The sequence below is a fragment of the uncultured Halopseudomonas sp. genome, from assembly GCF_963977355.1.
In the GTDB taxonomy this organism is placed as follows: Bacteria; Pseudomonadota; Gammaproteobacteria; order Pseudomonadales; family Pseudomonadaceae; genus Halopseudomonas.
This window is the reverse complement of sequence record NZ_CAXBOV010000016.1, coordinates 57672-102264: the sequence shown is the minus strand read 5'-3', so window position 1 is coordinate 102264 and position 44593 is coordinate 57672. Positions and strand designations below refer to the sequence as shown.

Sequence of the window (44593 nt, the reverse complement as noted above, 5' to 3'; positions counted from 1 at the left end):
AGTGATAGCGACCCATGGATCTTCGCCCAGCTGCTTCAGACCCAGAGAAACGCGGTTGCGCTCGCGGTCGAACTTCAGCACTTTGACGTCGATCTCGTCGCCAACATTGACGATCTCGGAAGGATGCTTGATACGCTTCCATGCCATGTCGGTGATGTGCAGCAGGCCATCTACGCCGCCCAGATCGACAAATGCGCCGTAATCTGTGAGGTTCTTGACGATACCTTTGACAACCTGGCCTTCCTGCAGGGTTTCCAGCAGGGCTTCGCGCTCAGCACTGTTCTCGGCTTCGAGGACGGCACGACGGGAAACGACAACGTTGTTGCGCTTCTGGTCAAGCTTGATGACCTTGAATTCCAGTTCCTTGCCTTCCAGGTGCGTGGTGTCGCGCACAGGGCGAACGTCGACCAGCGAGCCTGGCAGGAACGCGCGGATAGTGTTGACGTCGACGGTAAAGCCACCTTTGACCTTGCCGTTGATAACACCCTTGACGATTTCTTCTGCGGCGAAAGCTGCTTCGAGGACTTTCCAGGATTCAGCACGCTTGGCCTTCTCACGGGAAAGTTTGGTCTCACCGAAACCGTCTTCAACGGCTTCCAGTGCAACGTGAACCTCATCACCCACTTTGATCGTCAGCTCGCCCTGATCATTCAGGAACTGCTCACGGGGGATGACACCTTCAGACTTCAGACCAGCGTGAACTGTGACCCAATCGGAGTCGATGTCCACGATGATACCGGTGATGATGGAACCCGGCTGCATGTCGAGGGATACTAGACTTTCTTCAAAAAGTTCGGCAAAGCTTTCGCTCATTTGGAATCCTGTAAATGGTTATAAAGGCAGCAACCGCCTGGCCGCTTGTATCGCGCGCCCTGCAGCAAACGTACCCGCCACATCACCAGCTGATGTGGGTTGATTATTAAATGCCCGTTGCCGGCCAGGCTGGTTTTCCGGCAGCGGATGCCCTGATCAGCCCTGCAGGTTGCGTTTGCGCGCTTCCGACAGAACTTCTTCAAGTACTTCTTCAATCGACAAGCTGGTCGAATCAAGCACGATAGCGTCATCAGCAGGACGCAAGGGCGCCACGCTGCGATTCATATCGCGCTCATCCCGTGCCAAAATCTCATCGAGAAGACTCGCCAGATTAGCATCTTCGCCTTTTTCGAGCAACTGCTTGTGGCGGCGGTCAGCCCGGATGTGGGGGCTGGCAGTAAGAAAAATCTTCAGGTCCGCGTCGGCAAAGACAACTGTACCCATGTCACGACCATCGGCCACCAGACCAGGCAATTCACGAAATGCCTGCTGTCGCTGCAGCAGCGCTTCGCGTACAACCGGTATTGCAGCGACCTGCGAAGCACCCGTCCCCATGGTTTCGGTACGGATCGCCCGGGTGACCTCCTCGCCCTCCAGAATGATGCGCTGCTCACGGCTGCCGCTATCAGCCAGAAACTGCACGTCCAGATGGGCGGCCAGCGTCTTCAGCGATTCCTCATTGGTCAGATCCACACCGTGATTCTGTGCAGCGAACGCCAGCAACCGATATAAAGCGCCGGAATCCAGGAGATTCCAGCCCAGTTTCGCAGCAACCAGGCCCGCGATTGTGCCTTTGCCGGAGCCGCCGGGTCCATCGATGGTAATGACCGGGATAGCTTGATCTGTCACACGCTTTCCTCCAACCGGACCATGATGCCGACCGAACTGGCCAGCGTCACAAAGCCCGGGAATGATGTCGCCACATTGGCGCAATCGGTGATGTGAATATCGTGCTTGGCGCGCAGCGAGGCGACACTGAACGACATCGCAATGCGGTGATCGCCATGACTGTCAACCGTCCCACCCTGCATCTGCCCCCCATCAATCACAATGCCGTCGTGGGTTGGCTCGGCCTTGATACCCAGAGTTTGCAGGCCGTCGGCCATGACCTGGATACGATCCGACTCTTTCACCCGCAACTCCTCTGCCCCCCGCAGGATAGTCCGCCCCTCGGCGCAGGCAGCCGCAATGAACAGTACCGGGAACTCATCAATAGCCAATGGCACTTGATCTACAGGAATGTCGATACCCTTGAGCTGAGCTGAGCGGATCCGGATATCAGCCACAGGCTCGCCACCTACTTCACGCTCGTTTTCCAGCGTGATATCACCACCCATTTCGCGAAGGATATTGATCACCCCGATTCGAGTAGGATTAATACCGACATGCTGGAGCAGCAGATTGGAGCCCTCGGCAATGCTCGCGGCAACCATGAAAAAAGCCGCAGAGGAAATATCCGCCGGCACATCGATCTTGCATGCCGTCAGCTTGTAACCCGGCTCGATGGTTGCGGTGGCGCCATCGACTGCTACCGGATAACCAAACCCCTTGAGCATGCGTTCGGTATGATCGCGGGTCGGCGCAGGCTCGGTAACCGATGTGCGACCTGTTGCGTACAGTCCAGCCAGTAGCAGACAGGATTTCACCTGGGCGCTTGCCATAGGCATGCTGTAATCCATGCCAACCAGGCGGCTATCGCCCTGAATATGCAGCGGCGGACGTCCGTCTTCACCGGTCTCGATGCGCGCACCCATCTCCCGCAAGGGCTTGGCAACCCGACCCATTGGGCGCTTGGACAGGGAGATATCCCCAGTCAGAACCGTGTCGAACTGCTGGCCGGCAAGCAGCCCGGACAGTAACCGCATTGAGGTCCCGGAGTTACCCACGTAGAGCGGGCCGGGCGGAGCCTGCAATCCCTGCAGCCCCACGCCATTGATAGTCACCCGACCATGGTGCGGGCCTTCTATGACCACTCCCATATCACGGAAGGCCTGCAGGGTAGCCAGGCTGTCTTCACCCTCAAGAAAGCCCTCCACTTCGGTAACACCCTCGGCAAGCGAACCGAGCATGATCGAACGGTGAGAGATGGATTTGTCACCTGGTACGCGGATCGTGCCCTGCACGCATCCACCGGGACTGGCAATAAAGTTCACGACTTGAGTCTGCATAGGTTCCACATAGGCCCTGCGGGCCAGAATATTGCTGAAATGTTCTCGAGCCGATTTGGCCCGGGTAAAGACGCCCAACAGTGCTGTTGCGTCTCCTTCCTCTATTGCCGTGCGCAGGCGCGTCAGATCGCGTGTAAAGGCATCGAGGCTTCGCAGCACGGCATCCTGATTGGCAAGAAAGATATCTCGCCACATGGTCGGATCGCTTGCAGCGATCCGGGTAAAGTCGCGAAAGCCCCCCGCGGCATAGCGGAAAATCTCGAGATTTTCGCTGCGCGACGCCAACGTATCGACCAACGAAAACGCCAACAGGTGAGGCAAGTGACTGGTGGCGGCCAACACTTCATCGTGATCGGCCAGCGCCATATGTTCTACATCCGCACCCAACGCGTGCCAAAGCCCACTTACCTGCTCCAGGGCTGTTAAATCAGTTTGCTCCAGGGGCGTCAGAATCACTTTATGATGTTGAAACAGCTCCGCATTGGCCGCTTCTACTCCACTGCGCTCGGAGCCAGCAATAGGGTGGCCGGGCACGAAATTGGCGGGCACTGCTCCGAATGCCTTGGCCACCGCAGCCACTACCGCACCCTTGGTACTGCCGACGTCAGTAATGACTGCTCGCCCGAGGTCCATCGCGGCCAACTCATCAAGCACTTTTCCCATGGCCAGAATGGGCACCGCCAACATAATCAGGTCGGCTCCGGTCACGGCCCCTTTCAGGTCCACGGAAACACTGTCGACAACGCCCATTGGTACTGCCAGATTGCGCGCCAACGGGTCTGCGTCATAACCGACCACTTCGCCACACAGACCCGACTGACGCATTCCCTTGGCAAAGGACCCACCGATCAGACCCAGGCCCACCACTGCCAGACGCCCGAGCTTGCCTGCGGTATATGACCGTTGTTCAGGATCACCCATTCAGAAGGACCTGCTTCAACACATCGAGAAACCGCTGATTTTCGTCAGGCAGGCCGATGGAAACGCGCAAGTGCTGAGGCATGCCGTAGTTGGCTACCGGGCGCACAATCACACCCTGGCGTAAAAGCCCCTGGAAAATCGGCGCAGCCTCACGGCCCAGATCAACCGCAATAAAGTTGCCCCGCGAAGGAATCCAATCCAGTTTCAGCGCAGCAAAACCGGCTTCCAGCTGGGCCATGCCCTCACGATTGATACGACGACTCTCGGCCAGATAAGCATCATCTGCCAGCGTCGCCAAAGCCGCAGCCTGGGCCAGAGTGTTGACATTGAAAGGCTGACGCACTCGATTCATTGCATCAGCTATCGCCGGCTGGCAGATACCGTAACCCACGCGCAACGCGGCCAGACCATAGGCTTTGGAGAATGTGCGCGACACCAGCAGATTCGGATACTGCTGGAGATAATCCAGACCGTTGGGAACATCTGTCGTTTCGACGTACTCGGTATAGGCTTCGTCGAGCACCACAATGACCTGTTCCGGCACCCGCTCCAGAAAGCGCTCAAGTTCGCCTTTTTCGATCCATGTGCCAGTGGGGTTGTTCGGATTGGCGACGAATACCAGACGGGTTTTCGGGGTTATAGCCGATGCCATTGCGTCCAGATCATGACCCCAGCTCTTCGCCGGCACGACAACTGCTTGCGCACCTACAGCCTGAGTGACAATCGGGTACACGGCAAATGCGTGCTCACTGAAAACCACCTCATGCTGAGGTCCCACGAAGGCACGGGTGATTAACTCGAGGATATCGTTGGAGCCATTGCCCAGGGTGATCATTGCAGGAGTAACACCCAGGCGCTGCGAGAGTGCCTGTTTGAGCGCAAAGCCGTTGCCGTCGGGATACCGGGTCATCTCTGGCAGTGCACTTTGAATGGCCGTAATCGCCATGGGGCTAGGCCCCAGCGGATTCTCGTTGCTGGCCAGTTTAACGATGGCATCCGCCCGCAGCCCGAACTCACGGGCCAGCTCTTCTACCGGTTTACCGGGAACATAGGGGGACAGCTTTTGCACGCCTGGCTGAGCCAGGGCAAGAAAATCGCAGGTCATTAAACGCTCCGCTGAGCTGAAAGCTGAAAGCTGGAAACACAATGAAGACCGGACGGCTAAAGACTTCCAGCTTCGCGCTTCCAGCAGCTCTTGTCCTTTAAAGTACCGCCTTGGGATACGACCCCAGCACCTTGAGCGCCACGGATTCGTCATTAATCTTCTCGAGCGCGTCCCGTATCAGAGGGTCGTGCTGGTGACCGAAGAAGTCGATGAAGAAAACGTAAGTCCACTTGCCGCTGCGTGAGGGACGCGTCTCGATCCGCGACAGATCGATTCCGTTATTATGGAACGGCTGCAAGAGATGGTGCAGCGCACCTGGCTTGTTGCGCATGGAGACAATGACCGAGGTCTTGTCGTCACCAGTAGGTGGCACCATCTGGCTGCCGATGATCAGGAAACGGGTGGAATTGTCCGGCCGATCCTCGATCTTTTCGGCAATCTTGCTCAACCCGTAAAGCTCGCAGGCCATGTCACCGGCAATCGCGGCGGAGTTCCACTCGCCCTTCACCCGCTTGGCTGCCTCAGCATTACTGGCAACCGCAACCCGCTCGACGTTCGGGTAATGCGCGTCCAGCCATTTGCGGCACTGCGCAAGGGACTGGGCATGGGAATACACGCGGGAGATCTTGTCGGTCTTGGTATTCTCACCGATCAGCAGGTGATGGTGGATACGGAGCTCCACCTCGCCACAGATGACCATATCGTGCTCAAGAAAACTGTCCAGCGTGTGGTTGATCGCACCTTCCGTGGAGTTTTCCACAGGCACCACGCCGAACTGCACAGCACCAGCCGCGACTTCCCTGAAGATTTCGTCAATTGCCGCCATCGGTACGCTGATTACCGAATGACCAAAATGCTTGATCGCGGCCGCCTGGGTAAAGGTACCCTCCGGTCCCAGATAAGCCACCTTGAGGGGCTGCTCCAACGCCAGGCAGGCAGACATGATCTCACGGAACAGCCGAGCCATCTCCTCGTTATCCAGAGGCCCCTTGTTCAGTTCCATGATGTGTTTGAGCACCCAGGCTTCACGCTCTGGACGATAGAACACCGGCTCGATGCCCGCAGGCAGCGACTTCTGTTTGACCTGAGCAACGGTTTGCGCGCACTGGGCACGCTCGCTGATCAGTTCAAGGATCTTTTCATCGAGCGAATCGATACGCTTGCGCAGCGCCTTGAGTTGGTCTTCGTCGGACATGCCAATCAACCCTGTTGCTTTTCGAACTCGGCCATATAGGCCACCAGCGCATCGACCGCCTGCTGGGAAACGGCGTTATATATCGAAGCACGCATCCCACCAACGGAACGATGACCCTTGAGATTGAGCAGGCCGCGCTCTTCAGCGCCAGCCAGAAACAGCTTGTCCAGGCGGTCATCTGCCAGGCGAAAAGGCACGTTCATCCACGAGCGATCCGCCGGATTGATGGGGTTGCTGTAAAGCTCGCTGGAATCGATGGCCTGATACAGGGTCTGCTGCTTGACCTTGTTGATCTGCTCCATCGCTTCCAGACCGCCCTGCTCCTTGAGCCATTTGAAGATCAGGCCAGCCAGATACCAGCCGAAGGTCGGCGGGGTGTTGTACATTGACCCGTTCTTCGCCGCCACCGTGTAATCGAGCATGGTCGGACAGCTGGAACGCGCCTCGCCCAGCATATCCTCACGCACAATGACCACGACCAGCCCGCTGGGGCCAATGTTTTTCTGGGCACCTGCGTAGATCATGCCGAACTTCGACACATCAAGGGGCCGCGACAGAATTGTCGAGGACATATCAGCTATCAGCGGCTTGTCACCCACCTGCGGAATCCAGCCAAACTCCAGCCCGCCAATTGTCTCATTGGGCGTGTAGTGCACATAAGATGCGGAATCGGACAGCTGCCAGTCGTTTTGTCCGGGTATTGCGAAGTAGTCGTGCTTCTTCGCACTCGCGGCGACATTGACGTGACCATAACGGGAGGCTTCTTCGATAGCCTTGGCCGACCAAATACCCGTATCGATATAGTCCGCGCTGCCCCCTTCGGACATGAAGTTCAGCGGAATCTGGGCGAACTGCTGGCTGGCACCACCCTGCAGGAACAAAACCCGGTAATTCGACGGTATGCTCAGCAGGTCGCGCAGATCCTGCTCGGCCGTTTCGGCAACGCTGGTGAACTCCTCGCTGCGATGGCTCATTTCCATTACGGAAAGACCCTTGCCCTGCCAGTCAAGCAGTTCGGCCTGCGCCTTTAGCAGCACCGCTTCAGGCAGCGCGGCCGGGCCGGCGCAGAAATTGAACAGTCGGTTGCTCACGTCAGCATTACTCCTGATCATCATCCATTGCTTCAATATCATCGACCGGACCGATTGGCTCGCCTTCGCTGACAATCGCACCATCGATACTGCCCGCAGCATGCAGAATGTCTTCCTCTGATTCAGAAGGCTCCTGAATACGCTCCAGACCCACCAGCTTCTCATCACTCGCGACCTTGATCAGGGTCACACCCTGAGTGTTACGCGACAGACTGGAAACCTCAGCAACTCGAGTGCGCACCAGCGTACCCTGGTCGGAAATCAACATGATCTCCTCGCCATCGACAACCTGGACGGCGCCGACCAACGGGCCGTTGCGCTCGTTGCTGACCATCGCGATAACACCCTGGCCACCGCGCTTGTACTGCGGGAATTCCTCTACAGCAGTGCGTTTGCCATAGCCACGGGCAGACGCAGTCAGAATCTGCGAGCCTTCCTCGACGATAATCATCGAGATCAATTTCTGATCCCCCGCCAACCGCATACCACGCACGCCGCGGGCTGTACGGCCCATGGCACGCACATCGGTTTCCTTGAAGCGGGTTACCTTGCCGCCATCGGAGAACAACATGACTTCCCGCTCCCCATCGGTGATAGCCGCAGAAATCAGCTTGTCACCCTCATCCAGATCCAGTGCAATCAGGCCCACGCTACGCTGGCGACTGAACTGCTCCAATGGGGTCTTCTTGACTGTACCGTTGGCGGTGGCCATGAAGATGAACCAGCCCTCGGTATATTCATCAACCGGCAACATGGCACTGATGAACTCACCTTCGTCCAGCGGCAGCAAGTTGACCAGCGGCCGACCACGCGCGGTACGTGACGCTTCAGGAATCTCGTAGGTCTTGAGCCAGTAAACCTTGCCCTTGCTGGAGAACAGCAACAGGGTAGTGTGACTGTGGGCGACCAGCAGGTGAGACACGTAGTCCTCATCCTTGACGCCTGTCGCTGCCTTGCCACGGCCACCACGGCGCTGGGCCTGGTAGTCAGCCAGCGGCTGGCTCTTGGCGTAACCACCATGGGAGATGGTGACCACACGCTCTTCTTCGGTAATCAGGTCGGCAAGAGAGAGATCCAGACGCGAAGCCAGAATCTCGGTACGCCGCTCATCGCCAAAATTGGTACGAATCAGCTCGAGCTCCTCGACGATCACTTCCATCAAGCGCTCCTGGCTGTTGAGGATGCGCAGCAGCTCGCCAATCTGGGTCAGGATTTCCTGATATTCATCCAGCAGCTTCTCGTGCTCAAGGCCAGTCAGGCGGTGCAGGCGCAGATCAAGAATCGCCTGGGCCTGGTCGGGAGACAGGTAATACTTTCCATCGCGCAGACCAAACTGCTCATCCAACCCATCCGGACGGCAGGCATCGGCACCGGCACGTTCGACCATCTCGATTACCGCACCTGGCTCCCAGGGGTTGGCGATCAGTCGCTCCTTCGCCTCACCTGACGTAGCGGAAGCCTTGATCAGCGCAATGACCGGATCAATATTGGTCAGTGCGACGGCCTGGCCTTCGAGAATGTGCCCGCGCTCGCGCGCCTTGCGCAGCTCATAGACGGTCCTGCGGGTTACCACTTCCCGGCGGTGCCTTATAAAGGCATCAAGCAGTTCTTTCAGGTTCAGAATGCGTGGCTGACCATCCAGCAAACCGACGATATTGATGCCGAACACATTCTGCATCTGGGTCTGGCTGTAGAGATTGTTGAGTACAACCTCAGCGACATCGCCCCGGCGAATCTCGATCACCACGCGCATGCCATCCTTGTCGGACTCGTCACGCAGCTCGGTGATACCTTCGATCTTCTTTTCCTTGACCAGCTCGGCAATTTTCTCGATCAATCGCGCCTTGTTCAACTGGTAGGGCAGCTCATGGATGATGATCTGCTGGCGACCGCCGACTTTGTCGATATCCTCGATGGTGCAGCGGGCACGCACATATATACGCCCACGACCAGTGTTGTAGGCCTCAACGATGCCGGCACGGCCGTTGATGATGGCTGCAGTCGGAAAATCGGGCCCCGGGATATATTCCATCAGCTCATCGATGGTCATGTCCGGGTTTTCGATCAGCGCCAGGCAACCATTGATCACTTCGGTCAGGTTGTGCGGCGGAATATTGGTTGCCATGCCCACGGCGATACCGCTGGAACCATTGACCAGCAGGTTTGGCACCTTGGTCGGCAGTACAGCGGGGATCTGTTCGGTACCGTCGTAGTTGGGTACCCAGTCGACGGTTTCCTTGTCCAGGTCAGCCAGCAACTCATGGGCCAACTTGGTCATGCGGATTTCGGTATACCGCATCGCTGCCGCATTATCGCCATCGACCGACCCGAAGTTACCCTGGCCGTCTACCAGCAAATAGCGCAGCGAGAAAGGCTGGGCCATACGTACGATGGTGTCGTATACCGCGGAATCGCCGTGCGGGTGATACTTACCGATGACGTCACCGACCACACGGGCCGATTTCTTGTAGGGCTTGTTCCAGTCATTCTTCAGCTCGCTCATGGCGAACAGCACGCGGCGGTGGACAGGCTTGAGGCCGTCACGCACATCCGGCAATGCCCGACCGACGATCACGCTCATGGCGTAATCAAGGTAGGACTGTTTCAGCTCATCTTCGATATTGACTGGAAGGATTTCTTTGGCCAGTTCACCCATGAAACGGCATTCCTTTTATTGTCGGCAACGTGACGATGCCCATAGCAATTGTTCAGCGCATTTGAAAGCCCCGGAGAGCCGCTGAAAGGCTTTTGTTACAGCGATTCAGCAACCAAGCCCGGCGGGCCGATTAAAGCCCGATAGAATACCACAGGGCGGGCTGCGGAGGGAGCCGAAAGACTTCCCCCAGGGACTCTCTCACGCTCAGACGCTACGAATCCCGACAGAAAGGCTAGTGCAGATGTCTGTGGCTCATCAGATCAGCCAGTTTTTTGGCATCTGGTCGTTCGACAATGCCCTTTTCGGTCACAATGACATCGATCAGGTCGGCGGGCGTAACGTCGAATACTGGATTGAAGGCCGGAATACCTGCATCCACGCTCTGATCGCCCAGAACAAATACCTCTTCAGCTGGGCGCTCCTCGATAACTACCTCATCAGCGTTTTCGAGTGCCATGTCGATACTGGAACTGGGCGCCACAACCATGAAGCGCAGGCCGTGATGCATCGCCAGAATGGACAGCGCATAGGTGCCAATCTTGTTGATCACGTCGCCATTGGCGGCAATACGGTCTGCGCCGACAATGACCCAGGTGATGTCGCGTGTCTTCATCAGATGTCCGGCGGCTGCATCCACGTGAACGCAGGCCTTGATACCCTCGCGCTGCAACTCCCAGGCAGTCAGACGCGAGCCCTGCAGCCAGGGCCGGGTTTCATCGACAAAGACCGTATCCACTAGACCTGCGGCCTGGGCAGCCCGTATAACTCCCAGGGCAGTACCGTAGCCACCGGTGGCCAGCGCACCGGTATTGCAGTGGGTCAGAATGTTCTGAGCAGTCTTGTGATGCTTGCGGATCAGCTGCATACCCAGCTTACCCATGGTCAGGTTGGCCTCCAGATCGCTCTGATGGATCGAACGGGCAGCCTCCAGAAGGCGCGCAGGCACGTCGGCGTCCGGCGCCAGGCGCTGAAGTCGATCACGCATCATTTTCAGCGCCCAGGACAGATTCACTGCGGTGGGTCGGGCGGCACCGAGTAACTCAAAGGCGTTATTGAGTGCCGCCGGCCAGTCATCGCTGCTGCCGATAACTCTAGCCTGAAGCGCTACACCGTAGGCGCCGGCGATGCCGATAGCCGGGGCCCCGCGCACCAGCATGTCACGAATGGCAGTCGCCACCTGGGCAGCGTCTGTGCAGTCGATGTATTCTTCGCGGCCTGGCAGCAGACGCTGGTCCAGCAACCTCAGGGCGTTTTCGTGCCAGGTCAGCGCGCTGAAAGTGTCGGCAACCTCTGTGTTAACGGCTCGCTGCATGAATAACTCCCAAAACACCATTATACCCGTGGCCGCCACCCGCTGACGAACATGGAAATGAAAAGCCGCTGCACGGCTGATCCGGCAAACGTTATACTGGCCCACATGATCCAAGACGAACTCCCAATGACGCCACTACCCGACCGAATCGACCTGCTGATTCTGCCCAGCTGGATCGTGCCTGTAGTACCCAATGGCACGGTACTGTCAGAGCATGCCCTGGCTGTCCACGAGGGCCGCATCGTCGGCATAATTACCCGCGCGCAGGCCGCTAATGTGCAGGCGACCGTGCGCCGCGAACTGCCTGGCCATGTCCTCATACCAGGGCTGATCAACGCCCATGGCCATGCCGCAATGAGTCTTTTTCGGGGTCTGGCGGACGATCTTCCCTTGATGACCTGGCTGCAGGAACATATCTGGCCGGCCGAGGCGCGCTGGGTCAACGAGGACTTCGTCCGTCTGGGAACCCGCCTGGCCATTGCCGAGATGCTACGTGGCGGTACAACCTGTTTTGCCGACATGTACTTTCACCCTGAGATCGCCGCCGAGGCGGTAATCGACTCGGGTATGCGTGCACAGCTGGCCTTTCCAGTGATCGACAATCCGATTCCAGGTGCACGGGACAGTGCCGAAGCAACTTCCAAGGGCTTGAGGCTTCGCGACGAGCTGAAGCACAACACATTGCTGAGTATTGCTTTCGGCCCCCACTCCCCCTACACCGTGGGCGATGCCACGCTGGCTAACGTGCGGATGCTCGCCGACGAACTGGAAATGCCGGTGCACATGCACGTTCACGAAACAGCAGGGGAAGTATCCGACGCCCTTGCGCAGGGCGGCGAACGACCATTACAACGACTCAAGACACTGGGCCTGCTGAATCCGCGCCTTCAGGCGGTACACATGACCCAGATCAACGATCAAGATCTTGAGCTGCTGGTCAGTCATGGCGTTTCAGTGATCCACTGCCCGGAGTCGAACATGAAGCTGGCGAGCGGCATCTGCCCGGTGCAACGGCTGCTTGATGCCGGCGTGAATGTTGCCTTGGGCACTGATGGCGCAGCCAGCAACAACGATCTGGACATGTTTGGCGAAATGCGTACAGCCTCGCTGCTGGCCAAAAGCAGCACTGGCTCGTCAACCGCGTTAAATGCCCACCAGGCTCTGCATATGGCGACCATGGGCGGGGCATTGGCAATGGGTATCGGCGAAGATACCGGTTCACTGGAAGTGGGCAAGTCGGCTGACATCACTGCCGTTGATCTCTCCGCTCTGGTGCACCAGCCGGTCTACCATCCTGTTTCGCAACTGCTCTACACCTGCAACGCCAGCCATGTATCCCACGTGTGGGTGGCCGGCCGTGAGAAGGTCAACGCGGGCCAGCTCATACTCCCGGATCAGGACGGACTGCTCGCCGCAGTCAACCAGTGGTCACAACAGATTCTTAAGAGGGACGAAGATCATGCTTAACGTCGATCGCGCCGAAATTGCCAAGTTCGAGGCCCTGGCCAGCCGCTGGTGGGACCGCAATAGCGAGTTCAAGCCGCTGCACCAGATCAATCCGCTGCGCACTAACTGGATTGAACAGAAAGTCGGCCTGGCCGGCATGGAAGTGCTTGATGTGGGCTGCGGCGGAGGCATCCTGGCTGAAGCCATGGCCCTGCGTGGAGCCAAGGTGACCGGTATAGACATGGGCGAAGCACCCCTTGCGGTTGCCCGGTTGCACCAACTGGAATCAGGCGTGGAAGTGGACTACCAGCAGACAACTGCCGAGCAAATGGCTGAAGAGCATGCGGGGCGTTTTGACATCGTAACCTGCCTGGAGATGCTCGAACATGTGCCGGACCCCAGTTCGGTCATTCGTGCCTGCGCCACCCTGGTCAAGCCAGGCGGCCACGTGTTTTTCTCCACAATCAACCGCAACCCCAAATCCTTTGTGTTTGCCATTGTGGGAGCTGAATACATTCTCAAGCTACTGCCGCGCGGCACCCATGAATTTGCCAAGTTCATCAAGCCCGCCGAACTCGGTGGCTGGTCCCGCGAGGCCGGACTGGACATGCAGGACATTATCGGCCTGACCTACAATCCACTGACGAAGGTCTACAAGCTCGAGCAAAATGTAGACGTGAACTACATGGTCCATACACAACGGGGCCTTTGATAGCATGTTGAGCAGTGTTCTCTTTGATCTGGACGGCACGCTGATCGATACTGCGGACGACTTCATGGCCATCGTTAGCGCTATGCGAAGCGAAGCAGGCCTTGCAGCCGTGGACAATGCACTAATACGCAATCGGGTTTCCGATGGCTCGGCCGGCATGCTGGCTGCGGCCTACTCGCTGGAAGCCGATGACCCTCGCATGGCGGAGCTGCGGAACGAATTCCTGCAACGCTACGAAAAAGACCTGGCTGTTCACGCGTGTGTCTATCCAGGCATCGTTGAATTACTCGAGTGGCTGGAAGCCGAACATATTCCCTGGGGCGTGGTTACCAACAAGCTGAGCCGTTTCAGCGCGCCTCTCCTGGACGCAGTTGGCCTCGGTAGTCGTTGCCACAGTCTGGTGTGCCCGGATCATGTAACTCAGGGCAAACCCCACCCCGAGTCTCTGCTCAAAGCCTGCAGTGAAATGGGCACCGATCCGCAGCATTGTGTCTTTATTGGTGACCATCAACGTGACATCCAGGCCGGCCAGGCAGCTGGCATGGCCACCGTAGCCGCTCTTTACGGTTACATACCACCGGAGGCGGACCCGAGTCACTGGAAGGCCACCCACAGCATACAATCCCCCGTTGAACTGCGCCCTTGGCTAGAGGCAAGACGCAACCAGGAGATATTCGATGTTTGACTATCAAGCCCCACCCAGCCTACTCACCGATCGCGTCATCCTTATTACTGGCGCCGGAGACGGTATCGGCAGAGCCTGTGCGCTCAGCTGCGCAGCTCATGGCGCAACAGTAGTCCTGATCGGCCGCACGCCATCGAAACTGGAAGCGGTCTATGACGAAATAGAAGCTGCCGGCTATCCGCGGCCAGCCATGTGCCCGCTGAATCTGGAGACGGCTCTGGAAAAGGACTATCAGGATCTCGCCGACCAATTATTCGATACGTTCGGCAAGCTCGATGGGCTGGTACATAACGCTGCTCTGCTTGGGCCTCGTACCATGCTGGACAATGTGAAAGCCGAAGCCTGGCTGCAGTTGATGCAGGTCAATGTCAATGCACCTTTCCTGCTGACCAAGGCGATGATGCCTTTGCTGCGCCAGTCTGCAGATGCGTCGGTGATTTGCGTCTCCTCCAGCGTGGGTCGCCAGGGCAAGGCCTACTGGGGGCCTTATGCGGTTAGCAAGTTTGCACTCGAGGGGCTGATGCAGGTGCTCGCTGACGAACAGGATGGTACCAGTGCTATCCGTGTCAACAGCCTCAATCCCGGCGCGACGCGTACCTCGATGCGCAAGGCAGCCTATCCCGGTGAGCCACCGGAGAAGAATCCTGAGCCTGCCGAGATTATGCCCGCTTTCCTCTACTTGCTTGGATCTGACAGCCAAGGTATCAACGGTCAGGCAATAAACGCCCAATAGCCAGCATTTTGACATTGGTATGGCATCGCCCCGCCGATGGACCGGTGCGATGCGGCAAATTTCTGCCGCGCTTGTGCCAAATCAGGCAAATACGTTCCGCATATCATTGTTTAATATGGAATTTAATTTATTGGCACACAACCTGCTTTAAATCGGTTAACCCCAAACCGGCGCGCAGGACTGCTCATGACTCTGACCCAGGGAAATACCATCGATTTTGACTCCGCTCGCTTGAAGCTAAGCGAGAACATGACATCCGTCACTGTCATGCCCGCCGAAAACCGTCAGCTCAGCTTGACTGCGGTTCAGGACAAGCTTACTCGGAGCCTGCAAACCACGCTGGAACTCGATAGAGTTCTGGAACTGTTCTTCCAGGAACTACGCGCTTTCATGGGCCTTGACTGCCTGGAGTACCGGTTGGAGGGAAGGGATCTGCATCAGCGTATTGGACAGTCGAGCCTGCATCGCTGCAGCTATCGTATGACCCATGCCGGCAGCTTCCTGGGCGAGATTCAGTTCAGTCGTAAAAAACGCTTTAACGAAACCCACCTGAAAACGCTGGAAACCCTTCTGGGCAATCTGCTGTACCCCCTGCGTAACGCATTGCTTTACCGTGAGGCGGCCTATTGTGCGCACAATGACAGTCTGACCGGTGTGGGTAATCGCCTGGCTATGGACCGCGCGCTGGATCGCGAGGTCAAGCTATCGATCAGAAATCGCTCGACACTCTCCCTGCTGGTGCTGGATATCGACTACTTCAAGCAGATCAACGATCAGTACGGTCACGCTTGCGGAGACGAGGCTTTAAAGGCTGTAGTCAACTGCGTGCGCAATTGCCTGCGCGGCGTGGACGATGTGTTTCGCATGGGCGGAGAAGAGTTTGTGGTTCTGCTGAGTGACACCGCAGCCCGAGAAGCACGCATGGTCGCAGAGCGCATACGCAGTGCGATTGAAGAAATGCAGTTCCAGACCGACGGGGTATCCATCGCGATTACCGCGAGCATCGGAGTTGCAACCCGGCGCCTGGATGAGGGCAATCGCGAAGTTCTGGATCGCTGCGACAAGCTCATGTACAGCGCCAAGCGAGGCGGCCGTAACCGGATCGCCGTGCAGTAAGCGCTTACTTGCGACCGTGCGGAACCTTGGTACGACGCACCGTACGGGCCTGGTGCATGGATGGCTTGCGCGCCATGCGCTGCATCTTTTCTTTCTCGCTGGTCTTCATCGCCGGTAATGCAATCGACTCCAGCCCCACTTCCTGGCTAAGGGCATCGATTTCATTCTGCTTCATTTCACGCCAGCGACCTACGGGCAGCTCTGGGCCAAGAAATACCGGTCCGAAACGCACACGCTTCAAACGGTTGACCCGCATACCCTGTGACTCCCACAGCCGGCGCACCTCACGGTTGCGGCCTTCCATAAGACATACGTGGTACCACCGATTTATGCCTTCGCCACCGGAGGCAACGATATCTGTAAACCGGGCAGGACCATCATCCAGCATGACGCCCGTCTTCAGCCGCTCGATCATCTCGTCGTCCACCTCACCCATCACTCGCACCGCATATTCACGGTCCATCTGATAGGACGGGTGCATCAAACGATTAGCCAGCTCGCCATCCGTGGTGAACAGCAGCAGGCCGGAGGTATTGATGTCCAGGCGGCCGATATTGATCCAGCGCCCGTGCTTGAGGCGCGGCAGACGATCAAAAACGGTGGGGCGACCCTCAGGATCATCGCGTGTACAAACCTCACCCTCGGGCTTGTTATAAAGCATGACGCGGCGAGCTTCTTCGTTGGCGATATCGCGCTTGACCGGGCGGCCATCGACCAGAATCTGATCAAGGCTGTCGACCCGAGCGCCAAGACTGGCGACCTGGCCATTGACGCTGATGCGTCCGGCTTCGATCCAGGATTCGATTTCGCGCCGCGAGCCAAGCCCAACGCGAGCTAGTACTTTCTGGAGCTTTTCCCCGGTAACGGGGTTTGAGGGTTGGTCTGACATGCTGAGCACCTCCCGGTGTGATGGGTAATTCGAGACCGAGCATCTTATCACCGGTCCTGGGACTGTAACAGCCGATTATCAGCCCTCGGTGCCGTCTCCGCGATCCTTGTTCCCCCCGTCCCTGCTCTCACCTGAGGGATCTTCATCCTCTTGCATATCCGTTGCTTGTGGTCGGAGGTCTTCGAAATCTGTCTTGATATTGGATTCCATCGAGCCCAGCTCTGCCATCAACGTATGAAATCCAGTATCAGCGGCTTCTCGATCCAGCGGCTGGAGTGGCTCGAATGGCATCCAGGGGGTGGCGGCATCCTGATCGGCATCGGCGCCTTCGTCCTGTAATCCGAGCTCCGGTTCCATCTGATCAAGATCGCGTATTTCAGCCAGGGGAGGCAGGTCACTGAGACTGCGCAGATTGAAATGATCGAGAAACTGACGGGTCGTTGCGTACATGGCTGGCCGGCCCGGCACGTCGCGATGGCCAACAATCCTTACCCACTCCCGCTCAAGCAGGGTTTTGACGATATGACTACTGACCGCTACGCCACGCACATCCTCGATCTCTCCGCGCGTAATCGGTTGGCGATAGGCGATCAGCGCCAGTGTTTCAAGCATGGCACGGGAATAGCGTTGCGGTCGTTCTTCCCAGAGCCTGCTGACCCAGGGCGAAAACGATTCGCGCACCTGCAGCCGCCAGCCGCTGGCCACTTCACGCAACTCTATGCTGCGCCCTTCGTAATGACTGGCAATACTGGCCAGGGCGACGCGCAACTCATCAAGACTCGGCTCCCGGCCCTCATCGAAAAGTTCACGCAGGCGATCCAGCGTAAGCGGCCGACCCGCAGCCAGAAGCGCCGCTTCCACTATCTGTTCAATCGTCGGCTGGGACATCATCACCTCGCACTTTCACATGAATGGGCGAAAAGGCATCACCCTGGACCAGGTCGATCAACTGCTCCTTGACGAGCTCAAGAACGGCCATGAAGGTGACTACCACCCCCAGCTTGCCCTCCCCCACGGTAAACAGACTGACGAAAGGCACAAATTGCTGCCCTTTGAGGCGGTCCAGCACCTCGGCCATGCGTTCGCGGGTCGAGAGAATTTCGCGGGTGACCTGGTGACTTTCGAACATATCAGCCCGGCGCAACACCTCAGAAAACGCAAGTAAGAGTTCCTGCATGTCCACTTCCGGGTGCGCCCGGCGACTTTGCACCTGGGGCGCCTCGACACTGGCCACGGTGGTATCACGACCTACTCGGCTCAAGCTGTCGATATCTTCGGCTGCCTGCTTGAAACGCTCATACTCCTGCAGTCGCCGGATCAGTTCGGCGCGAGGGTCGTGCTCCTCATCTTCGTCCTCTGCGTGCCTGGGCAGCAGCATGCGTGATTTGATCTCCGCAAGCATCGCCGCCATTACCAGGTACTCGGCAGCCAGCTCCAGTCGAACGACCTTCATCAGCTCAACATAACCCATGTACTGCTTGGTAATTTCGGCGACCGGAATCTCCAGAATATCGATATTCTGGCGACGAATAAGATATAGGAGCAGGTCAAGGGGGCCTTCGAAGGCTTCGAGAAAGACTTCCAGTGCTTCAGGCGGGATATAAAGGTCCTGGGGCATCTCGGTCACCGCCTTGCCATGCACCATGGCGAAGGGCATTTCCTGCTGTCGACCAGCCACCAGTTGCGCCGGCAGGCTCGCAGCGACCTGGGGCGTCACGACGACGCTTTGCGGCTGCGGGTCCTGCTCGTCGCTGCTCATATTTACTCGCGGTACTGCAGGCCCATGGCCTGACGGACTTCGACCAGGGTATCGCGGGCCGCCTCGCGGGCGCGCTCGGTACCCTCACTGAGTATCATCCGCACCGCATCGGGGTTGGACTCGAAATCAGCCGCACGCTCCTGGATGGGTGCCAGCTCGGTGACGATCGCATCAATAACAGGCTTTTTGCAATCCAGACAGCCGATGCCGGCGCTGCGACAACCTTCCTTGACCCACTCGTGAGTTGCCTTGTCGGTGTAGACCTGATGCAGCTGGAAAACCGGACATTTGGTTGGCTCACCCGGATCCGTGCGCCTCACACGCGCGGGATCGGTCGGCATACGCCGCACCTTGGTGTCCACCTCGTCGCTGGTATCGCGCAGCGTGATGGTATTTCCATAGGATTTGGACATTTTCTGACCGTCCAGACCCGGCATCTTGGAGTCGGGTGTCAGAAGCGCCTGGGGTTCGGGCAGGATGACCTTACCGCCGCCCTCGAGATAGCCAAACAGCCGCTCCTTGTCACTCAGGGTAATATTCTGCTGTTCCTTGAGCAGCGCGCGGGCCGTTTCCAGTGCCTCGGCATCACCCTGCTCCTGGTATGCCTTGCGCAGCTTGCTGTACAGCTTGGCAGTTTTCTTGCCCATCTTGTGGACGGCGGCATCGGCCTTTTCTTCAAAGCCCGGCTCCCTGCCGTAAAGGTGGTTGAAGCGCCGCGCTACCTCACGGGTGATTTCCACGTGAGCAACCTGGTCGGCCCCCACAGGCACCAGACCCGCGCGGTACATCAGGATGTCGGCACTCTGCAGCAACGGATAGCCCAGAAACCCGTAGGTGGCCAGGTCCATATCCCTGAGCTTCTCCTGCTGATCCTTGTAGGTCGGCACGCGCTCAAGCCAGCTCACCGGCGTTACCATCGACAGCAGCAGATGCAGCTCCGCATGCTCAGGCACCTGGGACTGGATAAACAGCGTCGAGGAACCGCCACTTACACCCGCAGCCAGCCAGTCGATCAGCATGTCCCAGACATTCTGCTCGATGTTTTCCGGAGTTTCGTAATGAGTCGTCAGGGCATGCCAATCGGCTGCGAAGAAAAAGCACTCGTACTCATGCTGCAAACGGACCCAGTTTTTCAGTACGCCGTGGTAGTGACCCAGATGCAGGCGGCCTGTTGGGCGCATACCTGATAAAACCCGACGCTGTGAATCAACGGAACTCAATGAGGACTCCTGGAATATTCTTTTTTAGTTGAGATTGGATAATCGTTGGCGATTATACGCATATAAACCACAGAATCATTGCTCTGGAGCACCACCAAAGGGTTCCGGATCTCCCAGGCCTAAGCGCAGCACCTCAGGTTCACCTTCAAGCAGACTGACTACTGTGGTCGGCTCAATGTTGCAGGCTCCGCCATCAATGATCAGATCAAGCTGCTTGCCCAGTCGATCACGGATCATATCGGGATCGGTCAAAGGTAAATCATCGCCTGGCAACATCAGTGTCACACTCATCATCGGCTCGCCCAGGGCTTCCAGCAGGGCTTGAGTAATGGCGTGATTGGGAATGCGCAGGCCGATAGTTCGACGCTTGGGATGCAGCAGACGCCGGGGAACCTCATTGGTGGCGTTCAGAATGAACGTGTAAGGCCCCGGCGTGCTGGCCTTGAGCAGGCGGAAGGTCTGGTTATCCACCTTGGCGTAAACACCGAGTTCAGACAGATCCCGGCAGATCAGGGTGAAGTTATGCTTGTCATCCAGTTGACGCAGACGCCGGATACGCTCCAGTGCGTCCTTGTCGCCCAGATGACAACCCAGGGCATAGGCCGAGTCCGTAGGGTAGGCAACAACACCACCGTTGCGAATGATCTCCGCTGCCTGACGGATCAACCGCACCTGCGGATTCTCGGGATGAATATGAAAATACTGGCTCACGCAGTGATTCCTTGTCGTGTTTTACCGCAGTTTAGCGAGAAAACAACGGATCGTCCCATACCGGAGTGCATTGGGGCGGCAGAGGTGTCATTCGGCCCAGCGCAGTCCAGGGCGACTCGGGGGTATGGAAGTCACTACCGCAACTGGCAAGAAACCCGAATTCTTCTGACAGCTTGCCCAGATAGGCGACTTGCTCGACCGCCTGCTGACCATTGACCACCTCGATACCCCGCCCTCCGGCCTGGGCGAAGTCCTTCAAAGCGCGCCTGAGTTTTGAGCGGGTAAAGCCGTAATGCCAGGGATGGGCCATCACTGCCATACCACCGGCCGCCCGGATCTGACTGACCGCCTCAGGTAGTTCAGGCCAATGCTGCTTGATATCACCCAGCTTGCCCGCCCCCAGCCACTTGCGAAACGCCTCTGCACGATCGCGCACATGTCCGGCCTCAACCATCCAGTCTGCGAAGTGTGGCCGGGCCGGCGGACTCTGCGGGTCACCTCCTGCTGCTACCTGAGCTGCCATAGCTCCTTCCAATGCGTCCGGCATTCGCTTGGCTGCAAGCTTGCGGGCGATCTGTTCTGCCCGCTGCCAACGTCCGTCGCGTACCGCCGCAATCGACTGCAACAGCGCTGGGGATTGCGGATCAAAGCCATAACCCAGCACGTGCAGGGTATGTCCCTGCCACTGCGCCGATAGTTCAACACCGCTGATCCATTGCATACCCAGTTCGCGAGCCGTCTGAGCAGCGACCGGCAATCCATCAAGACAGTCATGATCGGTCAGTGCGATCATCGACACCCCCGCAGACGACGCCTCGCGCATCAGCTCGAGCGGATCGAGCATCCCATCAGAGGCGGTGCTATGCATATGAAGATCAACAATCAATACAGACTCCCGGATGGGTATTGGTAATAAGGGACAAATAGGCCGTAATTTCATTATTATGCAGGCCAAACGCTGACAACACCTAACCCGATGACATAAGTTACAGCCCATGTCATCTATTGAACTGGATCGAGGCTCAACCATGTATTTTGCCATTATGGCTACCGACGTACCCGATTCACTGCCTGCACGCCTGAGTGTACGGCCTGCCCACCTGGCAAGGCTTAATGCGCTGCAGGATGCCGGCCGTCTGCTGGTCGCAGGTCCTCACCCGGCTATTGAATCGGTTGACCCCGGCCCGGCCGGCTTCACGGGCAGCCTCATTATCGCCGAGTTCGCCTCCGCCGAAGCCGCGCAGGCCTGGGCCGACGAGGACCCCTACGTTGCAGCCGGGGTATATGCGAATGTACTGATCAAACCCTTCAAACCCGTTCTGCCAGCCTGAGCCAGGAGCTTTCATGACCCAGAATTTGCAATCCCTTGTCCTGGCCATGTGCCTCGTATTGCCCACTATTGCCCTGGCTCAGGAGCCTGTCGAGTCCGGCAGTGTGAATGCTGGCAGTCCAACGGCAGAACAGGAAACCGATCTGGGAACGCTGCAGGCAGAACTCGCACGGGTGGAAGCCGAGCGCCAGCGTCTGGCTCAACGCCTGGACAACAGCTCGGACTCCCAGGAGCTGCAACGTTTACGCGAGACCAACCGCGAACTGCAGAACCAGCAAATTGAAAATGACGTGCAGGCCAGGGCTTCCCTGGAAAAACAGCGTCAGCAATGGTTCATGGTTGGCGGCGGTACGGTGCTGTTGAGCCTGCTGATCGGTTTCATGCTGGCGCGCAGCAGCAAACGCAAGCGAAACGAATGGATCAATTGATCGAAAACAGGATTCTGATCATTGATGATGATCAGGAGCTCTGTGCGTTATTGTCCGACTGGTTAGGCACCGAGGGGTTCAACCTGACCTGCGCCCACGATGGCGCCAGCGGTCTTGATCTGGCCGTCAAGGACAGCTTCAAGGTCATCATCCTGGATGTAATGTTGCCAGGCATGAACGGGCTCGATGTATTGCGTCGGTTGCGCCAGCAATGCAACACACCCCTGCTGATGCTCAGTGCCCGCGGCGAACCGGTTGACCGCATTTTGGGCCTGGAGCTGGGGGCTGACGACTACCTTGCCAAGCCCTGTGATCCCCGGGAACTGGTCGCCCGCCTTCGCGCTTTGCTACGCCGCAGTCACGCCGTAGCGACCGAGAGCCTTCTGCAGGTCGGAGATATCCGTATCGATACCGATAGCCTCATGGCCTGGCGAGCAGATGAGCCGTTAGCGCTGACCCAGAGTGAAGCGATGATCCTGCGCGCCCTGCTCGAACGGCCGGGTCAGTTGGTTGATCGCCAGAGCCTCTCGCGCCAGGCGTTGGGAAAAGCGCTAGGTCCATACGACCGAAGCATGGATATGCACCTCAGCAATCTGCGGCGCAAACTCGGACCGCATACGGATGGTCGACCACGCATTCAGGTGTTACGCGGGCGCGGTTATCTCTACACCAGCTGATGCGTTCGGACTGATCTTTACACTGCCTTTACCCAACCCATGCCCAGCTTGACGCGACATCCGCGAAACTGTGTTCCATGGCCTGATCCCGGGTCAACATTTACAGGAGCTACCCATGAAACACACCTTTATAGCTTGCGCACTGGTACTAGCCACAGGTTTCTCTGCTCCCGGTTTCGCCGGGCAACACAAAGATCATGAGGGCATGCATGAGCGACGCATGGAGCGCATGGCCGAGGAACTGAACCTGACTGATGAGCAGCAGGACAAGATCGGCGCTATCAATAGTAAATATGCCAAGCAGTACCGCGAACTGAGTCAGGCTCACCGCAAGGAAGTACGCAAGATACTGAGCAAGGATCAACAGGAGAAAATGCAGACGCTGCGTGAGGAACGCAGGGAGAAAATGGATGGGCACAACGGGCGTCACGGCGACAAGCATGGCATGAACACTGAAAGCGACAACTGAGTCCCATGAGACTGTTCTGGAAGGTCTTCGCCGTTCTCTGGCTCGCCACATTACTGGTTGGCGGATCAGGCTTTCTGGTCAGTCGCGCTCTGCAGCAGGACTGGCTCTTGCTGCAGTTCCATCCTCAAATAAAGGACTTTGCCGAAAAGCTGACTAGCCTGTACGAGAAACAGGGACCGGACGAAGCCCAGGCCTGGCTGACAACTCAACGGGAGACTAACCGGTTCCGCGCGCAGCTCTACAGCGATGCCGGCCAGCCCCTGCTCTCGGGCACCCTGCCCCGACTACCACGCTTCGCCCAGCCACCCCCCAATGAAGGTCGTTCGCGAAGCACTCGCCACGGGCGCATGTTTCAATTGGCCTGGAGCTCCGAGCAAGCTGATTACCATCTGAGCTTGTTTGTACCTGCACCCGAACTGTTCAGCTGGCAACGCACACCCCTGGCGTTGTTAGCCAATATCGCACTAGCCATGTTTCTGCTGGCCATTATCAGCCTGCTGCTTAGCCGTTATCTGACTTCTCCGCTACGCCAGTTGGGTCTGGCCGCTCAATCGCTGGCACAGGGCCGGTTCGAGTCTGACCAACTTACCCGCATAGGCCATCGTCGCGATGAAATAGGTGATCTGTCTCGCCATTTCAACCAGATGGGAGAGCGCGTGCAAAGCTTGCTCGACAGTCAGCGCCAGCTCATGCGTGACATATCCCACGAGCTCCGCTCCCCTCTCGCCCGGCTTCGCGTCGGCCTGGCGCTGGGCAACCGACAAAGCCTTCAGCAGAATGACCCACTCTGGTCGCGCCTGGATCGCGAATGCAGCCGTCTGGATGCGCTGATCGAAGACATACTGACCCTGAGTCGGTTAGACAGCCAGGACCAACCTGGCGAAAGATTCTTGTTGGACCCCCTGATATTCGCCTGCGTGGAAGACACCCGCTTTGTTGCCGAAAACCAGCAGATCGAGCTCCGCGGCGCCACCCACTGTCATCTGCTTGGCTGGCCCGATCAGCTGGGCAGTGCAGTGGATAATCTACTACGCAATGCATTGCGGTTTTGTGCACCCGAGGGACTTGTCCGTGTCACCTTGCTCGGCAAATCCGGCTCAATGACCCAGACGGTGTGTCAGATCATCATCGAGGACGATGGCCCAGGCGTGCAGGAGGAGTGGCTTTCACGGTTGGGGGAGCCTTTCCTGCGGCTACCCGGGCAAGCCAGCAACACCGGTCATGGTTTGGGACTGGCCATAGCCCGACGAGCAATCAACATGCATGGCGGCAAACTGTTGTTTGCCCGGAGTGAGTTGGGCGGCCTGAAGGCAACCATTCACCTGTCGGCTCAGTTGGCAGGCCAGTCCTGAAAAAAGTCCGACACATCGAGACTGGGCAAACTTTTCAACGGCCCCACAGGCTGCCCAACATATAAATACGCCACGATACGTTCGTTCTCGCCAAGGCCCAGTCCATCGCGAACCACCGGATGCGAGGCCATTGATCCGGTGCGCCATACGGCGCCCAGACCCATAGCGTGTGCGGCAATCAACATGTTACCCACCGCCACTGCGCAAGACATATCCTGCTCAAGTGTCGGCACCTTGGGATGAACGCGATGTGAGGCAATCGCCACGATCACCAGTGGCGCTCTTTCAGGTTTGCGTCGCACGCGCTCCAAAGCCAGCGGATCCAGACCGGGTGAATCCGCCAGCGCAGCCTTGGCAAAAAGATCCCCAAGTCGCCGCTGTCCATCGTCTTCGATTACCAGAAAACGCCAGGGGCGCAACCAGGCGTGATCTGGCGCTCGCAATGCGGCGTGAAACAGTATCTCCCGCTGCTGCGAGGTGGGCGCAGGACCCTCAAGGCGCGTTACCGAAACGCGTTCGTGCAAAGCTGTCAGAGCATCCATCAACCAGGTTCTCCCGTAATATCAGGGTCAGGCGTCTTGCGCTCCAGGTACTGCTCACGGTATTGGCCAGGCGGCATACCGAACCAGCGTTTGAAGGCGCGAAAAAAGTTGCTGGGGTCAGCAAAGCCCAACAGGTAGGCCACTTCCAGAAGCGTCAGCCTGCGTTGACGCAGCAGCTGCATGGCCAGCTCACGGCGCGTTTCGTCCAGAAGGTGCTGAAAGCTGGTATTTTCCTCCTGCAACCGGCGCTGAAGCGTGCGCGTACTCATGCTCAGTGCACTTGCTACGGCCTGACGCTTGGGTTCGCCCTGCGGCAACAACCGGCATAACACCTGGCGCGCCTGATGGGTTACCCGGGTGTGTTCGAAGCGGGCAAGGTAATCTCCGGCAAACTGATCATGCATTTGCGCCAGGGTCGCATTACCCGACGCCAATTTCGCATCCATTACTTCCCGCGCAAAGCTCATACTGTATTGGCTCGCACCGAAATTCAGCGGACACTGAAAGAGACTTTCGTAAGGACTTGTGTCGGCGGGCTGCGCGTAGGCAAAGCTGACCTGCAGGGGCACTATATGCTCGCCCGTCATCCAGCGAAAGAAAGCCAGAATATAGGCAAGAGCGGCGTCGTGGCTCTGGCGCGGCGCAGGTACGCTGTCACCATGAATGTGCAGCTCCATCGTGTACCTGTCCGGGCTTGGCGACAGGGAAATATCGGATGCTTCGCCTATGATGCGCTGATAGCGCACCAGGCGCGCGACGCCTTCACGCAGATTGGTGCTCGATAGCAAAGCGAAACCGACCACATTGAAATGCGCCGGCCGTATGACCCGGGCCATATTCAGGCCTATGGCGGGATTATCCGAGAGCTCCACCGCCAGGCCCCATAAACCGGTCATCTGGTCCTGGGGGATACGCGCGTCCGGATCGTTCAACAGCGCATGGTCCATACCCAGCTTTGCAAAAAGATCCTCGCCAACAAGCCCTGTCAGCTCCAAAGCCTGCACAATGGCCAACGCCCAACTTGAGGAAGTAGTGCGCTCAAGCTGGGTCATGATTGTCTCGCATGTTGCAATTGGGCTGCCGGCAATAGGGCTATTGGTTGCACACAGAGCCCGACTTTGTAACTGGTCATAATGAAATCAGGAAAAAAACAGGAAACATGGCTTTGGCACGTGCAGTCATAGGGTGACCTCTGGTGGCTGTTCTATAGTCAAAGGATACCCTATTCACCGGAGAAGCAGCATGGAACAGACTGATTCAGGGAACCCGGCAGGCGAGAAGGCTTTTCAGTCCTTCGCCGAGTTCTACCCGTTTTACTTGAGCGAGCATGCCAACGACACGAGTCGCAGACTGCATTACATCGGCAGTCTGCTGGTCCTGTGCATATTGGCCTGGGCAATACTGTCCCAGAACTGGCTGCTGTTGATTGTTATTCCGGTAGCCGGCTACGGCTTCGCTTGGGTGGGACATTTTTTCTTCGAGAAGAACCGACCTGCCACCTTCAAGTACCCTCTGTACAGCCTAATGGGCGACTGGGTAATGCTTCGCGATGCCCTGACCGGCCGAATCCGCTTCTGACACCGAACGGAGTGTCAGCACAGCGACAGTCTGATGTGAGACCGTGGATATATACTGCATACAAGTACAAATAGAGGAGTAATCCCATGAGCGAGCAGCGTGCAGGATTCAAAGCCATGCAGGAAGGTACGCCCGAAGACTGGCAGTTGATTTCCAGTCACTTCAAGGCTTTCTCCACGGGCCTGCCTGACCGGGTCATGACTCACCTTAAATTGCTCGACGGCGATTACGGCGGGTTTCCGATTGACCGTCTGGAGCACTCACTGCAGACCGCGACCCGGGCGCACCGCGACGGGCAGGACGAGGAGTATGTCGTCTGTGCCCTGCTGCATGATATCGGTGATACCCTCGGCTCCTTTAATCATCCGGATATAGCTGCAGCCATACTCAAGCCGTTCGTATCGGAAGAAAATCTGTGGATGGTCGAGAAGCATGGTGTATTCCAGGGCTACTACTTTTTCCATCACCTTGGCATGGATCGTCACCTTCGCGACCAATTCAAGGACCACCCCTTGTATCAGCGCACTGCAGAGTTCTGCGCGAAATACGACGCGACAGCATTCGATCCCGACTACAAGTCCGAACCACTGAGCTTCTTTGAACCGATGCTACGTCGCGTCTTCGCCAAGCCCAGGCAGTCGATTTACAAGGCAGTAGGCAAGGACGCCAGCGCAGCTTGATGAACAGGTCGGCCCTGCTGGGCCGACTTCCCGATACTGCCCAATTAACACAGTATCTCCTTTGCAGTTTCCCTGAACACCGATGCATATTATGATCTGAGCCTGAATAGCCCCGACTGATCCGGGGGAGACTGTTCGTGCGCTCGTCATCCCTCGCCCGACAATCGCTCCCAGAACAATAATCTATCAGCGGGCCACTTTGCGCGTCAGGGAAAAACTGACCATGATCTTCAACACCCGCGTTCAGCCGGTCAAACCGCCCCTCGAGGGATTCCACTCAAGGGTCATCGCCTATCTATGCGTAGCGATTACATTCAGCTCAATCCTCTTCGAGCAGGGATTCAATGCGATCCACGCCGCAGTGGTGGCTTATGCCCTGCTCTATCCGCACCTTGTGCGTTTTCTTATCAACAGAATCAGGAATCTGCAGCCGTTCCATAGCCGTCTCGCACTGCTTGGTGTTGACGGCCTCAACACGGGGGTCTTCATTACCCTGTGTGCCTTCAGCGCTGTCCCTAGCATGGTATTCATACTGCTCATCAGCTTTTCCAGCATCATTATTGGCGGACCGGTTTTCATGCTCACCGGATGGCTGCTGGTATTGCTGGGCGTCATTGTCTCTAGTGCGGTTGTGGTGCCTCAGGTCGCTTTGCATACCACCACTGTGGTGGCGTTTAGTAGCCTCTTGAGCGGCGGTGCTTTTACGCTGATCATGGCCGCCTTTGTCTATCGCCAGGGCCGTACGCTGGCCCAGGCGCAGAAAGTCATAAGCGCAGAACAGGAAAAGACCGCCAGACTCGCCACCAGCCTGTCGAAATATCTGTCGCCCCAGGTCTGGGAGTCGATTTTTACCGGCAAGCAAAGCGTGCAACTGGAAACCCGGCGCAAGAAACTTACGGTGTTCTTTTCAGATATTCGCGGCTTCACCGAGCTGGCCGAGGAAATGGAGGCCGAAGCTCTGACGGATCTGCTCAATAATTACCTGAACGAGATGTCCCGCATTGCATTGCAATACGGTGGCACCATCGACAAGTTCATCGGTGACTGCGTGATGATCTTCTTCGGCGACCCCGTCAGCCAGGGCGCCAAGCAGGATGCCGAGGCCGCTGTATCCATGGCCATTGCCATGCGCAAGCATATGAAAGTGCTGAGACAGCAATGGCGCAGCAAGGGCATTACGCGGCCCCTGGAAGTACGCATGGGTTTAAGCACCGGTTACTGCACAGTGGGCAACTTCGGTGCCAACACACGCATGGATTACACTATTATCGGTCGGGAAGTGAACCTGGCCAGTCGACTGGAAAATGCCGCTGAATCAGGGGAAATTCTGATTCCCCATGAAACCTATTCACTGGTCAAGGACCTGATCATGTGCCGCGACAAGGGACAGATCAATGTGAAGGGATTTTCAAAACCCGTGCAGATCTACCAGATAGTCGGCCTGCGCCGCGACCTGGGAGCTGCGCCCTCCTTCGTCGAGCACGAAATGCCTGGCTTTTCGATGTATCTCGACACCAGCGGCATTCGCAATTACGACAAGGACCAGATCATCAAATCACTCGAGCAGGCCGCCCGCAAACTTCGGGACAAGGTTATTATCTGACCCCTTCTCCTGTCAGTGCTGCGGCGCTGACAGGCTCTGCCAGCTCGGTTTCCGGCGCCCACTGATAAAGTTCGATACGCCCATCAAGGTGCTCGATCAATGCAGTGCAGGATTCTACCCAGTCCCCGCAATTGTGATAGTCGATGCCATTGACCCGGCGAATTTCCGCATGATGGATATGACCACAAACCACACCCTGGTAGCCCCGCTTGAGGCACTCATGGGCAAGCGCCTGCTCGTAATCACTGATAAAGCTGACGGCACTTTTGACCCGGTGCTTGAGATAGGCCGACAGTGACCAGTAACCGAATCCGAAGCGGCTTCTCCAGAAATTCAACCAGCGATTGAGCACCAGAGTGAACTCATAGGCGTGGTCACCCAGAAAGGCCAGCCAGCGATGGCACCGGGTTATCACGTCAAACTGATCACCATGGGTCACTAGTAGCGTGCGCCCATCCAGCGTCTTGTGCTCAGCTTCATCCACCAGATGGATATTACCCAGGACAAGGCTGGTATAGCGCCTCAGGAACTCGTCGTGGTTGCCAGTAATGTAGGTAACCCGAGTTCCGCGCTTGCTCATGGTCAGCACCCGACGCAGTACATTGGTATGCGCCTGCGGCCAGTAGATGCCGCTGCGCAGACGCCAGCCGTCGATGATATCGCCGACCAGATACAAGTGATCGCACTCGTGGTTCTTGAGAAACTGAGCGAGTTTGTCTGCCTGGCACCCCTTCGTACCCAAGTGCAGATCGGATATCCACAGGGTACGTACCCTGTGCTTGAATTCCGGCAAGATCGTTTCGGCTTGGCTCATGGTTCATTCTCCCTGGCATGCCATTGCAGCGTGGTGGTGCGCCCTTGCAGCCTGATGACAGGAAAATGACCATTGCATGACAACCGGTCTCAGCAGTGGTACGGCAGCCGCTGTAATGACGCCAATTTACGCCTGCGCTCGTATACAATACGTCCGTTCAGATCCCGGTCCGTATTCAGGTTATCCCATGTTCAAACGCATACTCTTGTTGCTACTGATCCTTGCTACTCCTTTCGCCACAGCTCAGGAATTGCGCACGGGCCTGGTTCTATCTGGGGGCGGTGCGCGCGGGCTGGCACACATAGGCGTTCTGAAGGAACTGGAGGCGCGCAACATTCCTATCCATGCCATCGCAGGCACCAGCATGGGCGCTGTTATTGGCGGTCTGTATGCGGCGGGATACAGCGCTGCAGAAATCGAGGAAATCGCGCTGGAGCTGGATTGGCAGACCACGCTGGGTGATGACCCTCTGCGTGAAGATATTCCTTTCCGACGCAAGCAGGACGACCGGGACTTTCTGGTAAAGCATCGTTTGAGCTTCGACCGCGGCCGCTTGAATCTGCCACTCGGGCTACTGCAAGGCCAGAACCTGGGACTGGTACTGGAAACCTTGCTGGTGCATACCAACGACATAGATGACTTCGATCGTCTACCGATCCCGTTTCGCGCAGTGGCAACCAATATTGCGACCGGCGAAGCAGTCATTTTCGATCAGGGACATTTGCCCCTGGCTATCCGCGCCAGCATCGCCTTGCCGGGGTTCTTTGCGCCGGTGAACGTCGACGGCCAGTTGCTGGTGGACGGCGTCCTGGTCAAGAACCTGCCGGTAGACGTAGCCCGTGCAATGGGCGTTGACCGCCTGATCGTGGTGGATATCGGAACACCCCTGAAGTCCACCGAGCAGCTCAACTCACTGATCGACGTGATGGACCAGACAACCACCCTGTTGACCCGCACTAATACCCAGGAACAACTCGACACCCTGGGCCCCGAGGATGTGCTGATACAGCCCGAGCTCAGTGCCATGGGCTTCAGCAGCTTCGACGAAGCTGCATTCGCGATCAATGCCGGCTCACAAAGCCTGGAAAAACATCCGCAGCTCGAACTTTATGTGGCGGGCAACGGACAAACTGCGACCACCCCAAACCCACGTGACATCAGGCCAGAACGGCAGCCGGTTATCCATGCGATACGCGTTGAAAACAGCGGAAAAGTAGCGGACGAGGTGGTGCGCAGCATGATTCGTCAACCGCTCAACGAGCCGCTGAACCTGGATCGTCTGGAAACCGACATGGGGACCATTTACGGTACAGATTACTTCAGCCGGGTGAATTACGAGATCATCCATGGCGAGCAGATCAATACGCTGCTGATACGCACCAGCGGGCGAGAAACAGGCACTGATTACCTGCGCATCGGACTCAGTCTTGCAGACGATTTCAATGGCGGCAGTCAGTTCAATATTGGGGCCAGCTTCCGCGTCAACGGGGTGAATCCGCTAGGTGCTGAATGGCTTTCGCGGGTACAGATAGGCGAGCACCAGATCCTCTACAGCGAGTTTTATCAACCCTTGGACTACGGTTCACGATATTTTATTGCACCCTTCGTTGATGCCGAGGCACGCAACGTTGAGGTCATAACCGATAACGATCCGGTTGCCGATTACCGGCAGAAACGCTACGGGGCAGGCCTGAACCTTGGCCGGCAGATTGCCAACAATGGCGAGTTACGCTTTGGCATTTCCCGTTACCACGGCGAGGCAGATGTGCGTGTCGGGGATCGAGATTTGCCATCATTCGGATTCCAGGAAGCCTTCTATAGCGTGCAGCTGGACCGCGATACACTGGACAACGTCAATTTTCCGCGATCAGGGGATGAGGCACGCGCCGTCTGGCGTCAGTCCGAACCCGACCTGGGAGCAGATGAGCGTTATCGCCAGGTAGAGTTGCGCGTCAACAAGGTTATGGCTTCGGGCCCCAACAGTATCCAGTTTGGCGGCTCACTGGGGCGTACTGATGGCGACGTCGGCGTGGCGCAGAGCAGCTTTCTGCTTGGCGGGCCGGGGCAGTTCTCGGGCTTTCGGCAAAACAGCCTGGCGGGGCAGAATTACAATCTGGCCCGGCTGCTTTACTACCGCCGTCTCAATCCCGGTAAATTCGTACCCGTTGGACTACCGGTATACCTAGGAGCCAGCTTTGAGTATGGCCGGGTATACAATAAGGACGATGACGGCTTCGACACGGGTTACATAGGCGCCGGCAGCCTGATGCTGGGGCTAGATACCGTTCTGGGCCCTCTGTTCTTTGGCGTGGGCGCCAATCAGGAAGGCGAAAGAGCACTTTACATGAAGCTAGGCCAGACCTTCTGAGCCGGCGCCTCAGGCACCGGCTATTTCGTGGATCAAGGCGGCGCGTATGCAGTGCAGTACGCCCTCCTCCACAGGCTCTTCCAGCTCCCTGGCGACAGTGCGCACGCCCGGCAGATCTTCTTCGGCTTCATTGAGAAATGCATCCTGGATGCGTTCCAGTTGGCCGGGGGGCAATTCGATAGCCTGGTGTAGCGCCAGCTTGCCAATGCTGATCGCCTGGGCCAATTGCATGTAAACCTGTTTGACCGGCATGCTCAGTTGACGACTGATCTGCTCGGCGGTCATGCCGGCCATGGCAAGGGCTTGCGCATCCTGACTCGCCTGCTGTGCACCCTCTGCCGCGGGAGCATCACCCACAAGCACCTGCAGAAAGTCCGCCCCATAGCGTTCCAGTTTGTGCGCGCCAATACCGCTAACCAGCCCCATGTCCTGTAGATTGCCGGGACGTTGGCGCAGCATATCCACCAGGGTCGAGTCCGGGAATATCACGTAGGGCGGCACGCCGTGAGCTTCGGCCAGCTTCTTGCGCAGGGCCCGCAGCGCTTCCCAGACAGGCTTGTCTGCCTCGGCAATGACAGCCTTCTCGCCCGAGCGCGATGGCAAGGCCGTAGTTCGGGTAGCGTCCTTGCGCAGCGCCAGGGTTTCTTCCCCGCGCAAAAGTGCCCTGCAGGTCTCCGAAAGCCTCAGGCTGCCGTAACCGTCCAGATCAATCTCGGCCAGGCCACGGGCGATCAACTGGCGAAACACCGAACGCCACTCCTGCTCAGACAGGTGTTTGCCAATGCCATAGGTAGAGAGATGCTGGTGTCCGGCGCTGCGGATTTTCTCGTTGTCCCGCCCCAGTAGAATATCCACAAGATGGCCGACACCGTAACGCTGACCACTGCGATAGGCGCTCGAAAGAGCCATTCGTGCCGCCTCACTGCCATCCCAGGTATCGGCTGGCTCTACGCAGTTATCGCAATGGCCGCAGGGCTCAGACAAGGTCTCGCCAAAATAATCCAACAACATCTGGCGGCGGCAACTGGTGATTTCGCACAGGCCGAGCATCGCATCAAGCTTGTGTCGCTCGATGCGCTTGTGCCGTTCGTCACCATCGGAATTAGCCATGATCTGGTTGAGCATCAGCACGTCCTGGAGGCCGTAGGCCATCCAGGCATCCGCCGGCAGACCATCACGCCCCGCCCGCCCGGTTTCCTGATAGTAAGCTTCAATGCTTTTGGGAAGGTCCATATGGGCGACAAATCGCACGTTGGACTTGTCGATACCCATACCAAAAGCAATGGTGGCTACCATGATCAGTCCGTCTTCATTGAGAAAACGCTTCTGATGCGTGGCTCGCAGTTCGGACGGCAGCCCCGCATGGTAAGGCAGTGCCGGCCAGCCCTGGCCGCTGAGCCACTGGGCTATGTCATCGACCTTGCGCCGGGACAGACAATAGACAATACCGGCATTACCCTTGTGACGAGCCAGCATATCCAGTAGCTGCTGCCGAGGTTTATCCTTGGGGACGATGCGATAGAAAATATTGGGGCGATCGAATCCTGAGATGAAACAGGGTGCATTTTCAAGTTTCAGTCTCTGGCTGATGTCCTGCTGAGTGCGCTCGTCCGCCGTAGCAGTCAATGCCATGCGCGGCACATGGGGGAAATGTTCAGCCAACTGCCCTAGCTGCAGATATTCCGGCCGAAAATCGTGGCCCCACTGGGACACGCAATGTGCCTCGTCGATGGCGAACAGGGCAACATCCAGCGTTTGCAAAAACTGCAGTGTGCGGGGTTTGAGCAAGCGCTCGGGCGCCAGATAGAGGAAATCCAGTTCACCACGGCGCATTTGACCGGCAATCACACGCTGGTCATCTTCGCTCAAGGTAGAGTTGAGTGCGGCCGCTTTCAGGCCTAGCTCATTCAGGGTCGCCACCTGATCATCCATCAACGCGATCAAGGGCGATACGATCACGGCGAGGCCGTCGCGCAACAATCCGGGAATCTGATAGCAAAGGGACTTACCGCCACCGGTGGGCATCAGAACCAGGGCATCGCCGCCCGTCGCCACCTGATCGATAATATCGGCCTGGTGGCCACGAAATTCGGCATAGCCGAAAATCTCCTTGAGTCGCTGCAGAGCTTGCTCGCGCATGGGTCTCCCTGGGATGAAGATGACCGATCCTGGAATCGCGTCGGCCTGGTAAGCAAAGCATTGTACCAGCCTCTCCCGACAAGTCCGCGCCACATGTCAGCTTGGCACAAGCGTCTTTGGCAAAAGCACGGAGGCGCGCGTACAATGCACGCATTATCCACTATGAGGTGTCCCATGTCCTTCGCCGACCAACTCGAGCGCCTGCAGGAATTTCTTGATGCTGACGACCTGCACGATGAAGCACTGGATTACCTTGCCTCGCACGGATATCTCGCTGCGCTGTGCATCAGCCCGGTAGATGTGCCTGAAGATGAGTGGATTGCCGAGCTCTTCGCTGAGGAGCCCAACTACCAGGACGAGGCGCAGAAAGCCGATATTGAAGACGGCTTACGTACGTTGAAATCACAGATTGCCCGGGAACTGGCCAGTGACGAAGACCTTGAGCCGCCATGCGACCTGGAGCTAGGCGACGAACCCGACCTGTCAGACCTGCGCAGCTGGTGCGTGGGCTTTCTGGAAGGCGTTTTCCTGCGCGAGGAAGACTGGTTCAGCAAGGATGAAGAAACCGTCAGCGAGTTGCTGCTACCCATCATGGTCGGCTCGGGTCTGTTCGAAGATCAGCCCGAATTTGCCGAGATCGCCCAGGATGAAGATATGGTCGATGACATGATGCAGCACATTCCCGAGATTCTCACTCAGCTGTTCCTGCTCTTTCATGCCCCGGAAGACAAGCCCAAGCCAGCGCTGCTTTCGCGTCACTGAAGCCGGTTTTGTGACCCAGAAGGGCCTGCATATGCAGGCCCTTTTTTTATGCGGCTAAACAGCCCGATTCTAGAGTCCGGGAAAACCTGCCATTCGCCAGCAGTCGCTGGCATCAACCGCCATATGAATCAGCAGGCCAACACCCACCAGCCGCAACGGTCGCCACAGCGCCATAAGCAGATAACCGGTAATCGCCGTATAAGTGTGTAACGGATGAAATCCGATTGAGCACCGGTCGGCGGCAAAAATCGGATCGGCCAGCAAATGGTCCAGGTCCACCAGCATGACTGCCACCATGATCAACCAGGCTTTCCGCCATTGCTGGCGAAAGAAGACCAGGGCAACAATTAACGGCAGCAGAAAATGCAGTGCCATATGAACGGCAAAGGACACTGTCATGCGAGACCAGCGCCCTCACCGGCCGCCACCCAGCGCTCCAACAGGGGTAATACATCGCTCGGTGACTGGTAACCATTGGCCAGAAGAGCCAATTGTCCGTTGCGTTCGGCCAGCAGGGTCGGAAAACCGGCAATACCCAGATCCCGCGTCCAGGAAAAATCTGCTGCTATTGCTGCCCGGGTGATTTCAGCATCAAAACACTCACCGAAAGCTTTGCGCCGGTAACCCACCTGCTCGGCCAGGTCGATCAACGCCAGGGTCTGACTGACGTCCTCGGCCCTGGCATAAAAAGCGTGCTGAATCGCTCTGACCAGAGCCCAGGCTTTGTCGACATCGAGTTCGCGCGCCGTTACCAGGGCTCGGCAGGCAGGCTCCGTGTTGTAGACAAATGCAGCAGGCAAGTCGTCCGGCGTCATAAACGGTTGACCTGATGCGATCGCTACGGCTTCCCAGTGTTCCCCAAGGGCAGTCCTGGCGGCATCATCCAGCGGTGAGCGGGCTCCTGGCCGCAACCCGCCAGCCACCAGGTGAATCGACAGGCTCGGATAACGCGCAAGAATCTGTTCAATAACAGGCGCAAAGCCCCAGCACCAGGAACACATCGGATCCATTACATAAAGCAGGCGCTGGGCCATGGCTTTCTCCGTCAGGTTGTACTGTCAGATGACGATTGGGCCTGCTGCTGCCCTATCGGATGCGGCTGATTACGCAGCTTGGCCAACTTGACCTGGCGCTGGCGCTCCTCGGCACGCCGCCGGGTCTTTTCCGGCAGGCTGTCGTAGCAGCGCGGGCAACTGATGCCCTCCTGATACTGCGGCGACGCTTTTTCGTCGGCGGATATCGGGTGGCGACAGGCGTGACACTGGTCAAAGGAGCCAGGAGCCAGATCATGCCTGACGGTGACCCGGTTATCGAAGACAAAACACTCTCCGTTCCAGCGGCTCTGCTGCGCAGGCACCTCTTCAAAATACTTGAGGATGCCACCCTTCAGATGAAAGACCTCGTCGAAGCCCTCCTGCAGCATAAAGCTTGATGCCTTCTCGCAGCGTATCCCGCCGGTGCAAAACATCGCCACCTTCTTGTGCTTCGCCGGATCGTAGTGTGCTTTGACGTATTCCGGAAACTCCCGAAAACTCTTGGTCCTGGGGTCAACTGCGCCCTCAAAAGTACCAATCGATACCTCATAGTCATTACGGGTGTCGATCAGAAGCACCTCGGGGTCGCTGATCAGGGCATTCCAGTCGGCGGGTTCGACATAGGTGCCGACCTTCTCGTTAGGGCTAACGCCTTCAACCCCGATGGTCACGATCTCTTTCTTCAGTTTGACCTTGGTGCGGTAGAACGGCATCTCGTCGCAAAGCGATTCCTTGTGATCCAGATCGCACAGACGGGGATCGCTTCGCAGCCAGTCGAGCACGCCATCAATACCCTCGCGGGGACCGGCGATGGTGCCATTGATACCTTCCCAGGCCAGCAACAGGGTACCCTTGACGCCGTTGGCGAGCAGGGTATCTAGCAAGGGTTGGCGAAGATTCTGGAAGTCTTCAAGCGTGACGAATTTGTAAAGCGCCACTACGACGATTCGGGACATCGGACTACCTCTGTATTCAGTTATCGCCCACGTAAAGGGCGAACCATTTTTTCGCCGGCGATTCTAACAGAGCTCAGGCCGGACGTCAGTGAGTCAGCTTGCCATCCGCCTTGCTGCCTCCCAGGCAATTGGGCGAATCTGGAGCCTGCTGCCGCGCGCTCCACTCATCAGGAGTATAGGTATGCAGTGCCAACGCGTGGATGCGTGACATAAGATCGCCAAGGCTGCGATAGACCGCCTGATGGCGCTTGACCGCATTCAAGCCGGCAAATTCATCACTGACCACGACCGCCTTGAAGTGCGACTCCGAGCCTGGCGGCACGCTGTGCATGTAACTTTCGTTGACCAGCTCAAGATGAACCGGCTGCAGGCTTTGCATCGCCTGGTGCAGTGCGCTCTGGACTTCGCCCATGGTGCCTCCGTCAGAAAAGAGATGTAGAAATGATCATCAACATGATCGTCCCGGTGATTGTAACGCAGGGGAAGCCTAGCGAAGCTCCTGCTGACGGGTTTCGATCTCATCCGTCATTTTTTCCAGCAACCCCTGAATTTCGGGCTCCAGGCGCTCTTCTACACGCTTGCGGCTGATAGCCATGGAGTCACGGGTGAGCTGTGGTAAATGCTGCATCAGCTTGCGTCCTGCCGGGGACTGATAGAACTGCGCCAAGGACTCGAACTCCTCTTCACTGAATAACGGAAGATACAGATCAATCAACTCGTCACGCATCGCCTCCCAGGCGAGCTCGCGGTCGAGCACCTCGCGCGCCTGCTGCTGATAACGGCGCAGAACCGACTCGTACTGCAGGGATCCCCCTGCCTGGGAGAACTGCGAATTGATCAACCTGCCGACCTGGTCGTAGACAGGAGCGGTCATGCCCTGGGCATTGGCCAGCTTGAGAAATCGCTCGGCACTGGCCCGGTGAGACGCCTCGTCAGCCGATGCAGAACTGATGACTGCGCACCCCATCAAAACCCAGCAAAGGAGCGGCAACAAATGAATACGCATGGATCTTCTGGTTTCCCCGGGTACATCCAATCGAGCTTCTATACTGACAGCCATCACTCACATTGACCACTCTGGAGGATCAGCATGAGTTCGCGAATCGAATCAGACAGCATGGGCGACATCGAAGTCCCCGCCGACCGCTACTGGGGCGCCCAGACGCAGCGCTCGCTGCATTATTTTGCTATCGGTGAGGAACGGATTCCGACCGCAGTTATTCATGCCCTGGCGTTGATCAAGAAGGCATCGGCGCGAATCAATCACAAACTTGGCAATCTCGACGAAGACACAGCAACCCTGATCGAACAGGCTGCCGATGACGTCATCGAAGGCCGTCTGGATGATAACTTTCCGCTATCGGTCTGGCAGACCGGCAGCGGCACCCAAAGCAACATGAATGCCAACGAAGTGATAGCCGGACGGGCCAATGAGCTGTCCGGTGGTGAGCGCGGCGGCAAGCACCCAGTGCATCCCAATGATCACGTGAACAAGTCCCAGAGCTCCAACGACACCTTTCCCAGCGCCATGCATATCGCGGCCGTTCTGCAAACACGGGAAAAGCTTGTACCTGCCGTGCGTGAGCTGCGTCAGGCACTCGATGAGCAGGCTCGCCGGCACGAGCAACTGATCAAGATCGGGCGCACCCACATGATGGATGCCACGCCAGTGACCTTTGGTCAGGAGCTTTCTGCCTTTGTTGCTCAACTGGATATGGGGTTGCAGGCCGTGGAGCAGGCATTGCCAGGAGTGTGCGCCCTCGCCCAGGGTGGCACCGCCGTAGGAACCGGGCTGAATACGCCAACTGGCTTTGCCGAGGGACTAGCCGAGGAAGTTGCTCGTCTTACCGGTCAACCCTTTACCAGTGCGCAAAACAAGTTCGCCGCCCTCAGCGGCCATGAGCCGCTCGTTCAGCTGCATGGCGCCTGTAAACAATTGGCAGCCACTGTGATGAAGCTGGCCAACGATCTGCGCTTGCTCGGCAGCGGCCCACGTGCCGGCTTTGCCGAGGTGAAGTTGCCGGCCAACGAACCCGGCAGCTCGATCATGCCCGGCAAGGTCAACCCAACCCAGTGTGAGGCGCTTTCGATGATTGCCTGCCAGGTGCAGGGCAACGACGTAACGCTCGGCATCGCTGCCAGTAGCGGACATTTGCAGTTGAATGTGTTCAAACCGGTGATCATTCACACCCTCCTGCAATCCATTCGCCTACTGACCGATGGCTGCAACAGCTTTCGCGAGCACTGTGTGGAGGGCATGGAGCCGAATACGCAGCGCATGCGTGAGAACCTGGACAATAGCCTGATGCTGGTGACCGCTCTCAACCCGGTTATCGGCTATGACAAGGCCGCGGATATTGCCAAGAAAGCCTACAAGGAGGGCACCACCCTGAAGCAGGCCGCGCTGGCACTGAACTATCTGAGCGAGGCCGAATTTGACAAGGCAGTCAAACCGGAGCGAATGGTCGGAGTTTAGCTTCTGCCCCAGCCTCAGGAACCTGCCGGGGGTGGCGTCACAGCCAAACGGCGCAGCCGCCGGCTTTTCAGGTTCTGAATCAGACTCGGCGCCAGCGCAACCAACGCAGACCCCGTCACGACCAGCAAGGCGCCCAGATACGCCAGATTGTTTAGAAGTTCTGGCTTGATGACTGTCGGCCACAGCATCGAGCCCAGCGCGACCATCGCGAAGGTGAACAATGGCGTTGTGGCAATAGTTGCACTTACCCGCGACGCCTCCCAATGCACCAGGGCTTCAGCAAAGGCCCCGTAGGCGATAAGCGTATTCAGACAACAGCCCACCAGCAACCAGAATTGCAAGGTTGTCAGCTGCATGACCGAAGCGGGCGCCGCCAACGGCAGAAGCAATGTCGAACAGGCAAGATAAATCACCATCATCACCGTGATCGAAGACCATATCGTCAGGAGTTGCTTCTGCGCCAGACCATACAGCGCCCAGGTAGCCGCCGCGCCCAGAGTGATCAGAATACCGAGCGTATAGCTGGTCATCTGAGTAAAGAGTTCGGCAAGGCGCTGGTTGAAGAACAACACGAACCCGATCACCAACACCGAAAGACCAATGAACTGACCTATGCCAAATTGCTCACGGAATATCCACATGCTTCCGAGCATAAGCATCACGGGTGCCACCTGTATCATCAGTTGCATGGTTCCGGGCGTCAGCCTGCTCAAACCCATCAGGTACAGCACATAGTTGAACGTCAGCCCCAGAATGGCGACAACAAGCAGCCATCGATTGGTCACTGACAATGCCTTTATTGATGGCAAACGTCGACGCCAGGCAAGCCAGACAAATAGCACGACCCCAGCAGTAAACAAGCGATACCAGGTCACGGTATAGGGGTCCATGCCCTTGAGGACTTCCTTGAGCATGATAGGCAACAACGCCCACAGCACGGTGGTGACCATGGCCAGGAGAAAACCATATAACCAGCGACCGGACGAAACGTGCATGGGACACCTGAAGCGAGGGGGACAGAATTGCCGGCATTGTAGTGGGCGACGCATCAGTAACACAGCTACAGATGAGAGGAAGTTGTTGCGTCAACTGTTACGGGCAAAAAAACAGCTGCGCCCTTGCGGGTGGCAGCTAAAGGGAGAGTAGAACACTGGGCCCATTGTGCTTGTGATCAGGGGTACGCTCCATTGGACTAAGGTCTGAGCTAAGCATTATTGGAAGCCTCCCGATCCTTGATGCGATGCCAACCAGTGTCATCCGGCTCTACCGGGTACCGTGCCCAACGTACAAACTCGGAAAGACGAGTGATGCCGGTACCGCCCTCGCCCATGCCCTTGATCGTCTTGTAGCGCACGCGCCCGGGGCGGCCGGGACGCCTGGTGACAATTTGCAGTACTTCTCGCACGGACCAGTTTTTACCTGGCATACCGTTGCTGTAGAAACCGCCCACTTTCAGATCGTCTTCGTCAACCCGCTTGCTCTTGGCATGTGAGTTGGCCAGCTCTACCAGTTTGAGCAGATCATCGAACTGAATGTCGACGTAGGAATCCATTTCACGCAACGCATGGTGAAAATCCTCGGGCGCGATGCCTGTGAGCTTGCCCGGCTCTGCCCTGGCAAGCGCCAGCGGATAGCGGCGCCAGTCAAACAGGCTATTGAACAGGATGGCAGCACCGACAATAACCAACGTATCCAGGAGAATCGGGTAAAACACGAAGTAGAATCCGGCCTGCTGCACCTCTGGGCCGCTGAGCACGACAATCATTGCTGTGGCGCCGCCGGGAGGATGCAGACAGCGCGCATACATCATCAGCATGATGCTGCCACCCACAGCAAAGGCAGCCACCCAGGGCCCGGCGGGGAGGTAACGCATACAAGCAACGCCGAATGCCGCAGAGATGACCTGGCCACCGATCACCGGCCAGGGCTGGGAGAGCGTGCCATGGGGCATTGCAAAGACCAGCACTGCACTCGCGCCCATGGAGCCGGTAACCCAGAGTGCACCATCACCGGCAACGCCAAGGTGGGTGATCCAGTAGACCAGAAGCAGCGACAAGGTGGCGCCCAGCGCAGACAGAAACTTTTCCTGGTGACTGGTGCTGTCCGGACGCCAGCCGACGAAATGCAGGCACGTGCTCAGCCATCGCTGCCCCATCAAACCTTTCTCCCAATTGAAACGTCCTTTATGCCCTAATAATACCTCCTGTTACCCAGGGGGCGACACCATGCAGCAAACCGGTGAGACCTGCTGCTATGCTGAGGCAGGCATACTGCTGTTCAACAGAGGAGAAATAACATGGCCACACTGGCAACCGAGTCACTGGATACGTCAAAACAGGCCGCTTGTGTACTAGCAGAAGAAAAGATCAAGGAGCTATTGGCCGATCTGGAAGGCTGGTCATTGATTAACGTCCAGGGCGTACCCCGTGTAGAAAAAGCCTATTCCTTCAAGGACTTTCAGCAGGCCCTGGCCTTTACCAACCGGGTCGGCGCGCTGGCTGAGGACGTTGGCCACCACCCGGCCTTGTTGACCGAGTGGGGCAAGGTAACGGTAACCTGGTGGAGCCACAGCCTGGGTGGGATCCATCGCAACGACATGATCATGGCCGCTCGAACCGAGCGACTCAGTAACTGACCTTCAGAAGAGAGAGTCCTCTGCCTCTTTTTGCAATAGCAGTGCTGGTGGCGAGAAACGCTCACCGTACTGCCCGGTCAGGTAGCGCGCACGTGCCACAAAAGTGGCAACTCCTGTCTGATTGATAAATTGCAGCGCACCACCGGTCCAGGCTGCAAAGCCGATACCGAAGATCGAACCTATATTGGCGTCCGCAGTAGACAGTAATACGTTTTCTTCCAGACAGCGCACTGTCTCTATGGCCTGAATAAACAAGAGTCGGTCACGCACATCCTCTACAGGTATGGACAGGTCAGCGTGCCCGAAACGACTGGCCAACTCGGGCCAGAGATACTTTCTACCATCCCCCGGATACTCATAAAAACCTTTGCCCGCCGCCTTGCCGGGTCGTTGAAACTCGTCAACCATGCGGCTGATGACGGCAAAGGCAGGATGCTCGGGCACGGGTTTGCCCTCCTCCGCCAGGTCCTTGCGAGTCTGCTCGCGTATGTGACTCATCAGTCCCATTGAGACCTCATCCGATACGGCAAGGGGTCCCACCGGCATACCCGACTGCCGCGCAACATTCTCGATCAGCGCCGGCGAAACACCCTCGCCCAGCATCGCGATACCTTCGCTGGTAAAGGTACTGAATACCCTGGAGGTAAAGAAGCCGCGGCTGTCATTGACGACGATTGGTGTCTTGTTGATCTGCATGACAAAATCGAAGGCGCGGGCCAGTGTGACATCATCGGTCTGCTCCCCCTTGATAATCTCTACCAACGGCATCTTGTCGACAGGACTGAAGAAATGCAGGCCGATAAAACGCTCGGGCTGGTCAATGGCGCTGGCCAGACCGGTAATCGGCAGTGTCGAGGTATTGGAGGCAATGACAGCATCGGGTAAGGCGTGGGCCATTGCTGTACTGGTCACCTGGCCCTTCAGTTTGCGGTCTTCAAATACCGCCTCGATCACCAGCTCACAACCGGCAAAGTCGGCGTCGTCATTAGTCGGTTTTATTCGTGCGAGGATCGACTCGCGCTTGTCCGCGGACATCTGACCGCGGCTGACTTTTTTGTCCAACAATTTAGCCGAGTAAGCCTTGCCCCGTTCGGCTGCCTCCGGCGATACATCCTTGAGTACCACATCGACGCCGGCTACCGCTGATACATAGGCAATTCCGGCGCCCATCATCCCCGCGCCCACCACACCCACCTTGCCAATCAGCCGTGGCTCGATGCCCTTGGGCCGCGATCCACCTGCCTTGATCTGATTGAGCTGGAACCAGAAGGTCCCGATCAGATTCTTGGCCACCTGCCCGGTCGCCAGCTCAGTGAAATAGCGCGTTTCGATAATCTGCGCCGTATCGAAATCGACCTGAGCCCCTTCCACTGCAGCGCACAGAATTTTCTCCGGCGCGGGCATGCAGCCCTGCGTCTTGCTGCGCAGCACTGAGGGCGCTATCGGCAACATCTGGGCCAATGCGGGACTGCTGGGCGTACCACCAGGGATGCGATAACCCTTGGCGTCCCAGGGCTGAACCGCTACCGGCGCGCCGAGAATCCAGGTCCGCGCTCTGGCCAGCAGATCATCGCGATCGCTTGCCAGCTCATGAATGAGTCCTGCTTCCAGCGCCCTGGCCGGCCCCACCTGCTTGCCCTCGACCAGATAGGGCAGCGCCTTTTCAACACCCAGCAAGCGCACCATGCGCACCACCCCGCCACCGCCGGGCAACAATCCGAGAGTCACCTCGGGCAAGCCGAGTTTCACCCCTGGATGATCTATCGCAATACGGTAATGGCAGGCCAGCGCCAACTCCCAACCGCCGCCCAGCGCGGCCCCATTGATGGCTGCGACTACCGGCTTGCCCAGTTGCTCAAGGCGACGCAGCTGCGCCTTGAGACCCAGAACCATGTGATAGAACGCATCGGCATCGGCAGGCGTTACCTTGACCAGCTCATTGAGGTCGCCACCAGCAAAAAAGGTTTTCTTGGCCGAGGTGATTATCACGCCGGCTATGTCTTCGCGCTCCTTCTCCAGGCGATCCACTATCTCAGCCATGGCCTGACGGTAGACGGCATTCATTGTGTTGGCACTCTGGCCAGGCATATCCATGGTCAGAACGACAATATTGTCCTGACCACCCTTCTCGTAAGCTATGGCATTGCTCATGTTCGGCTCCTCAGACGCGTTCTATGATGGTGGCTATACCCATACCGCCGCCAACGCAGAGCGTGGC

At 57.5% G+C, this 44593-nt stretch carries 43 protein-coding genes and 1 pseudogene (1 of these 44 running past the window's edge); 17 read left to right on the top strand and 27 right to left on the bottom strand.

The window, feature by feature from the left end; all coding sequences use genetic code 11:
- The 8 genes from AAC076_RS10775 to mtnA all read right to left on the bottom strand — a co-directional run.
- On the bottom strand, positions 1–813 hold an 813-nt coding region (locus tag AAC076_RS10775; protein ID WP_339845412.1), incomplete at its 3' end, for a S1 RNA-binding domain-containing protein.
- Positions 814–969: 156 nt separating this feature from the next.
- A complete protein-coding gene (gene cmk / locus AAC076_RS10770; RefSeq protein ID WP_339845410.1) occupies positions 970–1662 on the bottom strand; it encodes a (d)CMP kinase in 693 nt (230 codons plus the stop codon).
- Positions 1659–3902, bottom strand: coding sequence for a bifunctional prephenate dehydrogenase/3-phosphoshikimate 1-carboxyvinyltransferase (locus tag AAC076_RS10765; protein ID WP_339845408.1), 2244 nt, complete (start codon positions 3900–3902; stop codon positions 1659–1661). Before AAC076_RS10765 ends, cmk begins: the two co-directional genes overlap by 4 nt.
- Entirely contained in the window at positions 3895–5007 is a 1113-nt protein-coding gene (gene hisC, locus AAC076_RS10760) for a histidinol-phosphate transaminase (RefSeq protein WP_339845405.1), read from the bottom strand. The genes AAC076_RS10765 and hisC overlap by 8 nt, the downstream gene beginning before the upstream one ends.
- A gap of 97 nt (positions 5008–5104) precedes the next feature.
- Positions 5105–6202: a prephenate dehydratase gene (pheA, locus tag AAC076_RS10755; RefSeq protein ID WP_339845403.1), complete on the bottom strand. Its 1098-nt coding sequence runs from the start codon at positions 6200–6202 to the stop codon at positions 5105–5107.
- Between the two features lie 5 nt (positions 6203–6207).
- A complete protein-coding gene (gene serC / locus AAC076_RS10750; protein WP_339845401.1) occupies positions 6208–7293 on the bottom strand; it encodes a 3-phosphoserine/phosphohydroxythreonine transaminase in 1086 nt (361 codons plus the stop codon).
- A 7-nt stretch (positions 7294–7300) separates the two neighbouring features.
- The gene (gene gyrA, locus AAC076_RS10745; RefSeq protein WP_339845399.1) at positions 7301–9949 is read right to left on the bottom strand and encodes a DNA gyrase subunit A; all 2649 of its coding nucleotides are present in this window, start codon (positions 9947–9949) and stop codon (positions 7301–7303) included.
- A gap of 232 nt (positions 9950–10181) precedes the next feature.
- Complete coding sequence (gene mtnA / locus AAC076_RS10740) at positions 10182–11261, bottom strand: S-methyl-5-thioribose-1-phosphate isomerase (protein WP_339845396.1); 1080 nt, start codon at positions 11259–11261, stop codon at positions 10182–10184.
- A gap of 126 nt (positions 11262–11387) precedes the next feature.
- Between mtnA and AAC076_RS10735 the strand changes: the two genes are divergently transcribed.
- The 5 genes from AAC076_RS10735 to AAC076_RS10715 all read left to right on the top strand — a co-directional run bounded on the left by AAC076_RS10735 (position 11388) and on the right by AAC076_RS10715 (position 15953).
- The gene (locus tag AAC076_RS10735; RefSeq protein ID WP_339845393.1) at positions 11388–12728 is read left to right on the top strand and encodes a TRZ/ATZ family hydrolase; all 1341 of its coding nucleotides are present in this window, start codon (positions 11388–11390) and stop codon (positions 12726–12728) included.
- Positions 12721–13419 carry a bifunctional 2-polyprenyl-6-hydroxyphenol methylase/3-demethylubiquinol 3-O-methyltransferase UbiG gene (ubiG, locus tag AAC076_RS10730; RefSeq protein WP_339845390.1) on the top strand — a complete coding sequence of 233 codons (699 nt, stop codon included), beginning with the start codon at positions 12721–12723 and terminating at the stop codon, positions 13417–13419. The genes AAC076_RS10735 and ubiG overlap by 8 nt, the downstream gene beginning before the upstream one ends.
- A 4-nt stretch (positions 13420–13423) precedes the next feature.
- Entirely contained in the window at positions 13424–14104 is a 681-nt protein-coding gene (locus AAC076_RS10725; protein WP_339845388.1) for an HAD-IA family hydrolase, read from the top strand.
- A complete protein-coding gene (locus AAC076_RS10720) occupies positions 14097–14837 on the top strand; it encodes a YciK family oxidoreductase (protein ID WP_339845387.1) in 741 nt (246 codons plus the stop codon). Before AAC076_RS10725 ends, AAC076_RS10720 begins: the two co-directional genes overlap by 8 nt.
- 186 nt (positions 14838–15023) lie before the next feature.
- Positions 15024–15953: a GGDEF domain-containing protein gene (locus tag AAC076_RS10715; protein WP_339845385.1), complete on the top strand. Its 930-nt coding sequence runs from the start codon at positions 15024–15026 to the stop codon at positions 15951–15953.
- A 58-nt stretch (positions 15954–16011) separates the two neighbouring features.
- Here AAC076_RS10715 and rluB read toward each other — a convergent pair.
- The 6 genes and pseudogenes from rluB to AAC076_RS10685 form a co-directional block, all read right to left on the bottom strand.
- Positions 16012–16842: pseudogene (gene rluB / locus AAC076_RS10710) on the bottom strand (23S rRNA pseudouridine(2605) synthase RluB); the annotation flags it as partial.
- 78 nt (positions 16843–16920) lie between these two features.
- A complete protein-coding gene (scpB, locus tag AAC076_RS10705; RefSeq protein ID WP_339845383.1) occupies positions 16921–17730 on the bottom strand; it encodes an SMC-Scp complex subunit ScpB in 810 nt (269 codons plus the stop codon).
- The gene (locus AAC076_RS10700) at positions 17711–18499 is read right to left on the bottom strand and encodes a ScpA family protein (protein ID WP_339845416.1); all 789 of its coding nucleotides are present in this window, start codon (positions 18497–18499) and stop codon (positions 17711–17713) included. The genes scpB and AAC076_RS10700 overlap by 20 nt, the downstream gene beginning before the upstream one ends.
- A 104-nt stretch (positions 18500–18603) precedes the next feature.
- Positions 18604–19821: a tryptophan--tRNA ligase gene (locus AAC076_RS10695; protein WP_339845381.1), complete on the bottom strand. Its 1218-nt coding sequence runs from the start codon at positions 19819–19821 to the stop codon at positions 18604–18606.
- A 75-nt stretch (positions 19822–19896) separates the two neighbouring features.
- Positions 19897–20532, bottom strand: coding sequence for an L-threonylcarbamoyladenylate synthase (locus tag AAC076_RS10690; protein ID WP_339845378.1), 636 nt, complete (start codon positions 20530–20532; stop codon positions 19897–19899).
- A gap of 31 nt (positions 20533–20563) precedes the next feature.
- Entirely contained in the window at positions 20564–21418 is an 855-nt protein-coding gene (locus tag AAC076_RS10685; protein ID WP_339845376.1) for a PHP domain-containing protein, read from the bottom strand.
- Between the two features lie 142 nt (positions 21419–21560).
- Between AAC076_RS10685 and AAC076_RS10680 the strand changes: the two genes are divergently transcribed.
- The 5 genes from AAC076_RS10680 (at position 21561) to AAC076_RS10660 (ending at position 24788) form a co-directional block, all read left to right on the top strand.
- Positions 21561–21863, top strand: a complete 303-nt coding sequence (locus tag AAC076_RS10680; RefSeq protein ID WP_339845414.1) for a YciI family protein — start codon at positions 21561–21563, stop codon at positions 21861–21863.
- Between the two features lie 13 nt (positions 21864–21876).
- Entirely contained in the window at positions 21877–22290 is a 414-nt protein-coding gene (locus AAC076_RS10675; protein ID WP_339845374.1) for a hypothetical protein, read from the top strand.
- Positions 22278–22967: a response regulator gene (locus AAC076_RS10670; RefSeq protein ID WP_339845371.1), complete on the top strand. Its 690-nt coding sequence runs from the start codon at positions 22278–22280 to the stop codon at positions 22965–22967. Before AAC076_RS10675 ends, AAC076_RS10670 begins: the two co-directional genes overlap by 13 nt.
- A 115-nt stretch (positions 22968–23082) precedes the next feature.
- Entirely contained in the window at positions 23083–23436 is a 354-nt protein-coding gene (locus AAC076_RS10665; RefSeq protein ID WP_339845369.1) for a Spy/CpxP family protein refolding chaperone, read from the top strand.
- Positions 23437–23441: 5 nt separating this feature from the next.
- Entirely contained in the window at positions 23442–24788 is a 1347-nt protein-coding gene (locus tag AAC076_RS10660; protein WP_339845368.1) for a HAMP domain-containing sensor histidine kinase, read from the top strand.
- Here AAC076_RS10660 and AAC076_RS10655 read toward each other — a convergent pair.
- Both AAC076_RS10655 and AAC076_RS10650 read right to left on the bottom strand, forming a co-directional pair.
- On the bottom strand, positions 24767–25330 hold the full coding sequence (locus AAC076_RS10655; RefSeq protein WP_339845367.1) for a nitroreductase family protein: 564 nt from the start codon (positions 25328–25330) through the stop codon (positions 24767–24769). The two genes, AAC076_RS10660 and AAC076_RS10655, sit on opposite strands and share 22 nt — an antisense overlap.
- Positions 25330–26382, bottom strand: coding sequence for an AraC family transcriptional regulator (locus AAC076_RS10650; RefSeq protein WP_339845366.1), 1053 nt, complete (start codon positions 26380–26382; stop codon positions 25330–25332). Before AAC076_RS10650 ends, AAC076_RS10655 begins: the two co-directional genes overlap by 1 nt.
- A 190-nt stretch (positions 26383–26572) precedes the next feature.
- Between AAC076_RS10650 and AAC076_RS10645 the strand changes: the two genes are divergently transcribed.
- The 3 genes from AAC076_RS10645 (at position 26573) to AAC076_RS10635 (ending at position 29191) form a co-directional block, all read left to right on the top strand.
- Positions 26573–26908, top strand: a complete 336-nt coding sequence (locus tag AAC076_RS10645; protein ID WP_339845365.1) for an Mpo1-like protein — start codon at positions 26573–26575, stop codon at positions 26906–26908.
- 86 nt (positions 26909–26994) lie between these two features.
- Positions 26995–27588, top strand: a complete 594-nt coding sequence (locus AAC076_RS10640; RefSeq protein WP_339845362.1) for an HD domain-containing protein — start codon at positions 26995–26997, stop codon at positions 27586–27588.
- 223 nt (positions 27589–27811) lie between these two features.
- Positions 27812–29191, top strand: a complete 1380-nt coding sequence (locus AAC076_RS10635) for an adenylate/guanylate cyclase domain-containing protein (RefSeq protein WP_339845360.1) — start codon at positions 27812–27814, stop codon at positions 29189–29191.
- Here AAC076_RS10635 and AAC076_RS10630 read toward each other — a convergent pair.
- A complete protein-coding gene (locus AAC076_RS10630) occupies positions 29184–30005 on the bottom strand; it encodes a UDP-2,3-diacylglucosamine diphosphatase (protein WP_339845358.1) in 822 nt (273 codons plus the stop codon). The genes AAC076_RS10635 and AAC076_RS10630 overlap by 8 nt on opposite strands.
- Positions 30006–30192: 187 nt before the next feature.
- Here AAC076_RS10630 and AAC076_RS10625 point away from each other — a divergent pair, with 187 nt between their 5' ends.
- Positions 30193–32373, top strand: a complete 2181-nt coding sequence (locus AAC076_RS10625; RefSeq protein ID WP_339845355.1) for a patatin-like phospholipase family protein — start codon at positions 30193–30195, stop codon at positions 32371–32373.
- A 9-nt stretch (positions 32374–32382) separates the two neighbouring features.
- Here AAC076_RS10625 and recQ read toward each other — a convergent pair whose 3' ends face one another.
- Positions 32383–34512 carry a DNA helicase RecQ gene (gene recQ / locus AAC076_RS10620; RefSeq protein ID WP_339845352.1) on the bottom strand — a complete coding sequence of 710 codons (2130 nt, stop codon included), beginning with the start codon at positions 34510–34512 and terminating at the stop codon, positions 32383–32385.
- Between the two features lie 174 nt (positions 34513–34686).
- Between recQ and AAC076_RS10615 the strand changes: the two genes are divergently transcribed.
- Positions 34687–35274: a YecA family protein gene (locus AAC076_RS10615; protein WP_339845350.1), complete on the top strand. Its 588-nt coding sequence runs from the start codon at positions 34687–34689 to the stop codon at positions 35272–35274.
- Positions 35275–35343: 69 nt separating this feature from the next.
- Here AAC076_RS10615 and AAC076_RS10610 read toward each other — a convergent pair whose 3' ends face one another.
- The 5 genes from AAC076_RS10610 to AAC076_RS10590 form a co-directional block, all read right to left on the bottom strand.
- Positions 35344–35673 carry a DUF6122 family protein gene (locus AAC076_RS10610; RefSeq protein ID WP_339845349.1) on the bottom strand — a complete coding sequence of 110 codons (330 nt, stop codon included), beginning with the start codon at positions 35671–35673 and terminating at the stop codon, positions 35344–35346.
- Positions 35670–36308 (bottom strand): DsbA family protein, encoded by a 639-nt coding sequence (locus AAC076_RS10605; RefSeq protein WP_339845348.1) that lies wholly within the window; start codon positions 36306–36308, stop codon positions 35670–35672. Before AAC076_RS10605 ends, AAC076_RS10610 begins: the two co-directional genes overlap by 4 nt.
- Before the next feature lie 11 nt (positions 36309–36319).
- Positions 36320–37264: a rhodanese-related sulfurtransferase gene (locus AAC076_RS10600; protein WP_339845347.1), complete on the bottom strand. Its 945-nt coding sequence runs from the start codon at positions 37262–37264 to the stop codon at positions 36320–36322.
- Between the two features lie 85 nt (positions 37265–37349).
- Entirely contained in the window at positions 37350–37676 is a 327-nt protein-coding gene (locus tag AAC076_RS10595; protein ID WP_339845346.1) for a BolA family protein, read from the bottom strand.
- Between the two features lie 75 nt (positions 37677–37751).
- The gene (locus AAC076_RS10590) at positions 37752–38270 is read right to left on the bottom strand and encodes a DUF2059 domain-containing protein (protein WP_339845344.1); all 519 of its coding nucleotides are present in this window, start codon (positions 38268–38270) and stop codon (positions 37752–37754) included.
- A gap of 84 nt (positions 38271–38354) precedes the next feature.
- Here AAC076_RS10590 and fumC point away from each other — a divergent pair, with 84 nt between their 5' ends.
- Positions 38355–39740, top strand: a complete 1386-nt coding sequence (fumC, locus tag AAC076_RS10585) for a class II fumarate hydratase (protein WP_339845342.1) — start codon at positions 38355–38357, stop codon at positions 39738–39740.
- Between the two features lie 14 nt (positions 39741–39754).
- On the opposite strand, the gene AAC076_RS10580 is transcribed toward fumC, so the two are convergent.
- A complete protein-coding gene (locus AAC076_RS10580; RefSeq protein ID WP_339845340.1) occupies positions 39755–40735 on the bottom strand; it encodes a DMT family transporter in 981 nt (326 codons plus the stop codon).
- A 209-nt stretch (positions 40736–40944) separates the two neighbouring features.
- Complete coding sequence (locus tag AAC076_RS10575) at positions 40945–41895, bottom strand: HPP family protein (protein ID WP_339845338.1); 951 nt, start codon at positions 41893–41895, stop codon at positions 40945–40947.
- A 141-nt stretch (positions 41896–42036) separates the two neighbouring features.
- On the opposite strand from AAC076_RS10575, the gene AAC076_RS10570 reads away from it, so the two are divergent.
- On the top strand, positions 42037–42375 hold the full coding sequence (locus AAC076_RS10570; RefSeq protein ID WP_339845337.1) for a 4a-hydroxytetrahydrobiopterin dehydratase: 339 nt from the start codon (positions 42037–42039) through the stop codon (positions 42373–42375).
- Positions 42376–42378: 3 nt separating this feature from the next.
- Here the strand turns inward: AAC076_RS10570 and AAC076_RS10565 are convergent, their stop codons facing one another.
- Both AAC076_RS10565 and AAC076_RS10560 read right to left on the bottom strand, forming a co-directional pair.
- Positions 42379–44526 carry a 3-hydroxyacyl-CoA dehydrogenase NAD-binding domain-containing protein gene (locus AAC076_RS10565; protein ID WP_339845334.1) on the bottom strand — a complete coding sequence of 716 codons (2148 nt, stop codon included), beginning with the start codon at positions 44524–44526 and terminating at the stop codon, positions 42379–42381.
- A 10-nt stretch (positions 44527–44536) separates the two neighbouring features.
- On the bottom strand, positions 44537–44593 hold the final stretch of the coding sequence (locus tag AAC076_RS10560) for an acetyl-CoA C-acetyltransferase (protein WP_339845331.1). The gene runs 1149 nt beyond the window's last position; 57 of the gene's 1206 nt are visible here — the last part of the coding sequence; the start codon falls outside the window, past its right edge; the stop codon is at positions 44537–44539.

What these genes read in the sequence shown, in the direction of transcription:
- AAC076_RS10765 (WP_339845408.1), bottom strand. Translation starts at nt 3,902, where the DNA reads ATGGGTGATCCTGAACAACGGTCATATACCGCAGGCAAGCTCGGGCGT.
- hisC (WP_339845405.1), bottom strand. Translation starts at nt 5,007, where the DNA reads ATGACCTGCGATTTTCTTGCCCTGGCTCAGCCAGGCGTGCAAAAGCTG.
- pheA (WP_339845403.1), bottom strand. Translation starts at nt 6,202, where the DNA reads ATGTCCGACGAAGACCAACTCAAGGCGCTGCGCAAGCGTATCGATTCG.
- gyrA (WP_339845399.1), bottom strand. Translation starts at nt 9,949, where the DNA reads ATGGGTGAACTGGCCAAAGAAATCCTTCCAGTCAATATCGAAGATGAG.
- mtnA (WP_339845396.1), bottom strand. Translation starts at nt 11,261, where the DNA reads ATGCAGCGAGCCGTTAACACAGAGGTTGCCGACACTTTCAGCGCGCTG.
- AAC076_RS10735 (WP_339845393.1), top strand. Translation starts at nt 11,388, where the DNA reads ATGACGCCACTACCCGACCGAATCGACCTGCTGATTCTGCCCAGCTGG.
- ubiG (WP_339845390.1), top strand. Translation starts at nt 12,721, where the DNA reads ATGCTTAACGTCGATCGCGCCGAAATTGCCAAGTTCGAGGCCCTGGCC.
- AAC076_RS10725 (WP_339845388.1), top strand. Translation starts at nt 13,424, where the DNA reads ATGTTGAGCAGTGTTCTCTTTGATCTGGACGGCACGCTGATCGATACT.
- AAC076_RS10720 (WP_339845387.1), top strand. Translation starts at nt 14,097, where the DNA reads ATGTTTGACTATCAAGCCCCACCCAGCCTACTCACCGATCGCGTCATC.
- AAC076_RS10715 (WP_339845385.1), top strand. Translation starts at nt 15,024, where the DNA reads ATGACTCTGACCCAGGGAAATACCATCGATTTTGACTCCGCTCGCTTG.
- scpB (WP_339845383.1), bottom strand. Translation starts at nt 17,730, where the DNA reads ATGTCCCAGCCGACGATTGAACAGATAGTGGAAGCGGCGCTTCTGGCT.
- AAC076_RS10700 (WP_339845416.1), bottom strand. Translation starts at nt 18,499, where the DNA reads ATGCCCTTCGCCATGGTGCATGGCAAGGCGGTGACCGAGATGCCCCAG.
- AAC076_RS10680 (WP_339845414.1), top strand. Translation starts at nt 21,561, where the DNA reads ATGTATTTTGCCATTATGGCTACCGACGTACCCGATTCACTGCCTGCA.
- AAC076_RS10675 (WP_339845374.1), top strand. Translation starts at nt 21,877, where the DNA reads ATGACCCAGAATTTGCAATCCCTTGTCCTGGCCATGTGCCTCGTATTG.
- AAC076_RS10670 (WP_339845371.1), top strand. Translation starts at nt 22,278, where the DNA reads ATGGATCAATTGATCGAAAACAGGATTCTGATCATTGATGATGATCAG.
- AAC076_RS10665 (WP_339845369.1), top strand. Translation starts at nt 23,083, where the DNA reads ATGAAACACACCTTTATAGCTTGCGCACTGGTACTAGCCACAGGTTTC.
- AAC076_RS10660 (WP_339845368.1), top strand. Translation starts at nt 23,442, where the DNA reads ATGAGACTGTTCTGGAAGGTCTTCGCCGTTCTCTGGCTCGCCACATTA.
- AAC076_RS10655 (WP_339845367.1), bottom strand. Translation starts at nt 25,330, where the DNA reads ATGGATGCTCTGACAGCTTTGCACGAACGCGTTTCGGTAACGCGCCTT.
- AAC076_RS10650 (WP_339845366.1), bottom strand. Translation starts at nt 26,382, where the DNA reads ATGACCCAGCTTGAGCGCACTACTTCCTCAAGTTGGGCGTTGGCCATT.
- AAC076_RS10645 (WP_339845365.1), top strand. Translation starts at nt 26,573, where the DNA reads ATGGAACAGACTGATTCAGGGAACCCGGCAGGCGAGAAGGCTTTTCAG.
- AAC076_RS10640 (WP_339845362.1), top strand. Translation starts at nt 26,995, where the DNA reads ATGAGCGAGCAGCGTGCAGGATTCAAAGCCATGCAGGAAGGTACGCCC.
- AAC076_RS10635 (WP_339845360.1), top strand. Translation starts at nt 27,812, where the DNA reads ATGATCTTCAACACCCGCGTTCAGCCGGTCAAACCGCCCCTCGAGGGA.
- AAC076_RS10630 (WP_339845358.1), bottom strand. Translation starts at nt 30,005, where the DNA reads ATGAGCCAAGCCGAAACGATCTTGCCGGAATTCAAGCACAGGGTACGT.
- AAC076_RS10625 (WP_339845355.1), top strand. Translation starts at nt 30,193, where the DNA reads ATGTTCAAACGCATACTCTTGTTGCTACTGATCCTTGCTACTCCTTTC.
- recQ (WP_339845352.1), bottom strand. Translation starts at nt 34,512, where the DNA reads ATGCGCGAGCAAGCTCTGCAGCGACTCAAGGAGATTTTCGGCTATGCC.
- AAC076_RS10615 (WP_339845350.1), top strand. Translation starts at nt 34,687, where the DNA reads ATGTCCTTCGCCGACCAACTCGAGCGCCTGCAGGAATTTCTTGATGCT.
- AAC076_RS10610 (WP_339845349.1), bottom strand. Translation starts at nt 35,673, where the DNA reads ATGACAGTGTCCTTTGCCGTTCATATGGCACTGCATTTTCTGCTGCCG.
- AAC076_RS10605 (WP_339845348.1), bottom strand. Translation starts at nt 36,308, where the DNA reads ATGGCCCAGCGCCTGCTTTATGTAATGGATCCGATGTGTTCCTGGTGC.
- AAC076_RS10600 (WP_339845347.1), bottom strand. Translation starts at nt 37,264, where the DNA reads ATGTCCCGAATCGTCGTAGTGGCGCTTTACAAATTCGTCACGCTTGAA.
- AAC076_RS10595 (WP_339845346.1), bottom strand. Translation starts at nt 37,676, where the DNA reads ATGGGCGAAGTCCAGAGCGCACTGCACCAGGCGATGCAAAGCCTGCAG.
- AAC076_RS10590 (WP_339845344.1), bottom strand. Translation starts at nt 38,270, where the DNA reads ATGCGTATTCATTTGTTGCCGCTCCTTTGCTGGGTTTTGATGGGGTGC.
- fumC (WP_339845342.1), top strand. Translation starts at nt 38,355, where the DNA reads ATGAGTTCGCGAATCGAATCAGACAGCATGGGCGACATCGAAGTCCCC.
- AAC076_RS10580 (WP_339845340.1), bottom strand. Translation starts at nt 40,735, where the DNA reads ATGCACGTTTCGTCCGGTCGCTGGTTATATGGTTTTCTCCTGGCCATG.
- AAC076_RS10575 (WP_339845338.1), bottom strand. Translation starts at nt 41,895, where the DNA reads ATGGGGCAGCGATGGCTGAGCACGTGCCTGCATTTCGTCGGCTGGCGT.
- AAC076_RS10570 (WP_339845337.1), top strand. Translation starts at nt 42,037, where the DNA reads ATGGCCACACTGGCAACCGAGTCACTGGATACGTCAAAACAGGCCGCT.
- AAC076_RS10565 (WP_339845334.1), bottom strand. Translation starts at nt 44,526, where the DNA reads ATGAGCAATGCCATAGCTTACGAGAAGGGTGGTCAGGACAATATTGTC.